Raw genomic sequence first — 50,547 nt, forward strand, 5'->3', positions numbered from 1 at the left:
CGCGCTGTACCTGGAGGCCTGTGGCTACGACACCAAGGTGTTCGAGTTCATTTCCCTGGAGCACACCAACAAGAACAAGATGATCCTGGCCGTCAAGCGCCGGCAGGCGGCCGACAACACCGCGCTGCTGGAGAAGATCGACCAGCTCAAGGCGTTCTATGGCATTCAGGAGCACTGTCTGGAAAGCCTGCTGCGCGCCGACAGCCTGATCCCGGCGTGAGCGTCAGGGGCCATGGGTACAGCCCCTTGCGCTTGATGCTCAGAAGAACCGCGTCACGCTGACCTTGGCGTTGCGCCCTTGCATCAGCGCGTTCTCCCCGGACAGCTCGGAGCGCCTGGACTCGTTGAACAGGTTGTCCACCGTCAGGTTCACTTCGGTGCCCTTGAGGTAGGCCTGCTGGGGTTTCCAGTTGGCGAACAGCCCGTGGATCTGGTAACTGGCATTGGCGTACTGGTCGTAGTAGCGATCGCCCAGGGCGCTGGCCGGGCCACTGTAGTAGCGGTCGCTGGGCAGGCGGTCGGTCTTGCGCACGAACTGCGCAGTCCAGCCGACACGCGCATCCCAGGCTGGAATCTTCACGCCCAGGGTGGTGATCCACTTCGGCGCGGGAATGTCCTTGGCCCACACGTCAGGACCCCATGGATTGGTGTAGGCGCCCTGGTGACGACCGGTGATCCACGAGAACGAGGCCGAGCCGAACAGGTAGGTCGAGTCGTAGAAGCTTTCGATCTCGAAGCCCTTGATCACCACGTCGCCGATGTTGCGGTAGTTGGACATCAACCCGTCGCCGCAGGTGTTGGCGATCGAGCCGCCGGTGACCAGTTGCTGCGCGCAGCCAATGCCGGTGGCCTTGAAGATTTCGTCTTCGATGTGGTTGCGAAACAGCGTGGCGCGCACCTGGGCGCTGTCGTGCGCCCAGAGCAGGTTGTCGAAGTCGAACACGCTGCCCACCCGCAGGGCGGTGATGCGCTCAGGGTCCAGGTCGCGGCTGGTGGCGGTGCGGCTGCCGGTGCCCTGGACCTCGTACTGCTCGTCCAGCACGGGCGCGCGCCAGGTCTTGCTGTAGTCGGCGAACAGGGCGGCGTTGGGCGTGACCTTCCAGAACAGCGAGAGCCTGGGCGACCAGCCGCGATAGGTCTTGGCGCTGTAGTCGTGGCCCGCGGCCGGGTTGTCGTACAGGGGCGCGTCGTTGGGCTTGCCGTCGTTGCTGACCTGGTCGTAGCGCAGCGACGGGGTGACGGTGAGGTCGCCCAGGGTGATGGCGTCCTTGAGGTAGTAGCCCTGGCTGCGCACGGTGCCGCTGGGCATGAAGTAGGGCTGGTAGTGGCCGTAGTTGTAGCGGGCAGTCTCGTACATGCCGCCAGGCATCCACATCTGCGTGTCGCGGTCGTGCTTGCGCACCTGCACGCCAGCGGTGAGGGCGTGTTCCAGGGCGGCCGTTTCGAACAGGCTGGTGTTGGTCACCGCCAGCATGCGGTCGCGGTATTCGGTGTCCATCTTGCGGCCACCGGTGGCTGGCTGGAAGAAGGCGGTGGCGTCGCGCTCGTCGGTCTGGCGGGTGTCGGAGTCGGAATACTTGATCTGCAGGTCGACCCAGCGGTTGTCCAACGGCTGGTAGTTGTAGGTGGTCGACCAGGTGGTGTCGGTGGTGTTGCGATTGGCCAGGAAGCGCTTGAGTGCAGCATCGTAGCCGTAGCGGCGGATGCTCGCCGCCGTCGGTGGCGTGGGGTAGGCGGTGGACGAAAACGGGGCCCAGCGTTCGCTCTGCGAGCGCGACCAGGAAAAGCCCAGGCTGTGCTCTTCGGTCAGGTGCAGGTTGCCCTTGAACAGCGCACCCTCCAGGTCCAGTGCGCTGTTGGGCAGGCGGGTCGGATTGATCGGGTAGCTGCCGTCGGGGTCGGGCAGCTTGCTGGCCAGCTTCATGTCGCCGCCGTCGCGCTTGGTCAGGTAGGCCAGGCCGTCGACGCGGCCATCGTCGCTGCGACCGAACAGCGCCGAGCTGTAGACCTGCTGGTGGTCGTTGCTGGCGTAGCCATACTTGAGCATGGCCCCGGTGTTACGGCCCTCCTGAAGCAGGTCACCGGCATCCTTGGTGGTCATGTTGACGCTGCCGCCGAAGCCGCCGTTGCCGGTTTCGACCGAATGCGGTCCCTTTTCCACTTCGATGTGCTTGATCAGTTCCGGCTCGATGAACACCGTGCCTTGCTGGTAGCGCTCGAAGCCGCTCTTGGTGGCGCCGTCGACGGTCATGGGCACGTCCTCGGCATCGCCCAGGCCCCAGATGTTGATGGTCTGACCTCCGGGCTTGGCCGAGCCGCCCATGTTCACCCCCGGCAGGGTGGCGATCACGCTGGGGATATTGCTGGGCTGATAGCGGTCGATCTGTTCCTGGTCCAGCGTCGAGCGGCCGACGTTCTGCGGACCGATCTGCTGACCGTCACCGACGATGCTCAAGGCGCCCAGCTGAAGGCTGTTGTCCGCCTGCCCGGGCGCGCTGGCCGACTTCGCTTCGCGTGGCCGCACCACATAGGTCTCACCCACGCGCACCAGGGTGAAGCGGCTGCCAGCCAGCAACCGAGCGATGGCTTCCTGCGGTTCGAAGCTGCCATGCAAGGCCGGCGCGTGTGCATCGCCCAGCGCCGCTTCGTCGAACAGCAACGGCACCTGCGCCTGTTGCGCCAGTTGGCTCAGGGCCTGGCCCAGCGGCTGGGCCGGCAGGTCGAAGTGCCGGGGCGCTGCCTCGGTGTTCAGGCTCATCGCCAGGCACAGGGCGAGCAGGGTGGGACGGGCAGGCAGGCTTTGCAGCGCACGCAACGCAGACGACATGGATTCCCCCAGAACGGCAAACGCCGGAAAAAATGGCCTGTCATGATCGGCAGGCGGGGAAGAAGACGCGGCGTTGGGAAAAACCCTCACCTGCGAATGATAAAAATTCTCAAATCAGTGGGCGCGGGCTTCGATGCGCAGGCGACCATCGCCGAGCAAGGTGGTTTTCACGGGCAGCAGCGCAGGCAGGGCATTGAGCAGGGCATCGGGATCGTGCACATCGAGATTGCCGGAGACCTTGTAGCGCGCCAGGCTTGGATCGGCCAGCAGCACGGGCTGCTGACGGTACAGGCTCAGTTCGTCGAGCAGGCTGCCCAGCTCGCGGTTCCTGAAGCTGACATGCCCTTCGCGCCAGTCGCCCACCCGATGCTCGCCCAGGTTCTGGCGCAGCAGGCTGCCACGGGCCGGCTCGTAGGTCACGCGTTGTCCGGCGTCGACCAGCAACGGTGCCAGGTTCTCGCCCGAAGTCTCGAAGGCGACCCGCCCATGGGCGACGCTCAAGGTCAGCTCACGCGCGCCCCGACGCAGGTCGAAGCCCGTGCCGACCACCCGCACGCGGGCGCTGCCGGCATCGACGAACAGCGGTCGTTCCTTGTCCGGGGCCACGTCGATGTAGAGCTGCCCGTGGTCCAGGCGGATCAGTCGGCGCTCGGCCGTGAAGTCCAGGTGCAAGCGAGTACGGGCGTTGACGAACAGGTGGCTGCCGTCCGGCAGTCGCACGTTGCGCAGGGTGCTGCCCGCCGCCACATCCTCGCTGATCGGGGTGCTGCCACTGCCTGGATTGCCGACCAGCAGCATGCACAGCACGGCGGCGGCGGCGGCCAGCGCCGGACGCCAGCGCGGCGTCCGTCGCAACGGCGCGGGCACGGGCTGGGTGGCCTGCTGGAGTGCGGCCAGGTCGGCCCACAATTGCTCGAACTGACGGTAGGCGCGGGCATGCTCGGGATGGCGGACCCATCGCACGAACGCCTTGCGCTCCTCGCGGGTCGGCGTATTGCGGTTGCGCGTGAACCAGCTGGCGGCCTGGTCGTCGAGCGGGCGTGGGTCGATCTCGTCGGTGAGGCTCATTGTGGCTGCTCCCTGCCATCGTCGCTGTCCAGGCACCGCTTGCAGTGCAGCAGGGCTGCGGCGATGTGCTTCTCGACCATGCTGACGGAAATGTTCATGCGTTCGGCGATTTGCGCCTGGGTCAGGCCCTCGAAGCGGTGCAGCATAAGGGCTTCTCGGCGCCGCGGCGAGAGTTCGTCGAGCACTCGGCGCAATTGTTCCAGGCGCTGTGCTTGCTGGGCATGGTCGAGCGGGTCGTCGGCAGTGGCGGTCGTGTCCGTTTCACCGTCCTGCAACACGGCCTGACGGACCTGTTGGCGGCGCCAGTGGTCGCTCAGCAAGTTACGCGCCATGCGGAACAGGAATGCCCTGGGCTGCTCGACCTTGGCGCGGTCGCGGTAGCCCAACCACTGGGCGAACACGTCCTGGGTCATGTCGGCGGCGTCGCTGGCATTGTCCATGCGCTTGCGCAGGAAATGCAGGATTTCGCCGTAGACGCCTCGAACGGTGTCGCCGTTGCCAGGATCGGGTTTGAGCCGCTGCATGCACGCTTTTCCGGGAGAACCAGGGGAAAGGGTGCGGATCTTATCGAGAATTATTCACATTTACCAGCTCGTCCGACGGCCTCCCTCAGGCACGACGGGCGTGGGCCAGTGGCACCGGCAATGCCAGTTCCGCCGCCCCGAGTGGATGGCTGGTGGCATCGAAGAAATACAGCTCGGTGCCGCTCAAGTCGGCGAAGCGCTCGGCATAGTGTCGCTTCTGGTTGAGAATCGACGCGTCGTTCAGCGGCCGGATGGCGATGCACAGGTACTTCGGCCGCGCCTCGCGGATCGCCTGCAGCAGGTGCTCGTCGCTGCTGTCCAGATGCTGACCGAACAGGCACAGGCCGTCGCCTTCGTTGGCCAGCTGGCCCAGCCCCCACGACAGGTAGTCCGACTGGCGAATGGCCCGCAGCTTGTGATCACTGCGGTCCTCGTTGATGAACAGCGGCACCTCGCCAGGGATGTTCACTGCGACCCCTTCGAGCAGTTCGCTGGCCGCGGCGCTGCGCTGGCGGGTGGTGCCGTCGGGCAGCTTGAGCAGGTGCAGGCCGCCATGCAGGTGCACGATGCGCGTGCCCGCACCGCCAGTGCGCCGCACGTCGAAGAAACCCTCGTCGTCGAACAGGCGCGCGAAGCCTTGGGGCGCGTGCTCCACGGCCCAGGGCAGGATCAGGTCGTAGTTGCTGGTGTACACCCGCTGGTAGCCGCGCAGGGCATCGCCGATGGCGCCAAGAGTGGCACTGGAGAGCAGGGCGTAGGGCGGATGCACGGCGCGGATGGCGTGGATCAGCGCTTGTTTGATCGAATAGTAGCGGTTCAGCGGAGCGGTGGAGTTGATCGCCAGCGCCGCGTTGGTGCGCACCGTGGTGTTGAGCATGCTCAGCACCGGCTCGAACAGTTCGGTGCCCAGCGATTTGAACAGCGCCTGGTCACTGATCGCCAGGCCACTCTTGCGCCCGGCCTGCTGGGCCTTTTCGAACAGCGAGTAGTAGCCGAAGGGCTTCCACAACGCGCGGCTGGCGCCGTTGCCCAGCAACAGGGCCGCGCAAGGGTGACGGGCGTGAAGATCGGCCCAGGGGGCCAGCTGGGTATCGAGAGAGGGCATCGAACTTCCGGGGACAGGGGTGAACGCGTGGACCATGGGGTCTGTCTGAAACGGGCCTGCGCGAAGGCCAGACAAGACGAAATGGGATGGGCCAGCGCAGTGTACTGGAGTGCGTGAACATTCCCAGCCCGTTTCAGACGCGTGTGAGCGAGTGCAGATCCATTTCAGACAGAGCCTAGCATGTCATCGAGTTTGTGAGAGTCTTGCACATCCAGGCAATCCCCGCGCGCCCGGTCCTGGCGGCGCGCGGCCCGAGAGGATCGAATCATGCGAATCTGCGTTCTGCCCCTGGCCTTTGCGCTGTTGTCCACATTCGACGTCCACGCCGAAGAGGGCGCGAGCCTGGCCCAGGCGTCGTCCATTCCCCACCCAGCGGTGATCGCCCACCGCGGCGCCTCCTTCGACGCCCCCGAGTCCACCACGCCGGCCTACCTGCTAGCCCGCGAGCTGGGCGCCGACTACCTGGAAATGGACCTGCAACGCACGCGCGACGACGTGCTGGTGGTGGTGCACGACGATGTGCTGACACGTACCAGCGACGTCGCCCAGCGCTTTCCCGGGCGCGAGAACAAACCGGTCAGCGACTTCACCCTGGCCGAGCTGAAATCCCTCGATGCCGGCAGCTGGTTCAACCAGGCCTATCCGCAGCGCGCGCGCAAAGCCTTCGCCGGGCAGCGCATCCTGACCCTGGACGAGGTGATCGACATCGCCGAGGGCGATCCTGATCGTCGACCAGGGCTGTACATCGAGACCAAGGTGCCCGGTCAGTTCCCTGGCATCGAGCGCCAGCTCAAGGCACGTCTCCAGGCCCGTGGCTGGCTCGACCAGCCCGGCCGGGTAATCCTGCAGACCTTCGATCGCAACAGCCTGGCGCTGCTGCATGAAGAAATGCCGCAGGTGCCGAAGATCCTGCTGTTGTGGGTCGGCAAAGGCAGCATCGAGCCGAAATCGGGCCAGGACTTCGCCGACTCGGGTGAGCAGGACAAAGCCGCTTTCTACGCTCGCCAGGCGCCGAAGGACACCCAGGAATTCCTGCGCTGGCTGGACGCGGCCAAGGCCGCTGGCGCCATCGGCACCGGACCCTCGGCGCGCCGCAGCGATCTGGGCGAGCAGAGCTACGCTGACCTGATCCAGCCGTGGATGAACCAGGCCAGCCACGCGCGTGGATTGTTGGTGCATGCCTACACCCTGGACGCGCCCGAGGATTTCGCCAAGGCCATGGCCGCCGGCGTGGACGGTCTGTTCACCAACCGCGCAGGCCAGTTGCTGCGGTTCTACAACAGGCCGGCGGTGCCGGAAGAAGCCCAGGTGCTGGACCGCCTGGGCTACTGATCGAGGCGCGACGGGTCACCGCGACTTTGCCCCAGGCATCGCTCAAACGCCGCGTCGCGCTCGGTTGCGCCAGACGCGGTACGCCCGGATCCCGGCGCGTACCGAGCCGAACAGCCGATCCTCCATTTCCCGCGCCATCCCCGATCGCACCAGCAGCCGCAGAAAGGTGCCTCGGGCGCGGGCGATGGCGAAGTGCACGCCTTGCGCCTCGAGCGTGTCACGAACCTCGCGCAGGGCCGAGATGCCGGTCACGTCGATGCTGCTCACCGCCTCGGCGTCGAACAGCACCGCCCGCGGCTCGGGCTCGCGCTGTACGGCTTCGAGCAGGCGCTGTTTGAAATAGTCGGCGTTGAAGAACAGGATCGCATCGTCGAACCGGTACACCACTAGCCCCGGCACCGTCCGCGCCTGCGGGTGCCGGCGCACGTCCACCTGGCCCTCGGTACCCGGCAGCCAGCCCAGTACCGCATCGGTCGGCTGATAGATGCTGTAGAGCAGGCGCAGGATCGCCAGGGTCACGGCGAACACGATGCCAGGCAGCACGCCCAGCCCCAGTACGCCTAGCGTGGTCAGCAGGCACAGCCAGAACTCGAAGCGGCTGAGGCGGCGAATCCTACCCAGCGACCTGACGTCGATCAGCCCCCAGCCGGCCATCAGCAGTACCGCCCCGAGCGCAGCTTGCGGAATCCAGGCCATGGGCGCGGTGAACAGCAGCAGGATCAGCGCGATCACCAGCGCGGCGATGATGCCCACTAGCTGACTCTTGCCGCCGACCATGTCGTTGACCGCCGTGCGCGAATCCGCCCCGCTGATGGCGAAGCCCTGGGAAAGGCCCGCCGCCAGGTTGCTCACGCCCAGGGCGACGAACTCGTGGTTGGCGTTGATCGCATAGCCATGGCGCGCGGCGAAGCTGCGCGCGGTGAGCATGGCACTGCAGAAACTGACCGTGGCGATGCCCAGCGCATCGCGCAGCAGGCTCTTGGCTTCGTCCAGGCTGCTCTGCGGCCAGCGCAGTTCGGGCATGCCGGCAGGTACCGGTCCAAGCACGGCCACGCCGAATCGGTCCAGGCCGAACAGGGCCGCCAGCAGGGTGAACACCGCGACGGTGACCAGTGCCGCCGGCAGCCTCGGGTAGCGCCGGGGCAGCCAGATCAGCGAGGCCAGCGCGCTCAGACCCAAGAGCAGCGTCAGCCAGTGGATCTCGCCCAGGCGTTCGAGCAGATTCATCAGGCTGAGGATGAAGCCGTCGCCCTCGACGCTGAAACCGACCACCTTGGACAGCTGACCCGCGATCAGGCTCAGGCCGATGCCATTGAGGTAGCCGATCAGGATCGGCCGCGAGAAGAAGCTGGCGATGAAGCCTGCGCGCGCCAGCCCTGCGGCGATCAGCATCACCCCGACCAGGAGCGTGACGAGCACCGCCAGTTCGGCGATGCGCTGCGGGTCACCCAAGGCCAGCGGCGCCACGGCACCGGCGATCATGGCGCACGTGGCTGCATCAGGGCCGACCATCAACTGCCGTGAACTGCCGATCAGCGCATACACCACCATGGGTGCGATGCACGCATACAGGCCGTACTGCGGCGGCAGGCCGACGATCTGGGCATAGGCGATGGCGATGGGAATCTGGATCGCCGCGACCGACAGACCTGCTTGCAGGTCGGCCCTGAACCATTCGCGGCGGTAACGCAGGAGGTTGGCCAGGCCTGGCAGCCAACGGGATAGAAACATGGGCAGTCCTTTGATGTGTCTCGGTGCAACGCCTGGTATGCACCTCGAACCACTTGGCTGGCAAGTGCTGCGGTGAGTGCTTGTTCCAACGTCTCCCACGGGAGAGGGCACTGGCTGCTTCAAGAGAACCCTGGAACTGCACGTCGAGGCGAAGTTTTCCTTCGAGATGATCTCATGCAAGCCTGATGAGGTGGGCCGATCGACTCGGCAGCGCATTCGCATCTGCCAAGCGGCGAGGTGCAGGGCGCACCGAGCCTGAACGCTTGATACCCCTGGGTTAAGCCGGTGCTGTCATCCAGTTGATTTATCTGCCAATGTTAGCGGCGGCGCTGGCCTGAGCGTCGAATCATGTCAGGACGTCGCATGACAACAACAATAGAGGTTGGCAGCACTCACGGCGGGTACCGACGGATCATCCCGTCCATGACCGCGCTTGTGGAGTTCGAAGCGGTTGCTCGCAACAGCAGCATCACAGTCGCCGCTCGCGAGCTCGGGGTGACCCAGGCTGCCGTGAGCAAACAGATCAGGATCCTCGAGGAGAGCATCGGCGTTCAGCTCTTCCAGCGTCATCACCGAGGCGTTCGTCTGACCAGTGAGGGGCAGACGTTGTTTGCGGTGATGTCGGAATCGCTACAGAAGGTCGCGGCGGTGTTCGATCGCCTCTGCGAGGGTCGCAGCGAGCAGCAGTTGGTACTCAGCACCACCGCGACGTTTTCGCATCTGCGGGTCATGCCTCGTTTGCATAGCCTCCAATCGGCCCTGCCCCATGTACGCTTGCGGCTGGCCACGCAGATGTTCACCGGGGATCTGCGTAACCATGACGTGGACTTGACGGTGCGCTACGGCAACGGCAAGTGGGTGGATGGCAGCGCGCTTCATCTGTTTGACGAGGAAGTTTTCCCGGTGTGTTCTGCGACGTGGCTTGCTCGCAATTCGCTGCCTTCGTCCCTCGAGGAGCTCTACAGTGCAGATCTGATCGACGCGGAGGCCACCAGCGAGGGCTGGATGACTTGGCCCACCTGGTTTCGGGCACTGGGCGCGAACCCACCAAAACTCGATTATCGTCTGCACTGCCACTTGTATACAGACACCATTCAAGCCGCACTCCACGGGCATGGCGTTGCGCTGGGTTGGGGGCGCATGCTCGATCATCTGCTGGCATCGGGCGAACTGGTGCGCTTGACCGATCTTGTGGTCAAGCCCAGGGAAGCGTACTACCTGGTCGTCCCCCAAGGGCGCGCTACCACCGACACGATCATGAGCCTCGCACAATGGTTACGTAGCTAGACGCGGCTCTATGGCTGCCAATCGAGAATTGGCACCGTCGCCTGCCACGCGTGATGATCTGAACCCAGCCGGCTAATGGAGAGCATGGCGACTTCCTGATACCCGTCGGGCCGATGGCGTTGTAGACCCTGTCGACCAGGCCGGCGCGCTCGCGAAGGGTGTGGAGGGTTTCCGGCACGTTCACGTTAGCCAAGCGATGCCGCCTGCTGGAGATTCAGTAAGCGTGTTTCCGGGGCCAGCCTCCAGGACATGAGCAGGCCGAAAAAGGTGATCCCTGCGGCCACGTACATCGTCTGTGCGACGCCCAGCGAGGCCAGCGAAACGGGCACCAGATAGGTGCCGACGGCTGCGCCAATACGGGAGATCGAGGTGCCCGCGCCAACCGCGAAAGCGCGGATTTCAGTAGGGAAAATCTCGTTCGGATATACAAGGGTGAGCACCTGTGCACCACCGATGAACAGCGCATAGATGGCGAAGAAAGTCAGGATCCAGGCCCCGGCATCGTCATTCGACGCGCCCAGGCCCAACAAGGCGAGGCCCGATACGGCGAAGCTGCCGAGCAGCAAGTTGCGGCGCCCAATCACGTTGATGAGCCTGGTCGATACGATGCAGCCTACGACGAAGAAGAGGGTGATCAGGATTGCGCCGATCGAGACATCGTCGCCTTTGACGTCCATCGCTGCCAGTACTTTGGGAGCAAAGGCGTAGACGGCAAAGAGGGGCACGATGCAGCACGTCCAGAATACGATGATGAACAGCATTCGCTTGGCATAGCCCGAGTAGATCAGGCTCCACACGTTGATCTTGTAGTTAGGGCTTTCTTCCGGAAGATTCTTCAGGGAGAACGCGTTGCCATAAACACGTTTTACGACCTGCTCGGCCTCCTGATCGCGCCCCTTGTTCAGTAGCCACCGTGGCGACTCCGGAGTGCCCAAGCGGACGATGAACAGGGCCAGGCCGATGATTGCCGAACTGGCCAATACCCAACGCCAGGCTTGCTCACCCCCTGTGCGCACTATCAGCTCACCCACTATGTAGGCAGCCGCAGCGCCGGCGAACCATAGAATCGTCAGCATCGCCAGGCGTGGGCCGCGATACTTCTTCGGCATGAACTCCACCAGCAGCGATGTGGCGACGGGGTACTCGATGCCTACTGCAATGCCAATGACAAGACGCAGAATGAAGATCGCTTCAGCTGAATCAGCCCAGAACTGAGCGACAGAGGCGAGAATGAAAAGGGTGGGCCCCACGAAAAACAAGCGCTTGCGGCCCAGTCGGTCAGTCAGCCATCCGCCAAGAAACCCACCGAAAAAGATGCCGATCAACGCAGATGCAGCGATCAGACCCTCCCAAAAGCTGCCCAGGGAAAGCGAGGTGGCGATGTGCGTAAGCGCCACACCAATAATGCTCAGAACATAGCCATCGACGAAGGAGCCTCCGCCGGAGCGTAACGTAAGCAGCTTATGGAAGTTGTTGAGCGGTACATCTTCTATTGAGATATTAGGACTTGTCATTTTTCTCTCCTGATAAAAGACTTTTGACGCTGGCAGCGCAACGCAGAGCTCGTCCACCAAAGTGCAAGCGCTCATCGATTTGCCCATCCAGCGCAGCGCGATAGCGGTTTTGAATCTGTCGAAGGTTGGCAGCGGTCACCGGAGTTATCAGAAAGGCTGATCGCTAGATCTCGTACCGGATTTCCTTTGAAGGTGGGTGCCCGAAAAAGGCACTGTATGACCTGCTGAAATGGGTACACGAAACGAAGCCGCATGCGATCGACACATCGAAGATCGAGGCATTGGAGTTCTGTATGAGCCGGCGAGCTTCAGTGATCCTGAGCTGGAAGTAGTACTTTTGAGGCGTGGTGTTCAGCTGATCTCTGAATAGCCTCTGAATTTGCCTGACTGACAAGCCGACGACCTGAGCGAGCTGTTCGGGACTCAGTGTGTCTTCGAGATTGGTTTCCATCAGCGCTATGATGTCCCTTAGCGCTTTACTGACTTTCGGCTGCTGCGGTTTCTGAAAACTTCGGTGCTTGCTCTGCTCGGAGTCGAGCGTGTCCAACACCGCATCGGCAAGAGCAGGGCTTGAGCCATACCCCAGCCAACGAATCATCATATCGAAAGCACCCGTCGGAGTGGCCGAGGTCATTCTGTTGCGATCAAACACCAAGGCGTCACGAGAGACGTTGGCATAGGGCGCACGCTCAGCGAGCGCTGTGCGCTGTTCAGCGTGGATCGCGCAGCGATAGCCATCCAGCAGCCCTGCCGCTGCCAAGTACCACGCGCCGTTCCAAAGGCCGCCGAGGGCGATCGGTAGCCTCGATATCTTCTTGAGCAGAGACGACAGCCAAGCAGGTAGCTTACGGGCGGCGCGAAGGCCCCCGCAAATGATCATCAGGTCCAGGTCAGACAGGCGGATATCCGTCAGCGGGGTATCCGGGGGGATCGGGATGCCCAGATCGCTCATGATTTCAGCGTGGTTGTGGCTGAACGTGTGCACCCGTACTGCGCCGGGGCAGAGAAGATTGGCGGTGACCAGAACATCCAATGCCTGGGTGAAGCAGGGCAACGAGAAATTTTCGAGCAGCAGGAAGCCTACTCGGGATGTTTTGCGCTCGCTTTGCGTTTGGGTAATGAAGCCCAGATTGCGGTCGGCGAATGTACGGCTAAATTCTCTTGTAATTGTTTTCATTGGGGCAACCCAGCAGCCCAAGCCCAATGCTTGACCCACTTATCGAATTGAATCGCTTCAACGTGAACGCGATTGACTCATCAGCTTTGGCAAGGAGTCGAAAAATCACGTCGAGGATGTACAGAAACCCTGTAGAACCTTTTTAACATACGGTCGGGCGTCAGGAACTGTCCAGTGAGTTCTGTGAAAAAATATGACCTAACTTTAAGTTATGTCTTGGGTAATTTTTGTACCGATGCAAACATTTTTTTCGCTGCGTACTATGTGTTGGTAGGCCTATGTGCAGCGGTTGAGGAACGGTACGAAGAATGTCGCTTTGAAAATTTAGTTTGAGTGGCTGTCGGTCATTGGCTTGCCCGTTGTACAAGCTCAACGGCCGTTCGATATGAATCAAGGAGCATTAAACTCACGAGTCCAGCTCCGAAGATGGCTATCTACAAGAATAATGTTTTAGTCATTTGTGTCCGTCGATAACGGCACGGCCGCATGGAGGATAATAATGAACAGCAACGAATCCGTCATTAGCCTGATCAAGCAACGCAAGCCTCGCCATGTGTTGCCCCGTGAGCTTTATTTCGATCCTGAGGTATATCGCCAGGATCTCGAGCACATCTGGCATAAAGACTGGGTGTTCGCTGGCCACACCTTCGAAATTCCAAAGACCGGTCAATATTTCACTCTACAGATCGGCGACTACCCAGTGGCGGTTGTGCGTGGCAAGGATGGTGAAGTTCGAGCCTTCCATAACGCTTGCCGCCATCGTGGCGCCAAGGTCTGCGAGCAGGCGAGTGGCAAGGTGGCCAAGCTGGTCTGCCCCTATCACAAGTGGACGTTCGAGCTCGACGGCAACCTGATCTACGCTGGCAACATGGGCGCCGACTTCGATCGCTCGAACTACGGCCTGAAGACCGTTCATGTCGAGGTGGTACACACCTACATCTATGTCTGCGTCGCCGAGAAAGCGCCAGACTTCTCCAGCTTCCGTACCGCCGTCACCCCTTTCATCGCGCCGCACTTTCTGGAAAACGCCAAGGTGGCCTTCGAGTCGAATCTGATCGAGAAGGGCAACTGGAAGCTAGTGTTCGAAAACAACCGCGAGTGCTACCACTGCGACGGTACTCACCCTGAGCTGCTCAACTCCTTCGTCGAGAATCTGTCGGTCGCAGGCGTTGGCGGTGATGACGATCCAGAGCTTGTCGCTCATTGGGATCGCTGCGAGGCGGCTGGCATGCCGAGCCGACTGAACATGGATCCGATGGGGCGCTTCCGCATGACTCGCATTCCGCTTTCCGCCGGCGCTGTCAGCTACACGATGGATGGCAAGCCTGGGGTGAATGGCCGACTGGACCAGAGCGGTGAGCCGGACATCGGTGCTCTGCTGTACTTCAACTACCCCTCTACCTGGAACCACTTCCTCGGCGACCATGCGTTGAGTTTCCGTGTTCTGCCGATCGGGCCGGGCGAAACCCTGGTGACTACCAAATGGCTGGTACCGGAGTCTGCAGTCGAAGGCGTCGACTACGATCTGGATCGACTCACCAAGGTCTGGTTGGCGACCAACGACCAGGATCGTCGTCTGGTTGAAGGTACCTTCGCTGGAGTCTCTTCTCCTGCCTATGAGCCTGGGCCGTTTTCCGAAAACGCCGAGAATGGAGTCTGTCAATTCGACGACTGGTACTGCGCGACCCTGCTGGAGCGCCTCGAGGGCCGTCCCCAGTTGAAGTCGGTAGGCTGAGCCATCTATCGCAACGACGCCTTCGGACGTCGTTCTTGCTCTCCTGGGCGGCAACGCTGGAGTGATCAGTTCACTTCATTTCGAGCATGCTCAATTGCCGAGCAGAATCGAGAATGATGAGAATCGAGACTTGTCTGGCAGGTATCGAAGGTGTGTCGACGGGCGTTCTGATATGACAGGAATGCGTCGTCGATGACGAAGCGATGCGCGCGCATTCTGGCGGATTTCGCAGCCTGAAGTCGCTGTGCCAGCGAGGCGAATCCGAGGCGCGAGGGGCGTTGAAGCCGGCGCTAGTGCCTGGAAAGGATGAGAGTGACTAACTTGGAAGGTGGAGCGGGTAGAGGGAATCGAACCGTTATTGGATATTTCCCGCCTGAAGCGTGTATCCGTGTAGTGATTCCCTTCCCCTGCGACCCGGTTTTACGGGCGAATAGCTCTCTTTTTCACTGTGCACCATGGTGCACCTTGAAATCCATCACCCCACGGAACGATAAACAAGGAATCGGTCGCTCAATCCTGATGCTTTCAAAGCAGCGCATGGCAAGGTCGACAGGGTAGCTCGATTGCGAGTCAAGCGGAGCTCGGAGAGTACGATGCGGTTATCTTCGGCACCCCGACCGGTGTCGACCCTTTGGACGTCGCGTCCACTTGCATCAGGTGGAGCAAGCTGTCAGAGGAGGCTCCGACTCCTCACAATTAATCGTTGATGCTGAGATCCAATCCGACGAACATGAGCCGCTAAAGCTCAACGGCGATTGGGAGGTAAACAAGGATGGTGGACTTCAACAAACTCAGATCGCAATCTCAGCGACCTGCACCGATAGATCCCCTGGAAATCTTCAGGCGCATGCCCAAGCCGCAAGGCATCAATGATCTTTACACCAGTCAAGCTGAGGTGCTGGAGGCCTGGTTCAAGCGCAAGGACGAGCGTGACACGGTGGTCAAGCTCCATACCGGGGGAGGAAAGACTCTAGTGGGGCTGCTGATAGCTCAGTCGACCTTGAATGATCTGAAAGAGCCTGTGCTGTATCTGGCTCCGACTACACAGTTAGTCAAGCAGACCCTGGAGAAAGCAAAATCGCTTGGGATTCTCGCTGTCTCATATACCCGAGGGCAGCCGCTGCACGATGACTTTGTAAATGGCAAAGCGGTGATGGTCGCGTCGTACAAAGCCTTATTCAACGGCCATAGCAAGTTTGGGGTTCGTGGGGGGCGGATGCCCATTAAAGTGGGTGCAGTAATCCTCGATGACGCCCATGTAGCATTTTCTGTTGTGCGCGAGTCGTTCACTCTTGAGGTCTCCTCTGAGGCTGACAAGGAAACGTATAACGCGCTGTGCACCTTATTCCGTAACGCCTTTCGAGAAATTGATCGACTGGGAACCTTTGACGATACCGTTTCGGGGCTCAACAACGGCGTCGTGGAAGTACCTTATTGGGCCTGGAATGAGCAGTTGGACACCGTAAGGGGAATGTTGCGTGGTAACGGCGAGGACGTTCCGTTTGCTTGGCCATTACTGCGGGACAATCTGCACCTGTGCCATGCCCTGATCAGTAGCAAAGCATTCACTGTTACGACTGTCCTGCCCCAGGTGAACAATTTCCCCACATTTGCTGATGCTCCCCGGCGAATCTATATGTCGGCGACCATCGCTGACGATAGCGAAATTGTCCGTACGTTCGACGCCGATCCTCAGCATGTGAACAACGCGTTGGCCTCTAGATCTCTCGCAGGGATCAGTGAGCGGATGATCCTGATCCCAAGCCTGATGCAGTTCGATTTCGATGCTCAAAGCGTCGCTAAATCCATTCTCAAGCAAGTCGCTGCGATGAACCTTGGGGCTGTGGTATTGGTGCATGCCAATTATGCTGCAAAGGCATGGGATGGCACTGCTCAATTCGCCGAAGGCTCAGACCAAGTTGAAAATGCAATTGAGGCACTTCAATCCCGCAGAACCAGTGGGCCAGTCGTATTTGCCAACCGTTACGATGGGATCGATTTACCTGGCGATTCATGCAGAATCCTGGTGATGGAAGGGCTTCCCTCCGGGACGTCTGATTATGAGCTCCTGCGAGCTGCCACTCTGTACGGCGGGGCTACCATCAGTCGCATGCTAGCGCAGCGCATAGAGCAAGGTATCGGACGCGGAGCGCGTGGAGCGGGTGACCATTGCGTAGTGCTGCTTCTTGGTTCTGATTTGGCAGGTTGGATTGCCAAGGAAGCGAACTTCAAGTTGCTTACGAGTGCGACCCGAGCACAGCTCGAAATGGGGTCGACGGTCAGCAAGGAAGTCAGTGACGTTAACGATTTGGGAAATACAATCGGGCTCAGCATCAACCGGAACACTGAATGGGTTGAATACCATGCCGCCACGCTCGCGGAAAACGTGGGGCCGGAAGCGCCAGATCCGAAGCGGTTCGATACGGCGTCGACGGAGCGCAAAGCTTTTAACCTCTGGGCGGATGGCTGTTATGACAAGGCCATCGCTCGCTTGGATCAGGTAGCAGGAGCCCAGGACGCGGTTGATGACCAAACACGCGGTTGGCTGTACCAGTTGGCAGGCCGAATAGCGAACAACTGGGGACAAGCCGAGCGCAGTGACGAGCTCCAACGATCGGCATTTTCGGCGAACCGTAACCTTCTACGTCCGCGCACCTCATCACCCTACCGACCCCTCCCTACTCCCGGTGCGCAGGGCGCAGCGATTGCATCTCAGCTGCGTGGATATCGGATGAGACGTGGTTTGCTTCAACGTTTCGAGCAGGTGGTATCTAGGTTGAACAGCAACGCTTCTGCCGCCCAGTTTGAGCAGGCGCTTGCAGACCTCGGTGGCTTGATAGGTCTTTCTACCGAACGCCATGACGTCGGTGGGGAGGGGCCTGATGTTCTTTGGCTTCTACCCAACAAGGCTGCTCTGATCCTGGAAGCAAAAAGTCGCAAGCTGGACAGAAACCCTTTAACCAAGGAGGAGCATGGTCAGCTCCTGGTCGCAGAACAGTGGTTCGTTCAAAACTACCCCGGATACTCAAGTCTCCGTGTAGTTGTGCACCCTACGAACAAGGCGACCGCAGCAGCGTCAGCACACGAAAGCTATGCCCTTACGCTTGATCGGCTGAATCAACTGGTTGCAAATTCCCGGGTGTTGCTGAGAGAGCTCTGCGAGTCTCAGTTGACCGATATTGAGCTTGAAGGGCATTGCCAGCATTTAATCGAGCACTCGCAGATACGTGCGGACAGATTGGCCAACTACTTAGTGCCTTTTGTGGAAGGGTAGTGGATATCCACGCAAGGTACGTCTGGAATCGGTGGACGGCGGGCGCATGGTGCGTCAGCCGGTCGCCCAAGTCGAAGGTTCAGTAGGCTGGTGGCCCTGACCAGCACCCGCATTATTAACCAAGACGTCGATCCGCTTGCGAGTCTCCGAGGGGGAATCAGTACAGTTCCCCCCAGCTCCGCAGGCTGGTCATATCCAGCGGGGCAGAGCTTGGTAAACGGGGAGTCGGATGTCGCGTTGGCGTTAATATGCAGCGACCAAAGGCGCATAGGGCACCTTTTGCTTTTGAAAACTGGGGGGCTCAATCCATCATCAAGATGGCTTCTAGTCGTTCATCTTCAACAGCCGTGTCTCAATGGCGGCTCTTGCATTTTCCAGAAGCGCACGATGGTGGCCATACAAGTCTGCCGCGTCCTCGTCATGGAGATAGTCTTTAGCTCGCTGTTTGGAGCGCTCCGTGGTAGAGAGCTCAAACACATCGATGGTTTTCTTGCCTTTAGGCGAGCCGTTACGCTCTTGAATTAAAACCTTAACATCTTCCGATGTATATGTGATGTGCTCATCGGCGTCATCAAAGTAAGGATGTACGAATGAAAATTGCGATCGTCGATAGCTGCTTCCTTTGACCAGTATTGGGTCAAAAGTTTTTTTAAGGTCGGTGTTGCACGTATAGCATGATAAAACTAAATTGGTAGGCCAAAACATCCACTCCGCATACGATTCCTTAGGAGCTATATGGTCTCTGTGAGGCCGTTTTTCGAACAGGCGGCAGCCGCAGTAAGCGCAACGCCTCTTCTGCTCGATAAGCATGAGTCTCGTCATTTCTTGTTTGAAATCTTTAGTCGCCTGTTTTCCATGGCCCCATGGGTCTTTGGCCTTGGTTGTAATTGCATACCGTTTTAATTCTTTGACCAGCTTCCATCCATAGGAGGGGACTGTGAATTTTTTCAATTTAGACGCTCCATGTAAGACTGTACTTCCTTAACTACTAGTGCCAGAGGTTCAATGTCGTTGTAGTTAATGCGAGAGATCTTGGTCATGAAGCCGTTGAGAAAATCTTTATCTTTCCCCCCGTCTTGGATGTGCTTAAGTACGGCGCTCAGCTCTCTGGTCAGGTGGTAATTTGACGCAGACGGGATTTGCAGAACGTTATACAAGACAGATTCGGAACCCCAACCCTCAAATACGCCATCTTGAACCTCGACGACTATATGATCCGATTTGCGTCCCAGCGTGACAATACTGGCAAGTCCATGCGCTACGCTTGACAGCATATGAGGCGAGTGGGTGGCGATAATAACGTGGCTCCGAGGGGCTCCTGCTAAGGACTTTTGTAACAATTCCACGTAACGCTGTTGCCAAACCACATTGAGGCTCACCTCTGGTTCATCAATCACCACTAGGCTTCCAGGGGTCGCGTAGGCAATGACTTTCGCGCCGACTGACAGCAAATTTTGCTGCCCTGAACTTAACTCCTCAAAGCCCAACCACGAACTGGCCTCAAACAAAAGGCTTGGCCACACAGAAATACCCGCGCGACTTGCAGCTGAAAAACCAATCACAAGTCTACTCAGATTAGATTTGTCCTGCTCTGAAAGTGTAACTAGTCTCAATACGGCTCTCTCGACTTTAGAGCTGAGTTGAGTATGAATATGATTGTCCAGTAGAGTGAATAACTCCCCAATATGGCCTGCCATGGCTGACAGCTCCTCACCGCTGATCATGTCAGCCCTTCTTGAGCCCAAGCGACGCTCTAGCCGCTCTTGTACATATACGACCTTGTCAGGGTGTTTGAGGAATTTCCGTATTTCCTGAAGCTTACGTCTGTTGAATCCAAATGCGATCTCCCTGCCATTACCGAAGACCATATCAATCCATGACCCAAATGCTTTCAGACGCGTGCTATCGGCAAGCATTCGTATAACCGATTCAGCCACCGCTCTGTCGGTTGATCCCGTCGTGGTCAGATTGCTCGCTTGTCTGACTCCTAGGTAATGATAGAATTGATCTTCGTCGATGCTATCTTGACGATAAGGGAACTTGTCGATCACTAGGTTAGAAATGGCTAGGATTCTTGATGGGAAGTGTGGTGTAGATAGATTTTTGTCTTTGGAGTGTTGGGGCGGCGTCTCATCTGAGACACCATTTGCCCTCGCCACTATTTCAAGGCATGGCAGGTTGTGTAAGCCTGATAGTTGGCGATGATATTTTTCTTCAATTGAGTTTTGTGAATGCCGCTCATTAAAGGCTTCTACTAGGCTGGCCAGCATACGGCTTTTGCCAGTGCCATTAGCTCCAACGATAAAGGTGATGTGCGTTTTCTTTGGGTTGGCTTTCTCGCCAATAAACTTAACATACCCGTCAGAGCCGTCTCCGAAGTCAAAGCGAGCGCTTTCTAGCAAATATGATTGTGTTTTCACTTGCAGACATCCTTGTATATAAGTAGTGGAAAATGCTACCTGTGTTTCACGACCTAGCGCTACTGCGGCGTCTGCCAGTCAAGTAAGCTTTGGGGGGCATTCAAAACATGATGCATGTGTTACGGACTTAAAGGTAACCGATGTTGCAGTTGATACTATTTTCTCATGACCCCAGAGGGAGGATATGTGCCCGCAGTCGTTCGAAATTGAGCGCCATATCCGCCTCCTAGTAGAACCTTCAGACCAGCCTCAAAGGTGGCTCAGGTGGTGCGAGCATGAAGCGGCTTTCAACCATCTCACGGGTAAGCCCACAGGCCTTGAGAGCCTTTCTCCAGCTAGCGTGATCTAGCAAATCCAGTGCGCGCTGCACCAGTCGAGGTGATTCCATCTCGATCTGATCATCGAGATCTTCCCGCCGTGTGAAGCCCTTGCGATTCAGATAGGTGAAGCCTGACTTGGCCTGTTCTTGGCTGATGAGATCCAGGGCCTGAGCCCGATAGATCAGCGCCTTGAAACTAACCTTCCACCTCAGCTTGAGCTCACCTAAGGCTTGCCAGTTGAGATACCGGCCTCGCATTGCAGGGAACTCTCCTGCAAAGCTTGCCCTGGGCATCAAAAGGGCACTTGCGAATTGGTTGGCCTGATCTTCCGTGTGCCGGCAGCCCGTTTCCACACCTTGGTGCATCACCAGGTGACCGAGCTCATGGGCGATGTCGAAACGTTGTCTGCACGGGTTCTGCTTCGCGGTATTGCGAACAATCAGTGGGCGCTTGTTGTGTAGGGAAAACGCGTCGATGCGGTCATCCGCTTCAGCGATATTGACGACCAGCACTCCAATCTTCTCGACCAGTCTGGTGACGTTCGAGAGAGGCCCAAGCCCCAACGATTGCTCTCTACGAAAACGCTCTGCAATTTGTTCGATAGTATCGACGCTTGTCACTGGTTCATCGTGTGTCCAAAAGCTGATATCCGGGAACGCGACTTCTTTGTCGAGCTCATCGATCAGCAGTTCGAAAAGCTCAACCTGAGCTGCAATCGATTTCTTCACCGTCACCGTTGAGGCGCGCACGCTTCGGAAATGGCATTGCTCAAGTTCAACGGAGCTGCGTCTAGGCGCAAAGAAAAACTCCTGAGTGACGCCCAGAGCCGTGCTCAGCATTTCCAGCTGTGCGGCTGAGGGAAATCCATTCACCTCCAGTTTGTGAGCATACTGCCGGGTAACCCCAAGCAGGTCACCGACGTCTGCAAGCGACCAACCGGACGCGCAGCGCGCAAGGCGCAGCTTGTCCGGAGAGAATTCGTCGCCTAATGCCAGTTGCTGTGTTCTATCGTCCATCTACGCTGCCAGGTTCGTCGGGTTTTTTCGTGTCGGCGTCTTTGTTTCTGCGAACCACCAAAGGTTCCTCGATCTCGACTTGAGCAGGGAGATCGCTGGTTCTGACCGGCACGCTGGCCTTGTATTCATGTGCCCAGTGGCAAAGGATATTTTGGTTGATATCGAAGCCCACGATCGTGGCCTTGAACTCAGGGAATTCGAGGTCGTTGTTCCCATCGACAAACAGTCTCCAGGTGGAAACCTCGGGGCTGGCCTCGAAGAGACTCAGTTGGTGCAGCTCGACCAGATTGGCCTTGAGCCGATGCAGTTTCTTAGGAGCATCAGGATCGTCGGTGACGATTTGTAGCAATACACCGTTGATGCTGATCGTGAAGTCCATGGTGCCATTTCGAAGCTCAAGCCATGGCAGGGTCACATCGGCACCCAACGCCTTACAGAGCCCTTGGAGACGCCCGTAAAGCAGGGTTGCGCGGGTGTATGCGGTATCGTTTGGAGTAGATGCATCAGCCAGCGCCTGATACGCAACTGAGATCACTTCCTGGCAGACCAGATCCAGGTATTCGGGGAGCAACTCGGGTGCGAAATGACTTGGGTGCTGGGTTTCGTGCATCGATACGACCTCGAAATCTGTGCAAATGAGGGATAATGTCAACCGGCATTTTTGTGCAGAAATCTTGGTTTGTCAACTGGGTGATCTTCAGGCTCTTCGTACCCAAAAGCGTCTCAATCAGCGGATACCGAGCCACGTTTATTGATCGGTCGCGTCTATGCGAGCTCTATGAGCAGCCGACACAACGCATGGTTGGAGTAATGCTCAGCAGTTCCTGACATCACTCAACCAGCGGCACAATCCGCTGCAAAGTCCCAGCGCCCGCAACCCTTGGATACCCTTCAATCTCATACGCGCAGTGTTCAATCACGCGAACTCCCTGCGCCTGCAGGTTCCTGACTAAGGCCATCCCCTTCATTTCCCCACCAGAGCTGCCTACATCAGAACCACGTTGAGCAGAGGTGAACACCAGCACCGGAGGCAGCGCGACCCCAAACGCCTCATTCGGACTCAATACGAAGCCCCCAGCCCAGGCGTACTCTGCAAATTCTTCGGCCTTGATCGTCCGATACCTCTGCGATTGCAGTACAAAAAGCTCGCCCGGCTTGACGTTCACTACTCGAATCAAGGCGTCATCCAGGCGCCGCAGGCCGCGTGGAGACAGCCGTATCAAGTCACCCTTTTTGGGCACTTTAGTTTCTGCTGGAACCGAACTGTACCGTCTGTTAAGGAGCAGCGAGATCTCGGGGCAATCACATACCACCGCAATACGCTGAACATCCTCTGCATCAATCCGCGCCTCGATGTCGGAGACCTCCCACAAGCACTGCTGGATGGGCAGAGCACCCTGCTGGCGTAGATGGACGTCGATTGTCCTGAAATAGCGGGACATCTGCTCAACAGCGGCATTAGCCGGCAGGGTGGCATCAACCAGCAAAACCAGGCTCACAACGTTTCCTAGCCCCGCCAGCAGCTGAAAAATTTCGAATAAGGGCAGTTGATTGAACTGCTGAACGACGATCGCCTGGCCGTGGATGCCATCCGTGATCTCGTAGAACGGGACATGAGCAACACCCAATTCGTCCTCATAAGCTGCACACCTGGATTTGGCGACTGTGACTGACGATGGAACGGTATTAGTCAGGAGTTCATAAACCGCGCGGTATTGCTGGGTGAATTCAATAGCGGCTCTAGTATCGTCATATCGTACAATTACCACTCGCGAGTTCAGAGCCCAGGAAACTTCTTCGTACATGTCGTGGGCAAACAGATCAGGGGTGAATGCGCTCAAGCGACTGAAGGCATGTTCGATCTCGCGCTGGCTGTAGACCGGATGAAACGGGCCGCAAATCCTGGTCAGATGGTCACGTACAGCGTTCTGAAGGCAGTAGTTGCTTCGAAGCTGAATCAGGCCCTCCATCTCGACTACCCAGCCGTGTCGCTCACATTCGCGGACTGCCTCAAACACCTCATCTAAGCCCAAAGTAGCCCCGAGAGGCCCAGTATCCCCAAAAGGCCTATCAGCCCCGAGAGGCCCAGTATCCCCAAAAGGCCTATCAGCCCCAAGAAGCCCATCACCCGCACATCCGTCACCATCGCCAACCGAATAGATAGACGCCACCTCAACAACGGTATTTCCTGCCAGCGACTGCGTTTCCAAATACCGCAGCAGCCACCAGGCATGCCTCAAGCCGGGGTTTAACTCGAAGCCGGCCATAAAAGCCGAAGCGTCATCGGCCTCAAGAAACGGGAGTGCCATTAGAGGGTTGGCCAGGAGGGAGTCGGTGTCCACCGGCAAATGCTTCACCATCCGCTCTGCGGCGGTCTGAGGAAGTCCTTGCCGCATGATGCCGAGCACCGATTCCTGGAAAGCCATGTAGTCCTCCCATGCGAACTGCAACTGGGCCGTCTGGGCATCGCCAAGATGCTTTCCGAGGATAAATCGACTCTCATGATCAAGTAGTTGTCGCACGCCGCGCCCTTCGGCTAGGGCCGTTTCGATCAACAAGCTCCCTAGACCATAAGGCGCAGCATAAAGGGGTAGGGCACCTTGAGTGCTAACGAAGCCCGCCAACGCCTTACACTCATCGAGTCCCACTTCAGTACCCGAGGTCACCGAAGCAACTGAAGCAACTGAAGCAATGACCAATCCTCTCCCTCGCTTCACAATGGACGCGCTATAGGTCATTCCTGGGAACAATGGTTTCAATTTTAGCGATGGATCAAGCTTCGCTCTGAAAGTGTTCCCACTGGACAAAGACAGGAGATGGAATTGCCGTTCGCCACTCAGAGTGAGCGTGAATTTACGGACGAAATAATGCTTTGCCATTGGCTGTGCACCACTGGTTAGAAAAGGCTAGGAAGGATAAAAAGGGCCGCAGACGCGCGAACAGATCGGCGTCCTCCGCAGCCTGACAAGAGCCTGGTCAGAACGTAAGAATCTTCCCAGATTTAATGATTTGCTCCCGAAAAGCCGAGCGCTGAAGTGCCCGCTCAGCATCCCGAAGTTGGGTTCGGAGCAACTGAATCTCTGTTCGCAAACTGGCCAGGGATTTGTCGTACTGTGTATGGGGCTTCGTGGAGGGTTGTGATTGCACATGCTCTAGCAAGAGATCAGCAATCTGGGACAGCTCTTGCCCACCCCGCCCTGGGTAGAACACTTGCCTGGTAAGTCCAACCGTACCCGCGAGCCATGCGAGGTTTATCTTGCCTGCCCGCATAGGTACCCCCTTACCTGATTGCATGACGTCTAGGGCCACCAAACGCAGCTGCTTTGCCGATTCCAATTCCGGTCTCATGGCGCGTAGCACCTCAAGCGGTGAGCCTTCTCGTGACACTTTCCCAATAGTGCTCCGATCTGGTGACTTAAAGTCGAGACCGGCACCATCAACAGCGGATGAGTCACCCTTCAATTTACGCACGGCTATTCTTCCATTTCACGTATGGAGCGATGAGCGCGGAATCAGCAATTGGCCTCGGGATTCCGCTGACATCCGAGAAGTCGATCAAGGTATCGTCGTCGATTCGAATCACCCGCTGGTGATCGAGGATCCTGTCCACCAGTTGGCAGGTCACTTCATACTCGCGTTGGTACTCAGGTACGCTGGCCTTTACGCTAGTCTCCTGAGCTTGGGGAAGCCTGGTGGCTCTGTTCGACAGATCGTCCACGATGTTACGAAGCTTGGCGTTTTCCTCTTCCAACTGCTTATTCCGGATCATCACCGTATGCCTAGGATCGATCTCCACGTTGTAAGGGGTCGAAGGCGTACCCCCATCGCTGTACAGCTCTGGGACGCGCTCTAGGCACTTCCTATATGACTTCTGACGCTTCAACAGCAAGCTACGATCAATGCCGCAAATGCGGGCAATTTCCTCTGCCAACTGGCTAATGTTCTTGAAACGCTTAGGGCCTTTCTGGAGCATCTCCAATGCGGCATTGATTCGAGCAAGGGTTGCATTAAGCTGAGCTGCCCCTCGCGTCGGCTTGGACGATAGAGCTGGTACGGACGCAAGAGGCTTCTTGACCATGCTTAGTTTGGCCCGACTTCATCAGTAGGTTTAGTCATCTCACATGGTCTGCTCATGTCAGTTCGCTCCCGCGAGCGAAAGTTGATGGTTTGTGGAGAGAGCACACGGTTTGCTCAATGCGTAGGTGGAGATTTCCTTGAATGAAATGCCAGTACCACCCATGATGGACAAAATCTGACCAATATAGATTTCCCTGTCTTCAAAGGATTGGGTGGCAACTTGCATGAATTCTGGGTTGCGTGCCAATTCATCAAGGATGAAGGGATAATGCTCTGAAGCAAAGCCTGGGAACTGTGACGCATCGATCAGCATTGACATTACTCGTTGCTTTGGATCATTCATATCCACGATGTGTTGCACTGGGTTGTTAAGATTTCGGTGGCGGGCTATGTAGCCAGCGGAGAGACTCTCATCCTCCCAGTTTTTCTTCAGGATCTGAATTGCCTGCCTATAGCCGGCAAGTTCAAGCATGCAAAGCGATAGATCCTCATGAATAACCTCTATCTCCGGCGAATCGGGTTGAAGTTTGTGAGTACGTTGAAGCTTGGCTTTCAGATGGTCAGCCTGGTTAGTAAGGTCTCTGACCTTTGCATTTAAACCAGGAAGGTGGTCAATTCCGAAGACCGCATACGGGCAGATGCCACAGGTTCGCGGTGACTGTGTGAAATCCAGAAGCTTTCTAGGGCATTTTCCGTTTAGTGCGCAAATACAGCAGTCCATAAATTTTACTCTCTGATCTTTGGTGGTTGTGATTAAGTCGACGCCGGTCTCTTCAATATCCAAAATTTCAGGTATCACGGAGATTAAATGCTGATCGCGGACGACAGCTTCTCTGTTGTTTTTCCAGCCTGCGACGAGTGCAGAATCTTTCGATGAGGGGCTTAGAGGCATTCCAGAAAGGGCGGCGAAAGAGCGATGACTGACATTCCGATTGGCTGCATCAATGATGGCAGTCGATTCCTGTTCTGTCGGCACCACGTAGTGCGAGCTTGTAAACTCATTCGCGTGGCCAACTTGGGCCCCAATTACTGAATAGTCTAAGAAACCATAAATTCTGCGATGGGTGATCCAGGTGGCACGCAGAGCATGTGGTGTATGAACCGCTGACCACTCACCCATGGGATTGCATTCAACAAACTCATGTCGACGCTCTGGGGGTACGAAGCTATTATAGATGTCTTGAAAGCCTCTAAGGATCAATATCCATTTTTCGTGGTACGACTTGTCGGAGAACGGGAGCCCGTTTGGAGTCCATGGGCTCCGAAATAGAGGATGTATGGGGTCGTAATTGCTAGCATTTGCTGGATCATTTTGGTAGTGAATGTCTACGAACTCACTACGATATTCTTTGATTTGAAAGTGCCGCTCTTGAAGCAAAACGTCCATGACCTTGTAGGGAAGGGTCACAGGCCGTGATTTTCCGTTCTTGTCGGTGTTTACAAATAAAACGCAGCTTCCGATGCTGCTTCGCATGGAGGGATCGTAATATTTATCGAAATTGCGGATGTCGAGCCACTGGCAGTTTTGGAGTCGTAGTCCTGAAAAAAGAGCGATCGTCAACATCCTCAGCTGCGAGAGCCAAGGCACGTATACGTATACATCACTAGACGTGTACTTTTCATTCCGCCACGAGTATACGTTTGCAATTTTCTTCAGAGGTATCTCGATCGTTTCCAAGGTATTGCTTGGATTCCATAGCTTAATAGTGTAGGAGATCCCACAAGCTTCCAGGTCGATCCAGGCTGAGTCGCGGATTTCGTTAATCTCACTGTGACTAAAGATTCCTCTCAAGCATTTGTTCTGTAGCTCCACTCCGATTGTGTCGAGAGCCATGACGTAGGCCTCAATCATCAGCATGGAGTCGATAGGCAAAGGGATTTTGTCGCTTTTCCCAGATGGCCCACTTCCATCGGAGTCAAATTTTGGATGGACAGGATTCTTGTACATGCTGTCGACCAGTACAGAGCCGCTTGGCATGATTTCAGAACCATTAACGATAGCTACCTCAAATAAGCGCCATACGATATTTATGAATGCAGACCTGGTTTTCGCCGTCCTTTTCAGGTCATAGAACTGAAGCAGTGTGAGTGGCAGGGGTACCTCTTCATCATCGACAGAAGGTTTGAAAGTAGTGGTATTGCCAGTGCGAGTCCAAAAAATCGTACGATGAAAGTCTTCAATGTGTTCAGGGAACTGGATAGCGGTATCAGGATGCTTTCTGAACCACGCGGGCAGGTAGATACCGATGTAGTCCATCACGATGTGTATGTACCCTACCTCTTGACGTCGAGCGGCAATGTTCAGCTTGTCTTGGAGATAGCTCAGGTGAAGTTTGCATGCTTTAGCCCAGCAAGTCAGTTTCCCTGGAGGTATTTCGTTATCGTAATAATCATTCAACCATTCGTAATCGTCTCTCGACCTAGGCTTGCGCCCAGGCAGAATCGCATACTCTTCGGGAGTAAGCATGTCAATTGATGCTGTGATTTCCTTTTGCGCCTGAGTTATCTTATGTTCTTTGCTTTCCTTTTCTTTCGTTTTTCGGCCATCGACGCCAGTGTCGTAGCGAATTCTCGCGCGCTCAAGGAGGATGTCTCGGGATGGCCTTTCTGAGAAATTACCCCAGTAGTGGATGAAGTTCTCGTATGTCTTGCGATGCTCGTCGCTTGAAACTTCCACTTGCATCATGCTCAAGTGGCTATGGTAGCCCTCAAGCACTCGTGCTTGTTCAGGCGTCACAGTGGTCGGATGTAGTTCTGCAAAGCACTGAACCCACGCCAAGTATGAGAAATCGGTTGTCCTCCCCCATTTCCAATACTGCGTATTTCACGTTGCTTATCAACCACAGCAGGAGCGGAGTCCCAAAGCTCTTGAAAACTGATGTCAGTAGGACTTTGCCAATTTACCCGGTACTGAAAGGAGCGGGTGCTACGGTGAATGTTAGATGTCTTAGGCCCAGAGGCATTGTAGATAAACGTCTGTGAGCAGGATTTGAGGTCGGGATATTTTGCCCACACACCAGATACCGTAAACGTATGAGGAAGGGTGACGTTGCCCTTGGCCCACAGTTGTACGAACATCGCCCGTAGTGGCACCCGAAGTCCTCTGACGTCCATGATGCTAGGCGCTACTGTGCCTGTCAGTTCGGTATACAACCGCGCTGATCGTTCCGCATCCTCCTCGCTATCCGAAGTGATGCAGAGTTCATGCAGGGTTGTCAGTTCTGTCGCCGTGAATGGTCGGTTTTTCCGCAGTCTCAGGAAAATGGAGGTTGCCAGGCGATGTCTCGCCTGACGATCCTTCATCAGCTCCGGATTGGCCTTGCCCGGCCTTGTTTCGAGATCAAAGGCCCTTTTTCCAAGCTCTTGCAGAATGCTCAGCGCGTTTTGAAGAGCGTCATCGCCGTGCACAGTAGGGCTGTTGGTCGTGTTGATCACGCTTCTGGGCCCCGATCAAGCAGCTGCTCGCCCAGTCGGGTGTAGGCCTGGCCACGGTAGTAATCGATGCCTTCACCCGTGCCTTTGTGATATACGAGTTCGTTGGCAGCATCGACGTCCACGAGGGTGCTGATACCCAAATCTGAGGCGTAGACCTGGGTGCTTTTGGGCTCAGCATGGCCCATCAACAACTGAATCTCAGGAAGGTCAAGACCCGGTTTGGGTCGGCCTGGCACCACCACGTAGTTACGTGCCCAAACGCCGAACAGATGGCGGAAATCGTGGGACGAGTAGTTGCCTTGGGGCGCTACGAACTTCAGTTTCTTCTGGGTGGCTTGAATGCGGCGGTTGATCGCTTTGTTAACGCTGTTGGCGTTGAGTTCGCACAGGGGCGTGCCGTAGGTCTCGTGATCAAGCGACAACAACAGCCAAGGGCTATCAGAGCAAGGCCGCACGGCCATGTACTCCTCAAGCTTCTGCCAGAAGATGGACTTGAATGGCTCAAACATCGTCACAACAGCCGTCTTGCGGCCTTTGAAGCCAAAGCTTTCCTTGTTGGTTGTATTACGAAGGCCTTGAGGGTCTTCGACGCGGATGATCCTCTTCTGGACGTCAATATTCTCCAAGCGAATCCCCATCGTTTCCGACACCCTCAAGCTTCCAAGTCCAAAGCTCCAGATCAAGCCGTCCAACGGGGATGGAGCGTTTGCAAGCATGGGTAATACGTGCGAGACATCGATGTGCCTTGCCGTCCGATGTTTCTTGACCTTAGGGGCGCGCAATCCGCCCTGGGCTTTCTTTGCACCGCTGCCAAGAGTGGGTTTGACCTGCAACGTGTTGGCATGGATTTGAGCCAATTCCTGAGGGCTGCGCACCCTGGGCTTGAGCTCCGGCAATGCATGCACCTGTGCCTGGGGAGGCTGGCCAGCGAGAACCGATGCTATTTCTGCCTGTTCGAACGTGATTGTGCTGCAGACCTCCAGCATCAGATTGGCACCTGCGATGTATTGGCCTGCTGATGCGGCAGAGATCGGTTTCCGGCCTGTTCGAATGGCTGCCTGCCGGACAATCGGATCTTTGGCGTTCGCACCGTCGATGAGATAGGACGGGAAAAGCTTCATGGTTTTCGAAGCCATAGCAGGGTCAAGGCGGCCAGAAAGGGCGCCGGTTTCATAGAGGAGCTCGGTGAGGAAACGTCCACCCCTTTCCAGAGCGACGACCGAGTTCTTTGCGTAGCGAATGCCAATCTGACTCCAGAGGAACTCAGTGAATTCGTTGTAAAAATCCAACGGGGCGCCGGTTGCTGTCTCGTAAAGCCTGGGAGGCTTGCCCTTGACTAGCGTAAGACTGTTCATCTCCTGGATCCTGCTGCCTCGGGCCGGCTGCTTTTGCGAGCCTTTCGGGGCAGAATTTGGGCCTTGACCCCTCAACGCAATCGTCGATTTATTCATATATTGACAATGGTCCCGGTTTGTGGTGTAATATAAGGCGCCGGATGGTATTGACTGTAATTTAAAATCTCAAATCACAAAATGTTCTTTGTGATTGTGTTTTTATGCATTTAGGTTTTATGCTTCCTGCTGAGGTCAGATTCCCATAGCCACCTGCCGTCAGTCCTCACCCTGTTCTAGGCCCCATGATTAAAGGCTTTCAGCCTTTCTGAACTCCTTCCAAAATGGCGTGTGCGGACTGTCTAATCGCTGACTCTCCCTAGCAGCCAAATCCCTGAATTTTGTTTGTTTTCTCCCCTGAAATTGACCCAGGTGTGCTGTCGCAAGCCCGACGAGCGGCACTAGCTTGGGAGGGGGCGCGGTGGTCGTGCTCGCCATTTTCGGGTAGCTTGTGCTGGCATGAAGCCATCTCTACTGCAGGACGCACCTCATCGGCATGGGCCAACGATCCCTGCTGTCACCGTTCCTGCGCATTCATTTCGTGACGGGAACAACCATGTCAGGCGGCGAAACCGAAAAAATTGCGAGGCTTGCTGAGCTCGTATCCAACGACATCTTCAGCTTTTTTCGCTGGAAGAAAGAGGGGCCTGCGAACCTCAATTTCGTCTGTGTGAAGCCGGAGACACATGCTCCTCAGAAGAAATCTGAGCACACGCATCCCACTGACGTGGTGTTCAAATATGCAGACCCCTATCTGAACAAGGCTGTCTACCTTCACACTGATTTGAAGAGCTACGCGGTGGGGTCGATCACCATGGACTCGATCAAAAAGGCCTTGAAGTCCTTGGGGAAGAGCATTGACTGTGCACGCTCATCGGGGGAATGGCAGACACGCTACCTCCTGGCCAAGCGCGAAAAGTACGAAGTGCGTGGGATGCTGTTTGTCTTCAATCACGACGACGAGTACGACAAGGATTTCTACGATCACTTTAAGGATTACAAGGGTGAGAACCTGCACATCAAGGATGGCCAGCAGGTTCATATCGTTGAACCTTCCCTGATCAATTACCTGAACACGCTGCAGGTCGATGTGAACGGCCTCAGGGCCAAGGGGACATTCCCGAAAGACAACTACACCTTCTATTACCCTGACCTGATTTTGCACAAGGCCAGCGGCGAATACTGGGAGCGTGCGGCCACCGCTGAACTTATCGCCTCGCCATACTTGATCATTCACCACAAAGAAGTGATCTCTTACTGCGAGAAGGCCAAGGCGCTGGCCGAAACATATAGCGAGGGTTACCTGATCTATTACCGTCGCGACGGGAGCTCCGAGATCGAGTTCAGGTACCTATTCGATGCGTTGTCCAGATTTCAGATTCTTAATGCGAACAAGGACTTGAAGATCCGGATCAGGGTTGCCAATCGCCACCATCATCCCAGCATCCTCAGCAACTTCAACGCTGCCATCAACAGCTATGTGACTGAGTGGGGCGAGGACGAAAATCGCAAACGCAAACTGCAGGCGATCGAGCTGGAGATCGTGAATCACGCGATCCCGAACTATAAGCCTGAAGCGATTGGATGGGAGCGAGGCTGATATGAGAATGGGTAGCTTGTACTTTGCGTCCGACAAGGCGATTTTCGACGCTCTTACGCAGCGCAGCCTGACGAGCGCTGAGCTCAGGAAGGTCTTCCTCTCCAGGGGGATTGTGATCTCGAATGAGTCGGACAAAAAATTCCTGGCCAATCGCTTCAGCGCCTTGTTCCACGATTACTACGACTACCGAAGCCTATCGCTCTTGGTGGGTGGTCGTGACAGCCGTGAGAAAACTACCAATGTGGTCGTCACCTCCGCTGTTCCCAAAGAAAAGCTGGCCGACGCTCTCAACTCCGTCAAGGAGTGGTTGATTGATGATCAACACGAACAAGCTGAGGTAGCGATCCATGGTGATCAACTCAAGCTCACCGTCAAATACCAGAAGCTTGATCTAAGCCAGGCGGAGTTCCGTCAGGTGGTTGAGAAGACGGCAGAGGTGATCATTGAGAAGCAAGGCAGTGGTTGGAAAATCACTGGGCCTATGAACGACAAGTTCAAGGACATCACGGATCAGTTGTACTCCCAGATCGAGATCGCCACTGATCAAGATGTGGCGACCCGAACCATTTCCTTGGAGGCGATCTCGGACGCGGGCATCAGGACGAATTTCCTTCGCAGCCTGATCCGTAACCTCAGGGATATGGAGGTGGTGGATGTGGTCGACGTGTCCACGTTCAACCCGAAGGATCGAGAGGATGATGACCTGGATCTCAGTGATGAGGCGCTGGTGATCGAAGATTCGATTGAGGTCGACTCTGATGATCAGGGCGAGGAGGGTGAGGGCGACGATCCTGAGGCTGAACTGGCCAAGCCGCAACCCGAAGCCAAGAGTCACAAGATCATCCGCATCGACAAGGCGTCTTTGAAAGGCAAAGGCGTTTTGGAGTCAAAGCAGCTCATGGAGCTTGAGGGCCACGGTTTTTATCTGTGGAAAATTCGATGGACAGCTCGCGAAAAGCTCGTCGGGTCGGAAATCGTGCAATTCGAGGCCCAGTTTGGCAATCAGGCTAAGTACTGCGACTTCTCCTACATCGTTAAAGGTGTCTACAACTACCACAATGGAAAGTACGCCAAGAACCTCGTGCGTGCCGAGCCTGTGTTCGAGCAAAAGCTCAAACTCCGGCTAGAAGAGGCGGCGCAGAAGACCTTGGATGACATCGAAAGGAGCTTGAAGACATGAAGTCAAAGCGGCTGAAACTCTGGGTTCTGACCGCTCGGATCGACTTTCAGACCCTTGTGCATGGACTTCGACGGCAACCGTTCAACGACCATAATCGCGTGGGCGTTGAACCGATCGAGATCCTGGACGACCAGGCCACATTCCGTTACCACGAGCAGCGAGACATCACCCAGTCGTTCACGAACCCTCTGGGTGAGACGGTGGAATCGAGTTACTCGATGTTCATCAGCTTCGATATGGTGATCGAGGTACTGGGGCCGGATCGATTTTCGATTTGCATGGGTTCGCCCGCCAAAGACCTGAAACCGTTCGTGGAGCTAATCCGGGCTGCGACGGGGACGAATTTCGCGCTGGAGATCGTGAAGCCGGACATTTCTTCGGTTTATCAGCAGCTCAAGGCTGACAAGCGTTTCACCAGAGTGATGGCCAAGCGAATCGTGTCAGGGGCAGTAACCTTCGATATTGAAAGCAGCTACCGGGTCGACATTGCTTCCACCGGTAACGCGATGACGAAGCTATTGGAGATCACAGGTGGGCGGGCTGCGCCGATCGACAAGATTAAAATTGTCTACCAGTACGATACCAAGCCCGTCCAGGTTGAGATGTCCAGATCTGGCTCCATAGCCGTATCGTTGGATGATGAGGAACACCTGCACCTGCTGACGAGCCTGTTGATTCGATAGTCATAGTCGAGGTGGGTTAGGCAGAGGCCATAGGCGCGATCCAACCCAACCCACCTCACTCTACTTGCGATTGATATGAAGTACCCAGTTCGATTCGACGCCGCTCGATATGTGAGGCAGTCGAAACAGATGCCGACGAACGAGAGGCCAGGCACTTGAGGAAGTGTTGCGCTGTACATGCTTGAGCCGCACGAGGCTCAGAGCGCTCGTGGGAGGTTCGGAGCGGGAAAGGAGCCTAACCCCGTGAGACACGAGGTGAGTTTTCGCCTGACGCTGTCCGAGTGGAGGCGTTATAGATCGTGAGCATCTGTACTTCATTTCTCAGTGTCAGTCACCTTGGGAGGAGATGCTGGAGTGGCAGGTGCTGGAGTAGTTGGCTGGGACGGCTTGCTGGCCAACGTTTCCGCGATCTCCGCGCAGTTCAAACCCTCGTAGCGGCTGCGAACTTGCTCTTCGGCACCACCGCCTTCGATGGCTATCTCAAACGCTGCCTCGAAGGCTTTTGCGGGGTCGGCCTCGGTGATTTTTGCAATGATTTTTGCGTTATCCCTAACCGCCTTCAAACCATCGACCACCTCACTGACCAGCCCGTTTACCATACCTTGACGCAATGGTGGTTTTCTCATCAGGAATCGCTCCGCTATGGTTCAAATCAACAATTGGTGCGTGTTTAAGTCAAGCACAGAATTCAGGTTTATCAATACATTTCCTTTAAATTCAATCGTATAGAGAACTCGTTGTGTTTCTGCTTTTGACACAGAGGCTTGCAGTTATTTGCTGAGAAACAACCTGAGTATCGGAAGACTGAGTGCTGCTGAAGATGTGACAAGTGTCACGTTTTCTCTATCGGACGCTCTGACACGTTATCCCCAGGAAGGACGGTGGGGGAGGTTGACTGGGACGAGAACCGGTGTGGCATGAGGTACCAGCTCGACACCGCAACGCGAACAGCTAGGTGCCGCTGACCTCTTGCTGCCGTAAACGGCCCATCTGTCGGTGAGTGGGTGTTATTATTTTTATACTGGGGTGATGAGTATGTTGCCTAGTATTTCCTAATTTTCTAATAGCTCAAGAAGTTCATTGATTTTGAGAGTGCAAGTCCTGTTGCCGAGAAAAGGTGCTGCATACCGTTCTAAAAGTTCTTGGTTGGGCTTAAGGCCTGCCTTAAGATGTTTGCGGGCGCTTTGAAGGTTTTCCTTCGTATATTCCATTCCTTCTGAGAGCATTTCGGTAAGTAGTCGTTCCCTTCTTTCAGCTGCCGGCTTGCCGATGCAACCCAGTTTGATATAGTTTGCGAGATGAATGGCTAAAACTTTTTCGCTGTGGAAATAATTGAACCTCGATGCAAGGTGCTGTTCGTAGGCTTCATCAATTACGCCAGAAGATAGAAGTTCGCCATAAAATTTAGGAAGTTTGTCTTCTAGGAACCCGGCTTGAACTTTCTTCTCGGGCGCGAGAAGGATATAAAAAGGCGTGTGAGCCTTAAGGTCTACATGCTTGAGGAGTGTAAGGCCATAACACGCAGCGCCGATGATGCACAGATTGTTACCGGTTGCTGAGTTTACCGATCTCAGCTTATTAGAAATTAAGCTCCACGCTACAAATTCATTGGTTTTTGCAATGTGCAGCCCTTTGTCTTTATCTCCGTGCATATCTAAATGTAAAAATGGTTTAAGTCCAAAACGGCTTTCATAGATTAAATCATCAAGCAGATCTGTTAGGTCTTTTCTTGAATTTATTTCAATGAGTGTTATGTTGCGATTTTTCGAGCTGAATGCGCTGAATACATCTTCGAAAATTCGATTCGATAATCCGACATCTTTTTCTGATAAACTTCTAATCCAAAATATTTGGTTATATGAGAAAGTTGTATTTAATTGCATTCGCTGTGACATTCCTGGCTCGCTTTTATGGTGAGTGCAGGGGAAGATTTACGATTATAGCCGTATCGTTGGATGACGAAGAGCATCTGCACCTGCTGACAAGCCTATTAATTCGTTGACCGGACACAAAAGCTTTGCAGGTCGTGGAGGAGGGGCATCGCCAATGGCGATGCCGGGGAGCTGCCGACCGCTAGGTTCTCTACCTCCCCGCTAGTGAGGCGGCAGATCTGTGAAGCGCAGCCGGGGGTAGATCCGATTCTCCTCAGCGCATTTTGAAATCTCATAAAACGCTGACAGCAGTTCATCTTCCGAAGGGCAGTGCCTAGTCATGACCTCGAACTCGTCGTAATCGAACGCCAGGACTCGGATACCTACCTCGTCCATGAACTGCAAAATCATGGCGCTGTATTCTTCGTAGTTGTCGATGAACAGCTCCTTGACCACCACAACTCCCACAAGGGGGCGTGCTGAGAGGTCAATGTCCAAGGGCGTGCCGTCCACAAGCCTGAGGGCTGGATTGCCCTCTCTTCTTATAGTTGAGATTGGCCCACGCAGTTGCTGAAGGCCTCCCGCCAACTGACTTATTGCCTTTTTTCGCTTTCGCTCAAGCTTTGTGTTCAAAATCGCTGGTGTATTGGGGCTGTCCTTCGCTTGCAGCAGCAAAGTCACTCTGTCACCCATAACCACTACGTCAGTCAGCTCTTCGCCGTCGGAGACTTTCAAGGGCCCGTGGATGATCCGCTCAGGTGGGTAGGCACGTTGGAGCAGGTAGATGATATCCAGCTCCTGAAAGGTACCTGGCTCCGCGCGCTCAAGCCTGAAGTTTGAGTAGCCCTTAGAGCCTAGAAAGCCCTGCTGAGTGAGGTCAGTGATAAGCAGATAGTCGGAAGGGAACAAATCCTCCTGCAGAAACACCGTTGTGGCACGAGCATCGTCCTCATGAGTAGTGAGGCTGAACCACCTATCCGCCTGGTCGTACATCTGGGGGCCGTGGTGCATTCCGAGAGGGCCGAGCACGCTGATCTCCTTACGGAGCTGGCCGAGTTCCGCCTGGGCCTTACAGCCGAAAAGCTCACGATTATGCTCATCGAAAAAGCACACGTAGAACTCGTCAGGAAGGCGCCGCAGAGCTTCGGTGGTAGGGGCTGCAGGACGGAGGGCGGTTTTGATCAAAAGTGGGCTTTGTGGATCATCAAAGCAGGCAGTGAGTAGCGTGAGCCCCCGCGTTTCATCTGCCTTGTAAGGCGCTAGGTAAAGCTTCAACTCGCGCCTTTGCTTAGCGGCTAGGATGTATTCCTTGCCTGTTTTGATTACCAGGACTGGCCCATGGGGGCCTTCAACGATGCATAGGCCACGGGGCAGCTCGGCGATCTGCCTAATCGCTTCCGGCTTCATGATCGTGAGGTACATCGGAGCTCCTTGGCGGTTGGCAGAGTGCTTCCTGCAAAGCCTGAAGCGTATGCGAGATGCCGTGCGAGTGATAGCAGCTCATTGGCATATCGACTTCGAAGAAAGCGGCCTGTAACAGATACCGCCAGGCAACAGTTGAGAAACCTTTGTTCGCACCTATGACCATATCAGAGGGCGATCAGGCTAGAAGCACCGCACACCATCGCTGAACACGCCATGCTCCTGCACACGCTTGTTGTAGCGCTTCAGGGCTTGGCGGTTTTCCTGCCGCCATTGCTCTGATGTCTGCCCCGCGCCATCCAGCTCTTGCGGATCAATCTGCAAGGGCAGGGCATCTGGGCAGTCTTTAGAATGGCTGAAGCCCCGATCGCCATCATCCCCATCAGTCCGCGTCGGCATAGCCATCATCCCGTTCCTTTGAAGTCAAAAGCTCAGTCTACCTGCCAACTCGCAACCTGCCTCGTCGAAGGCGACGACTTCATGTTTTATCAATGGGCACCTAGCTCATTTAAGTCGGGAGCGCTTTATTGGCCGTTGGGATTGGTCTCTGTTTAGGGTATCAATACCTACCTTGGAAGGTAGTGGGCAGCTTTTCGTCCACGCGTCGTCGTCGGGGAGGTCGTTTTTGGCAAGGGAATACATATGGAGGCCATCGTTTTTTGGTCGCCTGTTCACCGGATCGCCGCCGTGGTCGTTGCGTTCGATAAACGGGCGTTTCGAATTGCATGTGAACGATGAGAGAGTCGAGATCGATCTTGATCGAGGTGACCGCATCAGCGTGCGCCGAGGTGTTCTCTGGGGCCACCTGTCCTTCCAGGACGGTACTTTGCGGGGCTTGCCTAATACGTCTGTGGCGAGCCTCAACGAAGAAATCGCAAGCGTGGTGGGTGATCACCAGCGTCTTGTAGCGGAGAGGCTGGCGGAGGCCGAGCGACTCAGACTCGCGCGAGTAGAGCGCTTCAGGTCAGCGTATACACTCGTCACGACGTGGTTGGCCGAGGCGGAGCGCCTGCTGAATGATTCGCGAGCTCAGAGACGGTGGGTCACTCATGAACAGCAGATCGCACTGCAGGCTATCAGGCCTAAGCTCCAGATGCCCGAGAAAGAGCTGGAAACCCTGCTGGAAGACGAAGACCTGAGAAAGTCCTTGGGTGTACAGCGCGTCGACGTTCAGAACTCATTGGTCGCCTTGCGAAAGGACTGGGCAGCTCACTGGGCAACGGAGAACAAAGCGCATACCAAGAGAGAGCGGGTCGCCTCCAGCAAATTGCTTTCTAGCGTGGAAAAGCGCGCGTTGAACGATGAGCAGGCCGAGGCGGTTATTTGCTTCGATAACCGTGTTCAAGTGGCGGCGTCCGCAGGGTCTGGCAAGACGTCCACCATGGTCGCGAAGGCTGCCTACGCCATTGATCGCGGCTTTTTTCAGCCCAAAGAAATCGTGATGTTGGCGTTCAACAAGGACGCAGCAAAAGAGCTGGCTGAGCGTGCAGAACAATCGTTCAAGCGCCTGGGAATGGACGGAGTCAAGGTTCGTGCTAAGACCTTCCACAGGCTAGGCCTCGCCATCATCGGCTACGCCACTGGAAAGAAACCGCGTGTTCCAGATTGGGTGGTCAAGGAAAAACTGGCATTCGAGAAGCTGGAAACGCTTGTTGATGGGCTAAAGGACAGTTCAATCGCATTCCGCAGCCGATGGGATTTGTTCCGGCTCGTATTTGGTCGTGATCTTCCAACCTTCAAGGCAATGAAGATACCTCCAAAGACCGGTTCCAAGTCTGGCCGTCTCGTCCCTCTGCAGGGCGATCCGGTCAAAAGCCTGGAGGAGTGCATGATCGCCAACTGGCTGCACTACAACGGCGTCGAGTATGTATATGAACGCTCATATGAGCATGAGACCGCCACCGCGACCCACAGCCAGTACCACCCAGATTTCTATTACCCAGCGATTGGGTTGTACCACGAGCATTTTGCCTTGGATGGCAATGGAAAGCCCCCTGAGCATTTTGAAGGGTACCTCGAAGATACCGTGTGGAAGCGCGCGCTGCATCGTCAGCATGGCACGCGGCTGATTGAGACCACCTCCCACCAGATCCGTGAGAACACCTGGATTGAGCACCTGACACGTGAGCTTACGAGCCGAGGGATTAAGCTCGATCCAAACCCTGATCGCCCCATACCTCCAGATCGTCAGCCACCGCTTTCGGAGATGAAGTTGATTGGGCTGATTCGAACCTTTATCGCTCATGTGAAAAGCAACTGCCTGACCCAACACGATTTGCGGGCTCGTGTCGAAGGGCTGTCGTCGGGGCTATTCACGCATCGCTACATGTTCCTGGATATCCTTTGGCCTGTGATGGATGCCTGGAATCGAGCGTTGGAAGATGTTGGTGGACTGGATTTCGAGGACATGCTTGTGCAGGCCGCTGAGCATGTGGAGCAGGGACGCTGTAAGCCGAAATTCCGACTGGTTATGGCTGATGAGTTTCAGGACGCATCTAGAGCGCGAGCGCGGCTCTGCAGAGCACTGGTAGGTGAGCCTGGACGCCATTTCTTTGCGGTTGGCGATGACTGGCAATCGATCAACAGGTTTGCTGGCTCTGATGTTTCGATGATGACGGACTTCAAGAGGTTTTTTGGTTCTGGACAGTTGCTCAAGCTGCAGCAGACCTTCAGATGCCCTCAAGACCTGTGCGACGTCTCCAGCCGGTTTGTCAGCAAAAATCCTGTGCAGCTCACCAAAACGGTTGTGTCTGCAACACCTGCGGTAGGCCCGGTGCTTCGGGCCGTGATGGTGCAGGCCAAAAAAGAGATCGGGCCTGCCATCGTCACCTTCCTTGAGAGCCTGCTTGCGGGCCTCAAGGATGGATCGATCCCGAAAGCGAACGATCGCTTGATCAAGGTATGCATCCTTGGGCGTTACAACGACGAGATAGGCTACGTTCCTGAGAACTGGCAGGCGAAATGCCGAGGCCTTGTTGAGGTCTCATTTTTGAGCGTTCATCGTTCGAAGGGTACCGAAGCCGACTATGTGATTTTACCCGCCATGGTGAGTATGAAGCGTGGTCGGAGCTTTCCAAGCACGATGACAGATGACCCTGTCCTGAGCCTGGTGATGCCGGCGGGAGATTCATACCTGTTCGCAGAAGAGCGGCGTCTCTTCTATGTCGCCCTTACGCGTGCAAGGCGGACGGTGGTGATGTACACGGTGGAAAAGCAGGTGTCGGTATTCTTGAAGGAACTGGTGCAGGAAGGCGCTCTTGAGGTCAAGGATACCAACGGGGCTGCTGTCAAACTCTACCCCTGCCCCAGCTGTAAAGTGGGTGACCTTGTCATCAAGGACGGAAAGCATGGGAAATTCGTGACCTGCAACAACTTTCCAGAGTGCGATTTCAAGCCCCCGAAGCCGGCCAAGAAACCGGCCAAAAAGGCCTCTTTCTCGGGCCGTCGATTCTCTAAACGCAGGTATAGCGTATAGGTAGGATAGCCCGTGTGGTTGATTACCGACGCCTTGCGTCATCCCCACCAAAGCCTGCCGTAGTGCTTGCAATCGCCTCCAATACTGAAACCCAGAGGTACGCGTAGGTCGAACGGGTTGTCTGTCTGGATGGTGGCTCATGGGATTGTAATATCCCCCCTGGGGGGATACGATCAGACTTCATTTTTTGAGGCGTGTCTCGGACGCATCCAAGCCTATGAGCTGGCTGATCACCAAATACTTCATCACCTCTGCCATCGTTGTCCTGATGTCGGAGTTTGCCAAGCGCAGCGACAAGCTAGGCGGTTTGATCGCGTCGCTGCCCTTGGTGACGGTGCTCACCTTGGTCTGGCTGCACTACGAACAGCAGAGCCCAGACAAGATCGCCAATCATGCCTGGTACACCTTCTGGTACGTCGTGCCCACCTTGCCCATGTTCCTGATCTTTCCCAAGCTCATCGAGCGAATGGGGTTCTGGCCAGCGCTGTGCATCGCTATGGTTTCCAGCATGGTGATCTTCGTAGTATTTGCCACTGTGCTACGGCGTTTCGGAATCGATCTGCTTTGAGTGCATGAGCAACCCCAGGTAGGGGATACTGCGTCCTCACTGTCGCCGGATCAGATCATGACCAACCATACGCCTCAGCATGAGCATACCCATCAGTCTCACGACGCTATCGTGAAGCGCCTCAAGCGTGCCGAGGGCCATCTGCGCAGTATCGTGACGATGATCGAGGATGGCAGGGCATGCGTTGATATTGCCCAGCAACTGCATGCAGTGGAGAAGGCCGTCTTGCAGGCCAAGCGCACGCTGATCCAGGATCATATCGATCATTGCCTGGAGCATGCAGTCGATGCCATGGCCAGCGGCGAAGGTGCATCGCTTGAGGAGTTCAAGCAGATCACCAAGTACCTGTAGGCAGCCGCCATGTGGGCCACCGGGTACATCGGGTTGTTCGTCTCGGCATTCGGTGCCGCTACTCTGCTCCCACTCCAATCGGAGGCTGTTTTGGTTGCTTTGTTATGGGCCAAGCAGCATCCGGTGTGGACGCTGTTGTTGGTGGCCACTGCGGGGAACGTATTGGGCTCGCTCGTAAACTGGGTGCTCGGGCGATACCTTGAGCATTGCCGTGAAAAGCGCTGGCTCCCTGTCTCCGCCAGGCGCCTGGAGAGTGTCCAGCGGACGTACCAACGTTATGGTCGATGGTCTTTGCTACTGAGTTGGATGCCCGTCATCGGTGATCCCCTCACATTGGTTGCGGGGTTGATGAGAGAGCCGTTGTGGAGCTTCCTGATCATTGTGACAGTCGCTAAGGCCGCTCGTTACGGTGTTCTTGGAGCGATTACCGCCGGTTGGACATGAAAGCTTGAAGGATGTGATGCTGCTTGAACGTTGAAGATTGTTGATTCAAAGCAACTCAAAAAATTGTATAGTCAAAGTTACTGCTTCTTAATAATTTTTTTTGAGTTGCTATGAGATTTATTTCCGGTGGTTTTGCTATAGATTCTCGCGATAGGCCTATTCGAGTTCGACCTACAAGGTCTGAGCGGCCAGCGCTACGTTTGCATGGTGCAGATCCCGCTAGCGAGAGTAGTTGATGTAGCCAAAACTGTAGTTTTTTATCATGTTCAGAGTTTTTTCAGCTCGTCCAGGAGCTGGGCAAGCTTGGGCACTGATGTCTTGTAGGAATTTCTTTGTTACTGTCATGAAATGTTCCGGTACGGCATGCTCCGCCAAGTTTTCAAAAAAACCTTCATGCCCGAATTTACTTTTAAGGTAGACGTGCGCCCTCTGCATTTTTCGTTGCCATGTATAAGGGTAGATGTCCTTATCTTCTTCTTCCATTTTCTCGCTTGGCTGAATGATGGCAGTGCCGTGCGCAATAAAATTCCTTAAGACAAATAGGGCGTTGATCCCTTCTTTGGTGCTTTCGTCAGTTATCTTGTCCATAGATATATTGAAATAGAATAGATATTGATTTTTTAAATTTTCCCATCCGCCTTGAAGTTCGACTTCGTCGCGAAATTTACAGAGGAGTTCTTCAGGCTTTGTTGGGCCTGACCTTCCCGATCTGTTTGCTTCGTCAACCATCAAGTTGATATCTGTTGAAAGCTTCTCCGATATTATGCTTCTAAGTGTGCCTTCTAGGATGGAAGCGTTCAGAGTAATTAGGGCTAGAGATTGATTATAATTGGCATAGTCATGCTTGGGAGGGGCTGTTTTATTTAGTTCGGCGGACGGATCGAGGTTTAAGGGAGTTCGAATTGTTAGAGCTTTCTTGTACCCTAGCGCAAGAACCTCATATGCGATAAGTAATGAGCTGCTGGTCTCCCATATTTTATGTTTCACGCGTCTCTCCTTTAGCTTTTTGGTAGGATCTAAGGCGGCTATGGTTACAGAGGTTTTTAGTCGGAGTGGATGCGACTGGTGACTAAGCTAAATACAGTTTTATATTTGTGGGCATGCTGGTAGCGTATTGGTTAAGTCCCCTAATCATCCAGATTCGCCGCGAGATGCTGAATCAACTGGCGCGGGCTCTTCGTATCCACAATCTGAAAAATGATGTCCCGCTTACTCCGTGGGAGCTTTTTGACCACGTTTCTGGCCGCACGCCGAATGGCCTCGTCAGACCCATGGATGCGGTCGGCTAAAAGCAATACCAGGATGGCGTCAGAAAGGGTCATGATCAGCTTGATCGCAAACTTGAGTTGAGTCGTTTGGTGCCGGGCAAACGCGAGAATAGACCAGCGCCATTCGCCCCTCTGCCAGGTGTTGTCACTGACTCCAAAAATCAGCCACCGTCGATTTTGCCAGCTGCAATTTCTCAGCAGTCTGACGCTGCGTCATGCCGGCAGCCTTGCATTCCTGGACGCTGGCCCGTCGAGATTCGCGCTTTTCCACACGCACTTGCGCGGGCCCGAGGTTGATCTGATCCGCGAGGTTTTCCATTCCACCCGCCTCGCGAAACGCAGCCAGCTCCTCTTCGATCCGCTGTATCACCGATGCCAGGGGCTCGTCTCTATCCGCCGACGCGCTGAGTACCAGCAGTGTCAGTGCATCAATGTCCAGAGCCTTGCCAATGGCCTCTAATTTCCCGAGCGTTACGTCCGACCGCCCGTGTTCGAGAAGCTGAACGTACGACCGTCCAGCGGCGCCGCCTAGGTCGGTTTGAGCCAGGTCATGAGTTGACCTGATCGCCCTAAGGGCAACACCCAGGCCGTCACGCAGCGCCATGTCGTTTCCTCAAAAACGAGGATAAAGCCACGTTGTCATGCCCGAATCGACAGTATATATTGTGCCGTGTCGGGCGAGTGGTGTTACCGGCTGCAGCGTTCGGAGCGCACGACCGCCTGCTCAAACGCTGCAATACCCAAGGCAAGAGAGCCGTTTGGGCAGGATTTCAATATAGGCCTAATTCGTGTTTCGGGTGCTTCCCAGGGGCGCCAGATCCTTGCGCCTCAGTTGCTTACGGTGTCGACATCGCTCTACTGACCGGGATGCAATCCAGCGGGGAGAGCACGAGTCAGCGCTGCAAGGTTGGAAATATACAGTGGAAAGGTGAGGGGTTATGGGAGCGCCGCGACAAGTTCTGGCAGCTCAGGCGCTGGACTTTGGCATTACGATTACTGGCTATCTGTGTGCTGCTCGTTTCTATTCGCCAGTGCTAGTGGGTACTGTTTTCGGAGATGCAAAGGCGCGATTCAGAGAGGGCGCGATGATCCGGACGTCGGCGATATTGATGGCCTGTGAGTCACGAGGTTTTCTGCTGTGTCGGACGTTCTCTGGCAGCGTGTACGTCGTATGTGATTGGGCCAGCAGCGATCAAGTATTCAACGTAGATGGGGTCGTCCATTGAAGATCCGTGTCCTGTCAGACCTCCATCTTGAGTTTGAACCATACGCCCCCGTCGACGTTGAGGCCGAATTGGTAGTGCTCGCTGGAGACATTCACACGAAAAATCGAGGTGTCGCTTGGGCAAATCAAGCATTCAACTGTCCTGTCATTTACGTCCTAGGGAATCACGAGCTTTACACCGGGCACCTTGATCGAACAATTGAAAAAATGAGGCTCCAGGCGGCGCCGCATGTGCACATTCTTGAATGTGAAACCTTCATCGCCGATGGCGTCCGTTTTCTCTGCGCAACCGCTTGGACTGATTTTACTTCGACAGGAAATCTTGCGGTGGCTTCATCCGTGGCCAGGCACGAGATGAACGACTTCCGAATGACCCGATGCGGCCAAGGATATAGACGCATCAGGCCAGACGACTTGATCGCCAAGAATCGCGCGACCCGAGCCTGGCTAGCCGAGGAGCTCAACAGGCCGTTTGCTGGGAGGACGGTCGTTGTTACCCACCATGCCCCTATACCTCAGGTCATCGGTTACAAACACGAAGGGCACTTGAACGCGGCTTATGCAAATGCTTGGCATGACTTGCTGCCTCTGGCGGATGCGTGGATCTTCGGACACACACATCTAGCAGTCGATGTCGTGATGGGAGACTGCCGCCTGGTGTCAAACCCAAAAGGCTACCCCCAAGAAGACACCGGGTTCGACCCTTGGAAGCTGATTGAGATTTGAGTGAATATGCTGCGAGAAAATGTAATGCGCGCCAACTCAGAAGGTGACCTGCCCTGGGTTGTGATCAAAGCCCGCGAACTCGACTGGGGCGTGTTAATCGACGCGTTTCTAGTCGACGCTGCCAAAGTCGGTGACAGATATGTGGCGCAGGTATTTGATGATCGATCCGGGCTGGCTGAGAACGGCTCTACTGTGGTCACACCACTTCTGAAGCTGGTCTGCTCGCAGGGTATGTTCAAGATGTTCAGAAGTATCTGTGGCAATGACCACTACGTAGTCGCGTCTGAGTATCGAGACTGAGGTGCTACCTAGAGGGGCACAAGCGCACTGCCCGTGTGTCGATGAATCCATCATGTGAGGCCTACCATGCTTCCGTCTGCTGCGATCTTTGACGCGTTCGGCACGCTGCTCGACATCAAGCATCGAACGCATCCCTACCGAATGCTCCTGCGTGAAGGTGCCCGCCAAGGGCGTGCTCCTCGCGCCGAAGACCTGCGCTCCCTGATGACCTGGAACTGCTCGATCGGTGAGGCTGCTGACCAGTTGGGTATACGTATCTCAGCTGAGCGTATGGAGGTGATCCAGGCGGCACTCGCCGATGAGCTTGAATCACTGGTGCCCTTCACTGACGGACTCGAATCCGTTGAGATGCTCCGTGGTGCCGGTGTTCGTGTCGGCATCTGCTCGAACCTTTCGGCGGCCTACGGCGCAGGTGTGAAACGGCTTCTCTCTGCGGCGGACGCTTTCGCGTTGAGCTATGAGGTCGGAGCCATCAAGCCTGAACCGTTGATTTACCACGCCATGTGCCACTCGTTGGGTGTTCAGCCCCATCGATACCTACTGCCAGGGGCGCCATCAATACTGATGATCGGTGACTCGCCCCGCTGCGACAGAGATGGGCCCCGCACGCTTGGGATCTCGGGACATCTTTTGACGAGGGGACGCGGCAGGATAGAAAACCTCGTTCAGTTCGCAGAGTTGGTTCTGCAGTCCACTGGCCACTGAGCGACATCAGTCAGTGTCATTCCAATGCACGACCCTTGAACTGCACGGGGTGCTAGCGGAAAGCCCCAGACTCCGAACATGGTCACCACGTTTCCTGGGACTATCTCCAATCGCGGAGGGTCAGAATGAGAAGTCCGGCTTCTTCTGTACAGAAAACTGCTCGGGTGCCTTTCCGCGCTCAAAGGCGATCAGGTAGGTAATCTGAGCCTTCATGGGTTCCAACCCTGGCTGTTCGCCTCGTGTTCTCAAGTAAACGTCGCGGGTCGCGTAATGCACAGCTACCTGGTGCTTGTGCAAATCGTCGATCATTTCCTGCAGTTCGTCGTAGATGGCGAGCTTGTCGCGTGCTGGATAGTCGCTCGCACAGTCCCGGTACTCGTGGAAATAGTCGGTGAGCGCGGCAAAAACCTCATGAGCATCTCGGCTAATTTGGAAGCCAGGCTGGATCACGTCCAGTGTGGATGCCTCGGCCAATTGGGCAAGCTGATACCCCGTTGTAATGGGATGGGCAGGTACAGTCACATAGTCGCGCTCGATACGTTCCTTTTCGGCCTGGATCTCTTCAGCGGTCGGAATGGTAAAGGGCTTATTGAAGGCGTCGATGTCCTCAAACTCGAAGGCACGGGCGAGCGCGCGGCGAGTATCAAAGCTCGCCGATTTGGCATTTTCGACGCGCTGTATCGTTCGCGGATGAATGCCGGCCAGCTCAGCTAAGGTTTCCTGAGACCACTGGAGTGCCTCTCTCATGAGGCGCACGACAATCGCGAGCTCTTCAAGAGTCAGCAGTCGAGCTTGGCCGGAACAGGTTTGGTTTTCCATGGTGTGATCCATCGTGGGGGTAGGTGGGGCTGATGATGACGCTCACTTCCGTGTCCCAACACGACAGACCCCCGACAGCCAGTGACTGGGGGCTGTCATTAGCCTCATACCTCGCGGCTTTACAGCGTAAAATACTGGCATGGCCGACGCCATAATGTCGCAACCGATCAGTGCACCGTGCGGCCATCATCAATGCCGCGATGCCTGGCACTCGCATCAAACGAGAGTACGTAGATGACTGTTAACCTGAGTGAGGAAGAAATGCGCAAAGCGCTTTTCGGTTCCTCACCACCAACCGTTCGTAATGAAGAAAAAGCCACGACCAAGCCGGAGAAGCCGGCCCAGCGTAAGTTTTCCTCCCCACGGCTTAGGGTCACTCTGAGGGTGACCAAAACGTTCGAGGGGGAGGAGGAGCTCTTTAGCTACGATGCCAATACTTTGAGTAGCCTGGTGGCTGAGCAAGAAGCCAGAGCTGCTGCCAAGAAAAAGCGATTCAAGTATTTCGAACTCGTTTCCGTCGTCTCTGTGTGATGCCGACTACAGGGCCATTGGGAAAGCGGCCCCTGCTGGAGTTTAGCCCCGCAAACCTGAAGCCGTTATTGGCCCCAGGACGGGGGCTGCGCCTTCAACTCATTGCGGAAAGCTCTTCGCGCATGACTTTGGCCAGCTCCAGCATCGGAAGTTGAATGGCCACCGAGGCAGCCGAGCATCCGTGATGGTGGGTGAAAGGCTTCCGCGCATCTTCAACCGAATGGCTAGCAGTGCAGACTCTGCATGACACTCGCTCATCAACGATGTCCCAACGTTGTCTCCAACTGGCGAGCGGGCTGCTTTCGGGGGCAGGTATCGGATTGCCAGAGTCCATGGCACTTCTCCTTTGTAGGATGCGTAGGAGTATGGGCTGGTAGTCGGATGAGCCGGTGAAAATCACCTTTCAGTGATCGCCGTAAGGGAAGCGCGCCAGTAATGGGGCAGGCTCATCCAACAACCATTACCTAGGCGTGAAACGTTCAGAATTGGGACGATACTTTCAAATATGCGTCATTTTCAGAGGACTCCCCCTTAAAAAATTTTAAAGGCGACGGAGTTTATATATTTGAAGACAAAGCAAAAGCAGCGGTGCCCGTAGCCCCTCCATCCGTCAGGCACAGCACGGTTTTCCTTTCGCTTTCAGGTGGCTTTTGATCCTGCCTTATGGGCCGTTCACAGGCCTGGAAGGTTACGCGCCCATGTACATGCTCTGCGAAGTCGCCCCCTTGAACGCTGTCAGCGCTTTCAACGGGAGTGTTTCGACATATCGCTCCAGCACGTTGCTCGGTACTGAGCTGTCGTTGGCCAATGCCAGTGCTTGAGAAATCGCTGCGGCTATCCCTGCGCGCACATCGGTCTCGGCAGGTGTTCCTGTATCGAGAGAGCGGTCGGTGGGCGCATTTTTGAGCGCATGGTAATCGGCGTACCCGAGCGCCTTGGACAAGATTTCAGACGCGAGGGATAGTTTGATAGGCGACCTGCCAGGCCACCTGTTCTGGATGCTTTTGGACAGTTTTCTGAAGGCACCCTGAGGCAGCAGATCCTGGGAAAAAATTGGAACGCGCATGGCAGTTCTCCAACGTCACGGTGCCGGCTGCCCGCTGACTATTGTCGAAATGCGTGCGAAAGAAGGGGATAGCACCTGATGCACAAAGGCTATGCTTGCCGACCGCTCGATCCAGGAAAACCGATGTGGCACGGTATCATCGGTTCTGGGGTTGATCAACTACAGTGGGGGTAGGTGGTGGGGGCATAGGCCAAAAGCGCTACTTCAATGCCGGAGTGATCGCAGGAATTCGTCTACCGTGCGTTCGACAATCTCTTCGACCTCATCGCGGGCGAGTGGATCGCTATTACCTTTGACCTGCTTCCAGAGGATTCGACCGTCAAGCACCTCCATGAAGCTGCGGGCGGCAGTATCCGGCGCTTGAACTGCTAGGACATCTCGGCGTGACAGCTCCGCGAGATAATCGCTAACAGCAGCCATTGCCGGCGCCTGGATAACCTCGTCAAAGCGTTCTGCAAGCATAGGGAACCGCTGACCTTCCTTAATGACCATGCGCAGGAAGTCGGCGGCGGTCGGCCCCGACCAGAAGCAAGCAAAGTCGGTCGCGATCTGTATGAGGCCGCCCCGAGGCTCGGTCAGGGCGCGCTCATCCGTTGCCACATTGATGACAGCGAAGGCCTTCCACATCCGCTCTACCACTGCAACGAAGAGAGACTCCTTGCCCTCGGGATAACGGTTGTACAGGGTTTGGCGGGTCACCGCTGCAGCTTTGGCGATCTCCTCCATGCTGGTGCCTTGATACCCGTGCTCGATGAACATCCTGCCTGCAGCGGCGAGAATCTTGATCGGACGTGATGCGCTCTCGCCTGGGTTGAGCAAGTCGTCGACGGGGGAATGGGTGGCCGCGTTCATTTGGGTTACCTGTAGCAGAATAGCTTTAGTGTTACTCAAAGAGTCGCATTATGCCACCCGCGTTTTACATATTTAGCTTTACTATGTGTAAAGGCCGGCTAATGGGGAAAGCGGCGTGGGAGTGAAAGGCTAGTTGTCGCCGGAATATTTGGACAGTTCCATTCGGCTAGTGCTTGGAGCGTGGTGGCGGAGAGTGTTTGTTTTTTAGATATGTTGTTGGTTTGAGGGCGTGGGTCTTTGGGTTTTCTGAGTTTTGTGTTTTTTTGGGTATTTGGTGTTCTCGGGGAGTGGGGAGGGTTTTTGCAGGGCGGTACCTATAGCGGGAGCGTTTTTTTTCGGACAGGTACCGACGCCTTCCGACCGGAAGCCTTATCATCAATTTGTCACTTAATAGAGGGTTAGGAAATGGATGTTAAAGCTTGTACCGCTGCAGTCGAGATATGTGAGAACGTGCTGCGTGAGGACTATAAATATAATGTCGAGCGCGGCATCTTACGCAGCACCAATCGTCTCATCGAAAGCCTACTGGGCCGTACTCACGAGCTATCCGGCGCTTACGTAGAACTTTGTGATGGCCTTGCCGCAGAGCCAAGGGTGCTGAAGTCTTTCTTTGAGATATACACCTCAGTGATTCAGTCCTGGAATCCTCAAGAAATAAAAAAGGCGCGTGAGGATAGGGACGAGCTGACTGAGCTGAATGTGCATATTGCAAAGACTTCAGAGTTGCTCTCGGAGATGCTCTCGCGCCGGGCTGAAGTAAAAGAAAGATCTAGTTTTACTTGTGATACCTATTATCACATTATGGATGTCGTTGAAGGGGCCTCAGAGGGGAATGGGCTTTTTGGGTCTTATCTGAAGGAAAAGCTTGGTGGGCTGACCCACCAGTATGACCTGAAATACTGGCCGACCATAAGTAAGGTGGTGGAGCAGATTGGTATTGATGCGGCTAAAGCGATGACGGTTTCTCGTGACTCCAGTGCAAGCGCAGCAACTGAGGCGCGCCGTTCTGGATTGGCTGATTTTCTGAAAGCCTTTGAAGCAGCGCTTGATAGAAATAGGATGGGGAATAACGGGCTTATCCCCGATAAGTTTTCGCTAACGGATACTACTATGGCTTCATTAGTTAGTTGCGGGCTTGAGCTGGAAGTTGATGAGATAGTTGGCGCCGAATTTGTGAAGCGCTATCGGCAGCGCGAGCGTGAGCGGGCGAGGAGGGAGGGGGCGGTAG

The 50,547-nt window shown here is 55.7% G+C and carries 44 protein-coding genes (1 of these 44 only partly in view); 17 read left to right on the forward strand and 27 right to left on the reverse strand.

Annotated elements, in window-relative coordinates; translation table 11 throughout:
• Positions 1-220, forward strand: the 3' end of a protein-coding gene (locus IAE34_RS15775; RefSeq protein ID WP_200139890.1) for a class I SAM-dependent methyltransferase. Its footprint begins 989 nt before the window's first position; the window shows 220 of its 1,209 coding nt (coding positions 990-1,209); its start codon lies off the left edge, out of view; the stop codon is at positions 218-220.
• Positions 221-259: 39 nt separating this feature from the next.
• Here IAE34_RS15775 and IAE34_RS15780 read toward each other — a convergent pair whose 3' ends face one another.
• The 4 genes from IAE34_RS15780 to IAE34_RS15795 form a co-directional block, all read right to left on the reverse strand.
• On the reverse strand, positions 260-2,827 hold the full coding sequence (locus IAE34_RS15780; protein WP_200139891.1) for a TonB-dependent receptor: 2,568 nt from the start codon (positions 2,825-2,827) through the stop codon (positions 260-262).
• Between the two features lie 114 nt (positions 2,828-2,941).
• Positions 2,942-3,895, reverse strand: a complete 954-nt coding sequence (locus IAE34_RS15785; protein ID WP_200139892.1) for a FecR family protein — start codon at positions 3,893-3,895, stop codon at positions 2,942-2,944.
• Positions 3,892-4,419 carry an RNA polymerase sigma factor gene (locus IAE34_RS15790; protein WP_200139893.1) on the reverse strand — a complete coding sequence of 176 codons (528 nt, stop codon included), beginning with the start codon at positions 4,417-4,419 and terminating at the stop codon, positions 3,892-3,894. The genes IAE34_RS15785 and IAE34_RS15790 overlap by 4 nt, the downstream gene beginning before the upstream one ends.
• Positions 4,420-4,504: 85 nt before the next feature.
• Entirely contained in the window at positions 4,505-5,524 is a 1,020-nt protein-coding gene (locus tag IAE34_RS15795) for a DUF4917 family protein (protein ID WP_200139894.1), read from the reverse strand.
• A gap of 267 nt (positions 5,525-5,791) precedes the next feature.
• On the opposite strand from IAE34_RS15795, the gene IAE34_RS15800 reads away from it, so the two are divergent.
• Positions 5,792-6,856 (forward strand): glycerophosphodiester phosphodiesterase family protein, encoded by a 1,065-nt coding sequence (locus IAE34_RS15800; RefSeq protein WP_200139895.1) that lies wholly within the window; start codon positions 5,792-5,794, stop codon positions 6,854-6,856.
• A 42-nt stretch (positions 6,857-6,898) separates the two neighbouring features.
• Here the strand turns inward: IAE34_RS15800 and IAE34_RS15805 are convergent, their stop codons facing one another.
• Complete coding sequence (locus IAE34_RS15805) at positions 6,899-8,587, reverse strand: SulP family inorganic anion transporter (protein WP_200139896.1); 1,689 nt, start codon at positions 8,585-8,587, stop codon at positions 6,899-6,901.
• A gap of 423 nt (positions 8,588-9,010) precedes the next feature.
• Between IAE34_RS15805 and IAE34_RS15810 the strand changes: the two genes are divergently transcribed.
• The gene (locus IAE34_RS15810; RefSeq protein ID WP_233631176.1) at positions 9,011-9,874 is read left to right on the forward strand and encodes a LysR substrate-binding domain-containing protein; all 864 of its coding nucleotides are present in this window, start codon (positions 9,011-9,013) and stop codon (positions 9,872-9,874) included.
• Between the two features lie 185 nt (positions 9,875-10,059).
• On the opposite strand, the gene IAE34_RS15815 is transcribed toward IAE34_RS15810, so the two are convergent.
• Positions 10,060-11,388: an MFS transporter gene (locus IAE34_RS15815; RefSeq protein ID WP_200139932.1), complete on the reverse strand. Its 1,329-nt coding sequence runs from the start codon at positions 11,386-11,388 to the stop codon at positions 10,060-10,062.
• 163 nt (positions 11,389-11,551) lie between these two features.
• Positions 11,552-12,565 carry a GlxA family transcriptional regulator gene (locus tag IAE34_RS15820; protein ID WP_200139898.1) on the reverse strand — a complete coding sequence of 338 codons (1,014 nt, stop codon included), beginning with the start codon at positions 12,563-12,565 and terminating at the stop codon, positions 11,552-11,554.
• A gap of 499 nt (positions 12,566-13,064) precedes the next feature.
• Between IAE34_RS15820 and IAE34_RS15825 the strand changes: the two genes are divergently transcribed.
• Positions 13,065-14,300 (forward strand): aromatic ring-hydroxylating oxygenase subunit alpha, encoded by a 1,236-nt coding sequence (locus tag IAE34_RS15825; RefSeq protein ID WP_200139899.1) that lies wholly within the window; start codon positions 13,065-13,067, stop codon positions 14,298-14,300.
• Positions 14,301-15,147: 847 nt separating this feature from the next.
• Positions 15,148-17,574 carry a DEAD/DEAH box helicase gene (locus IAE34_RS15830; RefSeq protein WP_200139900.1) on the forward strand — a complete coding sequence of 809 codons (2,427 nt, stop codon included), beginning with the start codon at positions 15,148-15,150 and terminating at the stop codon, positions 17,572-17,574.
• A gap of 324 nt (positions 17,575-17,898) precedes the next feature.
• Here IAE34_RS15830 and IAE34_RS15835 read toward each other — a convergent pair whose 3' ends face one another.
• The 10 genes from IAE34_RS15835 to IAE34_RS15870 all read right to left on the reverse strand — a co-directional run bounded on the left by IAE34_RS15835 (position 17,899) and on the right by IAE34_RS15870 (position 30,197).
• On the reverse strand, positions 17,899-18,525 hold the full coding sequence (locus tag IAE34_RS15835; RefSeq protein ID WP_200139901.1) for a retron system putative HNH endonuclease: 627 nt from the start codon (positions 18,523-18,525) through the stop codon (positions 17,899-17,901).
• Positions 18,522-19,994 carry an AAA family ATPase gene (locus IAE34_RS24580; RefSeq protein ID WP_200139902.1) on the reverse strand — a complete coding sequence of 491 codons (1,473 nt, stop codon included), beginning with the start codon at positions 19,992-19,994 and terminating at the stop codon, positions 18,522-18,524. The genes IAE34_RS15835 and IAE34_RS24580 overlap by 4 nt, the downstream gene beginning before the upstream one ends.
• A 238-nt stretch (positions 19,995-20,232) precedes the next feature.
• Positions 20,233-21,330, reverse strand: coding sequence for an ImmA/IrrE family metallo-endopeptidase (locus tag IAE34_RS15845; RefSeq protein ID WP_200139903.1), 1,098 nt, complete (start codon positions 21,328-21,330; stop codon positions 20,233-20,235).
• Positions 21,320-21,940, reverse strand: a complete 621-nt coding sequence (locus tag IAE34_RS15850) for a hypothetical protein (RefSeq protein ID WP_019096084.1) — start codon at positions 21,938-21,940, stop codon at positions 21,320-21,322. Before IAE34_RS15850 ends, IAE34_RS15845 begins: the two co-directional genes overlap by 11 nt.
• Positions 21,941-22,160: 220 nt before the next feature.
• Positions 22,161-24,209 carry a hypothetical protein gene (locus tag IAE34_RS15855; RefSeq protein ID WP_200139904.1) on the reverse strand — a complete coding sequence of 683 codons (2,049 nt, stop codon included), beginning with the start codon at positions 24,207-24,209 and terminating at the stop codon, positions 22,161-22,163.
• A 97-nt stretch (positions 24,210-24,306) separates the two neighbouring features.
• A complete protein-coding gene (locus IAE34_RS24585) occupies positions 24,307-24,624 on the reverse strand; it encodes a hypothetical protein (protein WP_325100998.1) in 318 nt (105 codons plus the stop codon).
• Between the two features lie 169 nt (positions 24,625-24,793).
• Complete coding sequence (locus IAE34_RS15860) at positions 24,794-25,408, reverse strand: hypothetical protein (RefSeq protein ID WP_200139905.1); 615 nt, start codon at positions 25,406-25,408, stop codon at positions 24,794-24,796.
• Positions 25,409-25,465: 57 nt separating this feature from the next.
• Positions 25,466-28,093 (reverse strand): site-specific integrase, encoded by a 2,628-nt coding sequence (locus tag IAE34_RS15865; RefSeq protein ID WP_233631177.1) that lies wholly within the window; start codon positions 28,091-28,093, stop codon positions 25,466-25,468.
• 47 nt (positions 28,094-28,140) lie between these two features.
• Positions 28,141-28,842, reverse strand: coding sequence for a hypothetical protein (locus IAE34_RS24365; RefSeq protein ID WP_233631178.1), 702 nt, complete (start codon positions 28,840-28,842; stop codon positions 28,141-28,143).
• Positions 28,839-30,197 carry a tyrosine-type recombinase/integrase gene (locus tag IAE34_RS15870; RefSeq protein WP_233631179.1) on the reverse strand — a complete coding sequence of 453 codons (1,359 nt, stop codon included), beginning with the start codon at positions 30,195-30,197 and terminating at the stop codon, positions 28,839-28,841. The genes IAE34_RS24365 and IAE34_RS15870 overlap by 4 nt, the downstream gene beginning before the upstream one ends.
• Positions 30,198-30,729: 532 nt before the next feature.
• Here IAE34_RS15870 and IAE34_RS15875 point away from each other — a divergent pair.
• From IAE34_RS15875 to IAE34_RS15885, 3 genes are read left to right on the forward strand one after another with little or no spacing between them, the layout of a single operon-like run.
• Positions 30,730-31,833 (forward strand): hypothetical protein, encoded by a 1,104-nt coding sequence (locus tag IAE34_RS15875; RefSeq protein ID WP_200139907.1) that lies wholly within the window; start codon positions 30,730-30,732, stop codon positions 31,831-31,833.
• A 7-nt stretch (positions 31,834-31,840) separates the two neighbouring features.
• On the forward strand, positions 31,841-33,013 hold the full coding sequence (locus tag IAE34_RS15880) for a hypothetical protein (RefSeq protein WP_200139908.1): 1,173 nt from the start codon (positions 31,841-31,843) through the stop codon (positions 33,011-33,013).
• Positions 33,010-33,696 (forward strand): hypothetical protein, encoded by a 687-nt coding sequence (locus IAE34_RS15885; protein ID WP_200139909.1) that lies wholly within the window; start codon positions 33,010-33,012, stop codon positions 33,694-33,696. The genes IAE34_RS15880 and IAE34_RS15885 overlap by 4 nt, the downstream gene beginning before the upstream one ends.
• Before the next feature lie 314 nt (positions 33,697-34,010).
• Here IAE34_RS15885 and IAE34_RS15890 read toward each other — a convergent pair whose 3' ends face one another.
• From IAE34_RS15890 to IAE34_RS15905, 4 genes are all read right to left on the reverse strand, one after another.
• Positions 34,011-34,322 (reverse strand): hypothetical protein, encoded by a 312-nt coding sequence (locus IAE34_RS15890; RefSeq protein ID WP_200139910.1) that lies wholly within the window; start codon positions 34,320-34,322, stop codon positions 34,011-34,013.
• 426 nt (positions 34,323-34,748) lie between these two features.
• Positions 34,749-35,579 carry a hypothetical protein gene (locus tag IAE34_RS15895; protein WP_200139911.1) on the reverse strand — a complete coding sequence of 277 codons (831 nt, stop codon included), beginning with the start codon at positions 35,577-35,579 and terminating at the stop codon, positions 34,749-34,751.
• A gap of 210 nt (positions 35,580-35,789) precedes the next feature.
• On the reverse strand, positions 35,790-36,989 hold the full coding sequence (locus IAE34_RS24370; RefSeq protein WP_233631180.1) for a hypothetical protein: 1,200 nt from the start codon (positions 36,987-36,989) through the stop codon (positions 35,790-35,792).
• 183 nt (positions 36,990-37,172) lie between these two features.
• Positions 37,173-37,394 carry a type II toxin-antitoxin system CcdA family antitoxin gene (locus IAE34_RS15905; RefSeq protein WP_200139912.1) on the reverse strand — a complete coding sequence of 74 codons (222 nt, stop codon included), beginning with the start codon at positions 37,392-37,394 and terminating at the stop codon, positions 37,173-37,175.
• 220 nt (positions 37,395-37,614) lie between these two features.
• Between IAE34_RS15905 and IAE34_RS15910 the strand changes: the two genes are divergently transcribed.
• The 4 genes from IAE34_RS15910 (at position 37,615) to IAE34_RS15925 (ending at position 41,827) form a co-directional block, all read left to right on the forward strand.
• The gene (locus tag IAE34_RS15910; RefSeq protein ID WP_233631181.1) at positions 37,615-40,464 is read left to right on the forward strand and encodes a UvrD-helicase domain-containing protein; all 2,850 of its coding nucleotides are present in this window, start codon (positions 37,615-37,617) and stop codon (positions 40,462-40,464) included.
• A 217-nt stretch (positions 40,465-40,681) separates the two neighbouring features.
• Positions 40,682-41,032, forward strand: coding sequence for a DUF3147 family protein (locus tag IAE34_RS15915; RefSeq protein WP_200139913.1), 351 nt, complete (start codon positions 40,682-40,684; stop codon positions 41,030-41,032).
• Between the two features lie 57 nt (positions 41,033-41,089).
• Positions 41,090-41,383 carry a metal-sensing transcriptional repressor gene (locus IAE34_RS15920; protein WP_200139914.1) on the forward strand — a complete coding sequence of 98 codons (294 nt, stop codon included), beginning with the start codon at positions 41,090-41,092 and terminating at the stop codon, positions 41,381-41,383.
• Between the two features lie 9 nt (positions 41,384-41,392).
• Positions 41,393-41,827, forward strand: a complete 435-nt coding sequence (locus tag IAE34_RS15925; RefSeq protein WP_200139915.1) for a YqaA family protein — start codon at positions 41,393-41,395, stop codon at positions 41,825-41,827.
• Between the two features lie 219 nt (positions 41,828-42,046).
• Here the strand turns inward: IAE34_RS15925 and IAE34_RS15930 are convergent, their stop codons facing one another.
• From IAE34_RS15930 to IAE34_RS15940, 3 genes are all read right to left on the reverse strand, one after another.
• A complete protein-coding gene (locus IAE34_RS15930; RefSeq protein ID WP_200139916.1) occupies positions 42,047-42,814 on the reverse strand; it encodes a hypothetical protein in 768 nt (255 codons plus the stop codon).
• 140 nt (positions 42,815-42,954) lie between these two features.
• Positions 42,955-43,149 (reverse strand): DUF7740 domain-containing protein, encoded by a 195-nt coding sequence (locus IAE34_RS15935; protein ID WP_200139917.1) that lies wholly within the window; start codon positions 43,147-43,149, stop codon positions 42,955-42,957.
• Positions 43,150-43,240: 91 nt separating this feature from the next.
• On the reverse strand, positions 43,241-43,699 hold the full coding sequence (locus IAE34_RS15940; RefSeq protein ID WP_200139918.1) for a helix-turn-helix domain-containing protein: 459 nt from the start codon (positions 43,697-43,699) through the stop codon (positions 43,241-43,243).
• Positions 43,700-44,317: 618 nt separating this feature from the next.
• Between IAE34_RS15940 and IAE34_RS15945 the strand changes: the two genes are divergently transcribed.
• The 3 genes from IAE34_RS15945 (at position 44,318) to IAE34_RS15955 (ending at position 46,051) form a co-directional block, all read left to right on the forward strand.
• Positions 44,318-45,046 carry a metallophosphoesterase gene (locus IAE34_RS15945; protein WP_200139919.1) on the forward strand — a complete coding sequence of 243 codons (729 nt, stop codon included), beginning with the start codon at positions 44,318-44,320 and terminating at the stop codon, positions 45,044-45,046.
• 6 nt (positions 45,047-45,052) lie between these two features.
• Positions 45,053-45,346: a hypothetical protein gene (locus IAE34_RS15950; protein WP_233631189.1), complete on the forward strand. Its 294-nt coding sequence runs from the start codon at positions 45,053-45,055 to the stop codon at positions 45,344-45,346.
• Between the two features lie 66 nt (positions 45,347-45,412).
• Positions 45,413-46,051 (forward strand): HAD family hydrolase, encoded by a 639-nt coding sequence (locus tag IAE34_RS15955; RefSeq protein ID WP_200139921.1) that lies wholly within the window; start codon positions 45,413-45,415, stop codon positions 46,049-46,051.
• Between the two features lie 120 nt (positions 46,052-46,171).
• Here IAE34_RS15955 and IAE34_RS15960 read toward each other — a convergent pair whose 3' ends face one another.
• Positions 46,172-46,870 carry a helix-turn-helix domain-containing protein gene (locus IAE34_RS15960; RefSeq protein WP_233631182.1) on the reverse strand — a complete coding sequence of 233 codons (699 nt, stop codon included), beginning with the start codon at positions 46,868-46,870 and terminating at the stop codon, positions 46,172-46,174.
• A gap of 234 nt (positions 46,871-47,104) precedes the next feature.
• Here IAE34_RS15960 and IAE34_RS15965 point away from each other — a divergent pair, with 234 nt between their 5' ends.
• Positions 47,105-47,401, forward strand: coding sequence for a hypothetical protein (locus IAE34_RS15965; RefSeq protein WP_200139922.1), 297 nt, complete (start codon positions 47,105-47,107; stop codon positions 47,399-47,401).
• Positions 47,402-48,089: 688 nt separating this feature from the next.
• On the opposite strand, the gene IAE34_RS15970 is transcribed toward IAE34_RS15965, so the two are convergent.
• Entirely contained in the window at positions 48,090-48,467 is a 378-nt protein-coding gene (locus IAE34_RS15970; RefSeq protein WP_200139923.1) for a hypothetical protein, read from the reverse strand.
• A 204-nt stretch (positions 48,468-48,671) separates the two neighbouring features.
• Entirely contained in the window at positions 48,672-49,319 is a 648-nt protein-coding gene (locus tag IAE34_RS15975; protein ID WP_200139924.1) for a TetR/AcrR family transcriptional regulator, read from the reverse strand.
• A 405-nt stretch (positions 49,320-49,724) separates the two neighbouring features.
• On the opposite strand from IAE34_RS15975, the gene IAE34_RS15980 reads away from it, so the two are divergent.
• A partial coding sequence (locus IAE34_RS15980) for a hypothetical protein (RefSeq protein ID WP_200139925.1) occupies positions 49,725-50,547 on the forward strand: 823 nt, incomplete at its 3' end.

The organism is Pseudomonas sp. S30 (genome assembly GCF_016518545.1).
Taxonomy (GTDB): domain Bacteria; phylum Pseudomonadota; class Gammaproteobacteria; order Pseudomonadales; family Pseudomonadaceae; genus Aquipseudomonas.

What these genes read in the sequence shown, in the direction of transcription:
- IAE34_RS15780 (WP_200139891.1), bottom strand. Translation starts at nt 2,827, where the DNA reads ATGTCGTCTGCGTTGCGTGCGCTGCAAAGCCTGCCTGCCCGTCCCACC.
- IAE34_RS15785 (WP_200139892.1), bottom strand. Translation starts at nt 3,895, where the DNA reads ATGAGCCTCACCGACGAGATCGACCCACGCCCGCTCGACGACCAGGCC.
- IAE34_RS15790 (WP_200139893.1), bottom strand. Translation starts at nt 4,419, where the DNA reads ATGCAGCGGCTCAAACCCGATCCTGGCAACGGCGACACCGTTCGAGGC.
- IAE34_RS15795 (WP_200139894.1), bottom strand. Translation starts at nt 5,524, where the DNA reads ATGCCCTCTCTCGATACCCAGCTGGCCCCCTGGGCCGATCTTCACGCC.
- IAE34_RS15800 (WP_200139895.1), top strand. Translation starts at nt 5,792, where the DNA reads ATGCGAATCTGCGTTCTGCCCCTGGCCTTTGCGCTGTTGTCCACATTC.
- IAE34_RS15805 (WP_200139896.1), bottom strand. Translation starts at nt 8,587, where the DNA reads ATGTTTCTATCCCGTTGGCTGCCAGGCCTGGCCAACCTCCTGCGTTAC.
- IAE34_RS15810 (WP_233631176.1), top strand. Translation starts at nt 9,011, where the DNA reads ATGACCGCGCTTGTGGAGTTCGAAGCGGTTGCTCGCAACAGCAGCATC.
- IAE34_RS15815 (WP_200139932.1), bottom strand. Translation starts at nt 11,388, where the DNA reads ATGACAAGTCCTAATATCTCAATAGAAGATGTACCGCTCAACAACTTC.
- IAE34_RS15820 (WP_200139898.1), bottom strand. Translation starts at nt 12,565, where the DNA reads ATGAAAACAATTACAAGAGAATTTAGCCGTACATTCGCCGACCGCAAT.
- IAE34_RS15825 (WP_200139899.1), top strand. Translation starts at nt 13,065, where the DNA reads ATGAACAGCAACGAATCCGTCATTAGCCTGATCAAGCAACGCAAGCCT.
- IAE34_RS15830 (WP_200139900.1), top strand. Translation starts at nt 15,148, where the DNA reads ATGCCCAAGCCGCAAGGCATCAATGATCTTTACACCAGTCAAGCTGAG.
- IAE34_RS15845 (WP_200139903.1), bottom strand. Translation starts at nt 21,330, where the DNA reads ATGGACGATAGAACACAGCAACTGGCATTAGGCGACGAATTCTCTCCG.
- IAE34_RS15850 (WP_019096084.1), bottom strand. Translation starts at nt 21,940, where the DNA reads ATGCACGAAACCCAGCACCCAAGTCATTTCGCACCCGAGTTGCTCCCC.
- IAE34_RS15855 (WP_200139904.1), bottom strand. Translation starts at nt 24,209, where the DNA reads ATGGCAAAGCATTATTTCGTCCGTAAATTCACGCTCACTCTGAGTGGC.
- IAE34_RS24585 (WP_325100998.1), bottom strand. Translation starts at nt 24,624, where the DNA reads ATGCAATCAGGTAAGGGGGTACCTATGCGGGCAGGCAAGATAAACCTC.
- IAE34_RS15860 (WP_200139905.1), bottom strand. Translation starts at nt 25,408, where the DNA reads ATGGTCAAGAAGCCTCTTGCGTCCGTACCAGCTCTATCGTCCAAGCCG.
- IAE34_RS15865 (WP_233631177.1), bottom strand. Translation starts at nt 28,093, where the DNA reads ATGATGCAAGTGGAAGTTTCAAGCGACGAGCATCGCAAGACATACGAG.
- IAE34_RS15870 (WP_233631179.1), bottom strand. Translation starts at nt 30,197, where the DNA reads ATGAACAGTCTTACGCTAGTCAAGGGCAAGCCTCCCAGGCTTTACGAG.
- IAE34_RS15875 (WP_200139907.1), top strand. Translation starts at nt 30,730, where the DNA reads ATGGGCCAACGATCCCTGCTGTCACCGTTCCTGCGCATTCATTTCGTG.
- IAE34_RS15880 (WP_200139908.1), top strand. Translation starts at nt 31,841, where the DNA reads ATGGGTAGCTTGTACTTTGCGTCCGACAAGGCGATTTTCGACGCTCTT.
- IAE34_RS15885 (WP_200139909.1), top strand. Translation starts at nt 33,010, where the DNA reads ATGAAGTCAAAGCGGCTGAAACTCTGGGTTCTGACCGCTCGGATCGAC.
- IAE34_RS15890 (WP_200139910.1), bottom strand. Translation starts at nt 34,322, where the DNA reads ATGAGAAAACCACCATTGCGTCAAGGTATGGTAAACGGGCTGGTCAGT.
- IAE34_RS15895 (WP_200139911.1), bottom strand. Translation starts at nt 35,579, where the DNA reads ATGCAATTAAATACAACTTTCTCATATAACCAAATATTTTGGATTAGA.
- IAE34_RS24370 (WP_233631180.1), bottom strand. Translation starts at nt 36,989, where the DNA reads ATGTACCTCACGATCATGAAGCCGGAAGCGATTAGGCAGATCGCCGAG.
- IAE34_RS15905 (WP_200139912.1), bottom strand. Translation starts at nt 37,394, where the DNA reads ATGGCTATGCCGACGCGGACTGATGGGGATGATGGCGATCGGGGCTTC.
- IAE34_RS15915 (WP_200139913.1), top strand. Translation starts at nt 40,682, where the DNA reads ATGAGCTGGCTGATCACCAAATACTTCATCACCTCTGCCATCGTTGTC.
- IAE34_RS15920 (WP_200139914.1), top strand. Translation starts at nt 41,090, where the DNA reads ATGACCAACCATACGCCTCAGCATGAGCATACCCATCAGTCTCACGAC.
- IAE34_RS15925 (WP_200139915.1), top strand. Translation starts at nt 41,393, where the DNA reads ATGTGGGCCACCGGGTACATCGGGTTGTTCGTCTCGGCATTCGGTGCC.
- IAE34_RS15935 (WP_200139917.1), bottom strand. Translation starts at nt 43,149, where the DNA reads ATGACCCTTTCTGACGCCATCCTGGTATTGCTTTTAGCCGACCGCATC.
- IAE34_RS15940 (WP_200139918.1), bottom strand. Translation starts at nt 43,699, where the DNA reads ATGGCGCTGCGTGACGGCCTGGGTGTTGCCCTTAGGGCGATCAGGTCA.
- IAE34_RS15950 (WP_233631189.1), top strand. Translation starts at nt 45,053, where the DNA reads ATGCTGCGAGAAAATGTAATGCGCGCCAACTCAGAAGGTGACCTGCCC.
- IAE34_RS15955 (WP_200139921.1), top strand. Translation starts at nt 45,413, where the DNA reads ATGCTTCCGTCTGCTGCGATCTTTGACGCGTTCGGCACGCTGCTCGAC.
- IAE34_RS15960 (WP_233631182.1), bottom strand. Translation starts at nt 46,870, where the DNA reads ATGGAAAACCAAACCTGTTCCGGCCAAGCTCGACTGCTGACTCTTGAA.
- IAE34_RS15965 (WP_200139922.1), top strand. Translation starts at nt 47,105, where the DNA reads ATGACTGTTAACCTGAGTGAGGAAGAAATGCGCAAAGCGCTTTTCGGT.
- IAE34_RS15970 (WP_200139923.1), bottom strand. Translation starts at nt 48,467, where the DNA reads ATGCGCGTTCCAATTTTTTCCCAGGATCTGCTGCCTCAGGGTGCCTTC.
- IAE34_RS15975 (WP_200139924.1), bottom strand. Translation starts at nt 49,319, where the DNA reads ATGAACGCGGCCACCCATTCCCCCGTCGACGACTTGCTCAACCCAGGC.